Source organism: Frankia sp. AgB1.9, from assembly GCF_016786355.1.
Classification (GTDB): domain Bacteria; phylum Actinomycetota; class Actinomycetes; order Frankiales; family Frankiaceae; genus Pseudofrankia.
Genome location: NZ_JADWYX010000044.1, coordinates 1 through 57,188, shown reverse-complemented (window position 1 = coordinate 57,188; position 57,188 = coordinate 1). Strand labels below are relative to the sequence as shown.

The window sequence follows — 57,188 nt, the reverse complement described above, 5'->3', positions numbered from 1 at the left end:
AACCGGCCAGTGCCACGAGCGCGACGAGACAGGCCACGATCGACAGCGCCGCGGCCGGGTGGGGCCGTCGCCGCGGCCGTTGGGGCCGATTACCGACCGTGCGTCGTCGGGCCGAGGGGGCAGGTGGCCGAGCGGCAGAAGACTCGGACGCCGGGGACTGGGTCAGGTGGACCGGGCTCGTCCTCACTTCACCCACAATGACGACGATTCGAGCCTCGCGGCACCGATCTGTTGGGGCCGTGTGGTCCGGACGGCGACAAGTGGGATTTGGGTGTTCCTATAGTGGCTTCGCCCAGCGTGTTCCCTGTGATCCAGGAGGGATGAAGGTAGACCGACGCGGCGGTGAGCAGATCCGTCGATCGCCGCCCCTCGCCCGCATCCGGCACCGGCGCCGGGTGGGCTCCGCCGGCGCCGGATGTGGCCCCAGGGTGGCGGTGGCGCAGCGTGGTCGCCGACGCCTGCGGCCGACACGGGCGATATACCGGGAATTCAGTTCGTGACGCGGGAGAATCCGACCATGACGGTCAGCATGGTGGCCTCCGGTCGCACCATCTCTGGGGCCACGACGTCTGGGGCCACGATCTCTGGGGCCGCGGCCGCGCGAGTCGGCCCATGAGGGTCACGGTGCCGCGGGCGGAGTTCGCGGAGGCCGCGGGGTGGGTGGCCCGGCATCTGCCCGCGCGGATGGCGCCGGGCATCGTGGCGATCGCCGGGATGCGGGTGGACGCGGGGGAGCGGCTGACCCTGTCCGCGTTCGACTACCAGGTCGCGGTGACCGCGACCGTCGAGGCGGCCGCGGCCGTGCCGGGTGGGGCGCTGGTGCCCGGCCGGCTGGTGGCCGACATCATGCGCAGCCTGCCCGACGAGACGGTGCGACTGTCCGTCGACGAGGGCTGGCTGCTCGTCCGCGCCGCCGGAGCCCACTACCGGGTGCCCATCCTGCCGCTGGAGGACTATCCGGCGCTGCCGACCTTCCCGCCGCCGGTCGGTGAGGTGGACACGCTCGGGTTCGCCGCGGCGGTCAACCAGGTCGTCCCGGCCGCCGCGCGCGACGAGACGTTCCCGGTCCTGACGGCACTGCGCCTCGAGCTCGCAGGCCGTGGCCTCACCCTGGTCGCGACCGACCGCTACCGGCTCGCGGTGCGCACCATTCCCTGGCAGCCGTCGGTACGGGACCCGGAGGCGGTCGCGCACGTCCCGGCCCGGCTGCTCGCCGAGCTCGCCCGCATCCCGACCGCCGCCTCGCGGCTCGCGCTCGGCCTCGGCGCCGACGACGACGGCGGCCCCCGGTTCGGGCTGTCGACCGGGGCGCGCCGCATCGTCGTGCGCCTCGTCGACGGGACGTTCCCGCACTACCGGCGGCTCTTCCCCGAGACCGTCGGGCTTTCCGTCGGCGCCCAGATCGCGCCGCTCGCCGCGGCGATCCGCCGCGTCGCGGTCGTCGCCCCGCGTACCGGTCCGGTGGTGCGCCTGACGTTCTCGGCCGGCGTCCTCACGGCCGACGTCGGTCCGGACGCGGGCACCACCACGGCGGGGGACTCCGGCCCGCTCAGCCTCGCCGCGGCGACCGACTCGGTGCCGATCGACTACGACGGACCGGACCTGGTCGCCTGGTACAACCCCACCTACCTGCTCGACGGGCTCGGTGCCGTCGACGGCGACGAGGTGACCATCGGCTTCGCCGCCACCGACCCGGACGAGGCGGCCCGGCTGCCCGCGATCATCACCGGGAAGGACGACGACGGGTTCCGGTACGTCCTGATGCCGGTCGTCCGCAGCGAGGCCGGCTAGCTGGCCCGCGGGGTTGGCGGATCGACCACTGTGTTCTCGATACCAGCAGGGCCCTCGAGGCCAGCCTGGCGGTCGAAGCCCGCGGTCCACATCTGAGCGTCGGCGCCGCGCCGCACGCCAGGCGCCGGGCGGACGCCAGGCGGCAGCATGTCGGCCGCGGCGGCGTTGGCGACGAAGTCGACCAGGGTGGCCCGCAGCTCCCGGGCCGCCCGTGGCGGCTCGACATCGCGCCGGTGCGCCAGCCCGATCGTGCGATGTAAGCCGGGCGCGGCGAACGGCGTCGTCCGCAGCGGCTGCCGGAACGCGACCATGCTCGGGATCACGGCGATGCCCAGGCCCGCCATCACGAACCCGCAGACCGCGTCCATCTCGCCGCCCTCGATCGCGAACGTCGGCTCGAAGCCGGCCGCCCGGCAGGCCCCCACGGTGAAGTCGCGCAGGTCGTAGCCGCGGCGGAACATCACCAGCGGCCGGTCCCGGAGGTCCTCCACCGCCATCTGGGCGGCCCGCACGGGCGGCGGCCCGTCGGGGGAGGAGATGACGACGAGGTCCTCGCGCAGCAGCGGGGCGGTCGCGAGCGCCGGGTCGCTGCCCTGCAGCGGCAGGATGATCAGGGCCAGGTCGAGGGCACCGACCGCGAGCTCGCCGACCAGGTCGCGCGAGCCGCCCTCCTCGACGAGCAGCTGGATGCCGGGATATCGCTGCCGGAACAACCGCAGCACTTCGGGCAGCATGCCGGTGCACAGGCTCGGGGTGGCGCCTATTCGGACCGTTCCTCGTCGCAGGTCGGTCAGCTCCTGAACCTCACGGCGAGCCATGTCGGCGTCCGCGAGGATCTTTCGGGCCAGCGGAAGGAGCGCTTCACCCGCCGCGGTGAGTGTGATATTCCCCCTAGCCCGGTTGAACAGTGGGCTGCCGAGCTCCGTCTCCAGGGCGCGGATTTGCGCGGAGAGTGATGGCTGGGCTACGTGAACGCGCGCGGCGGCCCTCGTGAAGTGCTTTGTCTCGGCCACGGCGACGAAGTAGGCCAGCTGCTGGAGCTGCACACCCGCACCATAGTCCTGGGCTATTGAGACGAGCATCTTCATGTCTTGGACCATTGCCTCGCGGCGCCCGTACGGTCGCCGCCGTGGCAGTAGAGACCGCGGCGACCCGGGTAGGTCGCCCCTCAGCCGTGACGGCCCTGTGGCGGTCGAACATCGGCAAGAAGGCAGTCATGGCCACTACCGGCCTGCTCATGCTGCTCTTCCTCATTGTCCACATGTTGGGCAATCTCAAGATCTTCTTTGGGCGGACGGACTTCGACGATTACGCCGCCTGGCTGCGCACCATCGGCCACCCGATCCTGCACAACGCCTGGTATCTGTGGATCCAGCGGTTCGCGCTGGTCGTGATCGTGGTCCTGCACGGGGTCAGCGCCTACCAGCTGAGCAAGCGGGACCTGCAGGCCCGGCCGGCGAAGTACGCGCACCGGCTGCGCCCGACCGCGAGCTACGCGACGAACACCATGCGGTTCGGCGGGATCATCCTCGGGCTGTTCATCATCTACCACATCCTCGACCTGACGGCGCTGGTCGCGAACCCGCACGGGGTCGAAGGAAAGCCCTACGACAACGTGGTCGCCGACTTCTCGCCGTCGCACTGGTACATCGCCGTGGCGTACATCGTCGCGATGCTGGCGCTGTGCCTGCACATCGCGCACGGCTTCTGGAGCGCCGCCCGCACGCTCGGCGCCGTCTCCAGTGCCAGCAAGGCGACCGCCTACAAGGCGACGGCCGGCGTGCTGGCGGCCGTGATCACGCTCGGCTTCCTGTCTGTCCCGATCGCGGTCCTCGCAGGGCTGGTGAGGTAGTCAATGACCGACGTAGTGCACCCTTCGGCAGAAGCGGCCGGGAACGACGGACCGGCCGAGCCGGACGTGAGCCTCACCGGGGCAGCGGAAGCGGCCATGCCCTTCACGCTTGGCGAGGACCTCTTCGACAAGGCCGCTCCGGACGGCCCGATCGAGACGCGCTGGAGCCGGCGCAAGTTCGAGGCGAAGCTGGTCAACCCGGCCAACCGCCGCAAGCACAAGGTGATCGTCGTCGGCACCGGCCTGGCCGGCGGCTCGGCCGGCGCGACGCTGGCCGAGCAGGGCTACCACGTCATCCAGTTCTGCTTCCAGGACTCGCCGCGCCGGGCGCACTCGATCGCCGCCCAGGGCGGCATCAACGCGGCCAAGAACTACCGAAACGACGGCGACTCGGTCCGCCGGCTGTTCTACGACACGATCAAGGGCGGCGACTTCCGCGCCCGGGAGTCGAACGTCCACCGGCTCGCCGAGGTAAGCGTCCAGATCATCGACCAGTGCGTCGCCCAGGGCGTCCCGTTCGCCCGCGAGTACTCGGGCCTGCTCGACACCCGGTCGTTCGGCGGCGTGCAGGTGCAGCGCACCTTCTACGCCCGCGGCCAGACGGGCCAGCAGCTGCTGCTCGGCGCGTACCAGGCGCTGTCGCGGCAGATCGACGCCGGCAACGTCGAGATGCACGCCCGCCACGAGATGCTCGACCTGGTCGTCATCGACGGCCGGGCCCGCGGCATCATCGCCCGTGACCTGGTCACCGGCGAGGTCTCGACCTACATGGCCGACGCCGTGGTGCTCGCCTCCGGCGGCTACGGCAACGTGTTCTACCTGTCGACGAACGCGAAGAACTCCAACGCGAGCGCGATCTGGCGGGCGCACAAGCGGGGCGCGTACCTGGCGAACCCGTGCTACACCCAGATCCACCCGACCTGCATCCCGCGCTCCGGCGACTACCAGTCGAAGCTCACCCTGATGTCCGAGTCGCTGCGTAACGACGGCCGGATCTGGGTGCCGAAGGAGACCGGCGACGCCCGCAGCCCGGAGCTGATCCCCGAAGAGGACCGCGACTACTACCTGGAGCGGATCTACCCGGCGTTCGGCAACCTGGTCCCGCGTGACATCGCGTCGCGCGCGGCCAAGAACGTGTGCGACGAGGGCCGCGGCGTCGGCCCCGGCGGGCTCGGCGTCTACCTGGACTTCTCCGACGCGATCAAGCGCCTCGGCGAGGACAGCGTCCGCGAGAAGTACGGCAACCTGTTCGACATGTACCAGCGGATCACCGGCGAGAACCCGTACAAGGTTCCGATGCGGATCTACCCGGCGATCCACTACACGATGGGCGGGCTCTGGGTCGACTACGACCTGCAGTCCACCATCCCGGGCCTGTTCGTGATCGGCGAGGCGAACTTCTCCGACCACGGCGCGAACCGGCTCGGCGCCTCGGCGCTCATGCAGGGCCTCGCGGACGGCTACTTCGTCCTGCCGCCCATGCTGGGCAACTACCTGGCCTCGACCAAGCTCGCCCCGGTCGACGCGGCGGCCCCCGAGGCCGTCGCGGCGCACACCGAGAGCAGCGAGCGGCTGACGAAGCTGCTCGCGGTGAACGGCGACCGGACGCCTGACTCCTTCCACAAGGAGCTCGGCGACCTGGTCTGGGACAACTGCGGCATGGCCCGCAACGACACCGGTCTGCGCAAGGCGCTGGCCCGGATCGCCGAGCTGCGCGAGGAGTTCTGGACCCGGGTCAAGGTTCCGGGCACCGGCGCCGAGCTCAACCAGTCGCTGGAGAAGGCGAACCGGATCGCGGACTTCATCGAGTTCGGTGAGCTGCTGGTCCTCGACGCGCTGCACCGCGCCGAGTCCTGCGGCGGCCACTTCCGCGAGGAGAGCCAGACCCCCGACGGCGAGGCGCTGCGCGACGACGAGAACTTCGCCTACGCGGCCGCCTGGGAGTTCACCGGCGTCGGCAGCCAGCCGGTGCTGCACCGGGAAAACCTCCAGTTCGACGAAGTGCACCTGGCCCAGCGGAGCTACGCATGAAACTCACCCTGCGCATCTGGCGGCAGACCGGACCGGAGTCCCCGGGCGAGCTCGTCGACTACCAGCTGGACGACGTCAGCCCTGACATGTCGTTCCTGGAGATGCTCGACGTCCTCAACGAGAAGCTCATCCTCGACGGGGCGATCCCGGTCACCTTCGACCACGACTGTCGCGAGGGCATCTGCGGCTCCTGCGGCATGGTGGTCAACGGTGCCCCGCACGGCCCGCAGACCCTGACCACGACCTGTCAGCTGCACATGCGCTCGTTCTCCGACGGCGACACGATCGTCGTCGAGCCCTGGCGTTCGGCGGCGTTCCCCGTGGTCAAGGACCTGATGGTCGACCGGTCGGCGTTCGACCGGATCATCCAGTCCGGCGGCTATGTCAGCGTCTCCACCGGCGCGGCCCCGGAGGCGCACTCCCAGCTGGTGCCGAAGCCGGACGCCGACCTCGCGTTCGAGAACGCGGAGTGCATCGGCTGCGGCGCGTGCGTCGCGGCCTGCCCGAACGGGTCGTCGATGCTGTTCGTCTCGGCGAAGATCTCGCACCTCAACGTGCTGCCCCAGGGCCAGCCGGAGCGCGCGAGCCGGGTGCTGAACATGGTCGAGCAGATGGACGCCGAGGGCTTCGGTGGCTGCACGAACACCGGCGAGTGCACCAACGCCTGCCCCAAGGGCATCCCGCAGTCGAGCATCGCCCGGCTGAACAAGGAGTTCCTGCGCGCGTCGCTGTCGGGCAAGCGCTAGGCACCCGCACCGCGCCGGAACCGTCTGACGGTTTCGGCACCCGCACGACGTACCGGCCGGGCCGGGTCCTCGGACCTGGCCCGGCCGGTACGCGTTCGGGGTGCCGCCGTAGTTCGATGTGCTGGGGTCCCCGGTGGGCGCGGGCGGGTCAGGCCTCGACGTGGTCGGTGGCGCCCGGCGTGGGCCGTCCGGTCAGTGCCGGGACGGACGCCTCCAGCAGCAGGCGGGACTCGCCAGGGCCCAGGTAGTTCTCGACCTCCCGCAGGAGGGTGAAACCCAGCTTGCGGTAGAGGCCCACGGCCGCCTCGTTCTCGCCGTCGACGGTCAGCCGGACCCGGTCGACCCGGTGCGCGGCCAGTCGCTCGAACGAGGCCCGCATCAGGCGCTCGCCGTAGCCGCGGCCACGCGCCGCCGGCTCCACGCCGAGCCCGAGAATCCAGCCGAGCCCGGCGACCGACCCGGTGACCCCGAACGAGTAGCCGCGTAACACCCCGTGCTCCTCCAGCACCAGCAGATCGTCCTGGTGCACGTCGGACAGCTGGCGCAGCACGAAGAACGGGTAGGCGAGGCTCCCGAAGATCTTCTGGTCCAGCTCCGCGACGACGGTGATCTCGTTCGGCCGGAGTGCCCGTATCTGGGATGGCGGCGCCCAGGCCACCCGGCCTCCCGCGGGCGGCGGCGGGGGCGCCTTCCTGTGGTCCGGCTGTGGCCCGTCCGGCCCGCCCCGGGCGCGTGCCCGGCCCCGGCCGGCTCCGTCCTGAGGCTGCCCCGTCCAACTACTCAGTCTGTCCATTGCGCGGTGTCCCGTTCCCTGCCGACGGTCGAGCTGCCCAGCCGATCACGGTGATCGGCGTGTTACGTACCGTTCCCGGTGCTGGGGTCATCATGAGGCAGATGTCGATTGTGTTTCGGCGATCCGCAAAATTCGCTAACCGAGCGGACGGCGGGCGGGAGTGTCAAAACGTGCCTGACCTGCTGCCGGGGGTCGATCCGGGCTATGCAAGAATGACCCAATCCGGTCGCGCAGAGCGGCGGTCGGCGTGGTCGGTGGCGTTGGGGCATGGGGGGATGTCATCCTGACACCATCAGGATCCAAAATCGTGACCGTCCGTGCACAACACGCGTAGCCTGTCGACAGTAGCCTGGTTGTACGGCCACCGCCGGAAGCCGGGGTGTCGCCCGGTGCTTGCTCCAGCTTCGCCGCGGTCCGCGGCGCTCCTCCCGCTGGCGGACCTGTTCGTGTAGACGCGCATCGTCATCTGATCCCTGTCCCCGCAAAACGAGAAGGCAGTTCCCATGTCCACAACGGCGCGAAGCTCGTCCAACGGTCCCGCACGGCCTGCGGAGCGGACAAGCGGCGCCCTGCCGGAGCAGGAGCGGCGCCACTCCGAGCGGGCCGACGACCGCCTCGGTAATGCCGACTTCCAGTGGGACCGGTTCGACCCGACGGCCTATGTCGACCACAACTACAAGACGTTGCGCGCCGACGACCAGCAGATTCTCGAACGGGTGCGGGATCATTTCGCCGCCCACTTCGCGGCACGCGGCGAGGACCCGCGGGATTCCGGCCTGGTCGGCGCCGATCTCGGCGCCGGGCCGAATCTCTACCCGGCGCTCGCCATGCTGCCCTGGGTCGACCATCTGGAGCTCGTCGAGTACTCGCCCAGTAACTGCGAATGGCTGCGCCGTGAGGTCAAGGAGTTCGGCCGGACCTGGGATCCCTTCTGGGAGCTGCTGACCCGGCGGCCCGCGTACGCCGCGGTGGCCGACCCGAGGGCGGAGCTGGCCCGGGTGGCCTCGGTGGTGCAGGGCAGCCTCTTCGACCCGCGTGACGAACGGTGGGACCTGGCGACGATGTTCTTCGTCGCCGAGTCGATCTCGTCTCGACGCCAGGAGTTCGCGGCGGCCGTCGACGGGTTCGTCGACGCGCTGCGCCCCGGCGCGCCATTCGCCGCGGCCTTCATGGAGAGGTCGACGGGCTACGAGGTCGGCACCGAGCACTTCCCCGCGGTGCCGGTGAGCCTGGAGGACGTCACGACCCGGCTGTCGGCACGGACCGAGGTGGTTGTGGAAAGAATCGCACTGGCGGACAATCCGCTTCGTGAGGGTTACACCGGAATGATCGTCGCGCTCGGCGCAAAGACCGCTCGGTAGCAGGGGAAAGGCCAGGACAGTGCGGGTCGAACCGCGGCAGCGCCTGCTGGAGCTGTGGAAATCGGCTGCTGAGTACTCCTATGAGGCACCCAAGTGGCAATGGGGCGGCCGAGACGCGGAGAACTCCATCAGCGATGCCGAGCAGTTGCTCTGCCTGATGTATCCGGCGTCCATCGTCGACGGTTTCCGGCTTGACCAGCCGGACCACACGGCGTCGGACGTGCTGGAGGCGTTAACCACGCTCGGCGACTCGGTCGAGATCCCGAAGATGCTGGTCCGCAGGCTGGGCGAGTACCTGGAGCGGTACACCAATCCGGACGGGACCCCCACCTTCGCCGGAGGCAGCTACTTCCGGTCCCGTAACTCCGCCGAGGCGCTGACCGCGCATCAGCGCTCGCTGGACGTGGTCGACTCGTTCTCCATGTCGATCACCCTGATGCTCGCGGCGATCGGTTTCGTCCGCGGCTTCCGCGCCACCGTCCGGCGCGGCCGGCTGCTCGACGAGCTGCGGTCCGTGGAGGAGGCGGCGAGCCTGCGGCTGACCGCGGCGATGGTCGGCCTGATGCGCAGCTTCTCCATCCAGGCCTTCCCGGCGGGCTCGGAACAGGGCGAGGCGCTCGTCCGGACCGCGAACCAGGCCGGGGTGCCGCAGTCCGAGCTGGAGCGAGACCTGCGCAACGCGCTGCGGCAGGTACGAGCCGGCCTGCGCGACCTCAACGTCGGCTCGGGCCGCGGTGAGGTGCTCGACAACGACAACCTGCTGTTCGAGTGCGGCTGGTCCTGGGGCGTGATCGCCGGCTCGCCGGCCGTCGACGTCCTGGAGACGCTGCGCCCCTCGATCTCGCAGCCGGACGGCGTCGCCGAGGACCGTCCGTTCCTGTACTTCACCGTGACCGCTCTCGACGGCCTCGAGGACCTCTTCTCGGCGCGGACCCAGATCCTCAACCTGCTCAACGACGAGCAGCAACGCATCGCGCGGCTGCTACAGCTGCGGTGGGAGCTGACCCAGCGCTACTGGGGCACGGTCGCCATGTTCGGCGCCGGCCGCTGGCCGCTGGAGGACATCCCGTGGCGCACCACCGACGGCCGTGAGTCCGACTACTACTCGGTCCTGGTGTCCTCCGTCGTCTCCTCGGAGCTGATCCGCCGCCGGGCCGTCGACTCCGAGCTCAGCCGCGTCGGGGAGATCCTGCGCGAGCTCGCCGGCCGTGGCCGCGTCACCCGGCGCGCGGTCGCCGACGACTCCGCGATCGACCTGCACGTCGCCGGCGTCGAGCTCAACCTGTACGGCGCCGAGGAGTTCGGCCCGCAGGTCGTCTGGCCGGTGACGGACTTCTCGACCGCGCTGCTCAAGCGCTCGACGAGGCTGGCCACCGTCGCCCGCGGCACCGACCTGCGCAACCGGCTGCTCGACCTGTCCGACGACGTCTGGGACCACCTGGCGGTCCGCCGCATCGCCGGTGGTCCCGGTTCCGGGCTCTGGGACGACCCGGCTCAGGCGTTCTCGGGGGTGGAGAGCCATCACGAGCTGCCGTCCTGGTACCTGACCGAGCGGGTCGCCGAGTGTCTGTGCGTGTCCGCCGGCGCGGTCGAGGCGGAGCCGCTGCGCGGGCCCGGCCTGGTCTCCGACTGCCAGGACCTGCTCAACGAGGCCGACCACCTCTACAACCAGGAGCTGCTCTTCGGCTCGATGACGGCCGGGCAGGCGATGCTCAACGAGCTGGAACTGATCGGTGACCAGCTGGACCGGGCCAAGGAGCTGAGCACGAACCGGCCGGGCACCGCCATCGCGATCCTGAACCAGGTCCTCCTGGAGATCGACCGCCTGGTCGTCGCCCGGCGCCGAGTCACCAGGAGCGGCTGACGCGTGCTCGTGTTCGCGGTCTCGGACAAGGGCGGCACCGGTCGGTCGGTCACCGGCTGCAACGTCGCCTATCGCCTCGCGCTGCGTGGCCACAACGTCTGCTACCTCGACTTCGACTTCGGCTCGCCGACGTCGGGCGCGATCTTCGGTATCGAGATGGCCAGCCATGGCACGGCGTCCGGTGCCGGCCTCCACTCCTACTTCGCCGGGCAGGCCAGCGAGCCCGAGCAGATCGACATCTGGTCTCGGTCGGACCGTCGCGAGCTGCGCCGCCACCCACTCTCGTCCGGCCGGCTCGTGCTCGTGCCGGGAGACAAGGGCGGCGGGGAGTTCCCCGCGAGCAACGGCCTGGCCGACCAGTGCCGGCGGCTGTTCCTCCGGCTCGACGACGAGTTCGACGTCATCTTCGTCGACCTGAGCGCCGGGCGGTCCTACGCGGCGGAGATGTCGCTGGCGGCCACCGCCAGTGACGCGCTCGCCGCCGTCCGGGCCCGCTGGCTGCTGTTCCACCGCTGGACCCGCCAGCACATCATCGCCGCCGCGGGGCTCGCCTTCGAGGAGAACGGGCTGCTCGACGTCGGCAAGCGCTGCGGCCACGACCGGGTCGAGCTGGAGGACGCGATGCGGTTCGTGCGCACGGCCGTGCTCGACCCCGGCTCGGCCCAGCTCGCCGGCCTGCGCCCGACCCAGGCGGCCTGGCTGCAGGACTGCAACCGTGACCTGCAGGAGCTCGCCGCGAAGCTCGGAGTGGGGCGGACCGCGCTGCTCGCCGAGGTGCCGCTCGACCCGCTGCTGCAGTGGCGCGAACAGCTGATCACCGACAACGACGTGCACCTCGCCGGGGTCGCCAACGCCGAGACCACCCGGGCGTTCGACCAGGTCGCCCGACGTCTGGTCGACGACGTGTTCTGGAGCGGGCTCTGAGCGAGCACGCGCCGGACGGAGTCGTGTCGGGCGGCGTGGACACCGTGTTTCACGAGACGAGCGCCGAGCCGCGGGTCGAGGCCGTGCCGCTGGCGCACCTGTCGGTCGAGCTCGGCCACCTCTACATGGAGGACCTGACCGCGCCGGACGCCGATCTCGGGGCGCATTTCGCGCGGATCGCGCCCTGGGTCGACCCCCCACGGCTGGCCGCGGTGGCCCGGGTGCCGCAGTCCCGCCTGCGGGTGAGCACCTGCCTGCTCATCGACGACTACTTCAGCGCGCCGGGCTCCCCAGCCGACGTGATCGGCCAGCTGGTCACCGCCGCGGCCGGCGCCGGGCTCCGGGTCGACTACATCGCCCGCGAGTCGGCCTGCGCCACCGCGCCGCGCCCGGCCGCCCCCACATCCCGGCCGACCGCCGGCGGCGCCGGTTCGTTCCCGGCCGATGACGACGGTGAGATCTCGCTGGCCGCGCTGGTCGAGGCGGCACTGGTGGCCGATCCACCGTTCGGCGCCACCGGCGTGCGCCCCACGCCCGCGCAGATCGGCTGGCTGTCCAACGGTGAGCGGACGCCCGGCGCCGACGGCGCCCGCCCGGCCGCCGCGATGGCCGGCGAGACGCGCTGGGCCCCGCCGCGGGAGAACGCGGCCCGCCGGCACTCGGTGTTCGTCGACGTCGAGCTGTGGGACGTGCCGCGAGACGCACGGGTGTGGTCCTGCCCGATGCTGGCCGGGGTCTGGCAGCTGCTGCGGCTCGGGCTGCTGCGGGTCGCGGGGCGCAGCGCCGTGAACCCGGTCCGGATGGACGTCGACGCGTTGCCGACCCGCTGGGCCGAGCTGCCACCGGTGATCCAGCTGGCCGACCGGGTCGCGCCGTTCTGCGCGTACCGGGCGATGTCCGTGCTGGACTCCCGGTTCTTCCCGGTCGAGCATGCGGTGCGCACGATCCTCGCCCAGGTCGCCACCGACCCCGTGGTCGCCGAGCAGGCGCTGACGCGCGCCGGCCAGGAAGGGACGCCGTTGCCTAGGGCCGTACCGGACCGGCTTTCGTACGTCTTCCTGGGTTCCTGATGCCGCGGGCCGGTCAGTCGCCCGCTCAGGGCGCCGTTCCGGTCGCCCGGGGCGCCACGCCGACGCCGGGGCGGCTCGCGGCGCCGGAGCCCGGCCGGCCCTGGCTGCTGCTCGGTGAGGTCCGCACCACGGTGTTGCGCAACTCGGTGCCGATCACCGGGTCGACGGCGCAGGAGGTGCTGCGGCTGAAGCCGGCGGGCCGGGTCCGGCTCGCCACCCGGCCGATCGCGTACGCCCGCTCGCCCGATCTGGTCACCGGAGTGCACTGCCTGCTGGCCTCCGGTCAGCGCCGCCGGGTCGAGACCGTCGGCACGGTGCTGGCCGGCGCGGCCGTCCTCGGCGGGCGGGTGCTCCAGGCCAGCGCCTGGACCGCGGTCGCCACCCGGGACTGGGACTTCCGGCCGCCCTGGTCAGACTTTCTGGCCACTCCCGGTGTCGTGTACGCGTCAGCCAAGGCCGCCCCGGACGATCTCGCCACCGGCTTCCTGCGGCCCGAACCGGTGCCCGCCGGCGGCGCGGAGCTCGACCTCGGCGGCGCGGCGGCGGCGGTCCTTGACCAGGTCCAGGGCCATCCGGCGCTCGACCGGGGTCTCGGACTGCGCGCGCAGCGTACCCGGCTGCGCTTCGCGATCCGCGTCGATGACCAGGATGGCCCTATTCGGGCGGATTCCGCGATATTCGCGATTCACGATGATGCGTTGCGTACTATTTCGCTCACCGTGTCGGGTCGTGACCCGGCGCCAGCGGTCCGGCTGTGTGAGGACGTGGCGCTGCACGACTGGCTGCTTACCACCGTCGGCCGCGTCGTCGACGGTGCTCGGGCGGGCGGAACGTCGGGGGAGGAGCTGATACGCCGGTCGCGCCCGGTGGTGACGCATCTGCTGCCGCTGTGGATGCCCGGGGCCCATGTGGCCGAGGAGCTGGCGCCGGTCTGGGCCGGCCTCGACCGCCATCCCGGATTCAGCCGGCAGTGGACGAGCCTGGTCGACCAGATCAGGGACCAGCTGGCACTCTCGATGATCGGTCTGCTCAGCCGTGGATGGGAAGGACAGACAGATAGGTTATGAGTTCCGAGGGGTCGCCACCGCGGTTTACGGCAGTGCAGAGCGTGGTCCGACGGGTGATCGTGGCCGCGGCTACCGGGTTTGTCGCGTTTCTCATCACCAACCTCACCGACCAGCCGCTGATCTGGCAGCTCACTCTTTCCGCGTTTCTCGGCGGAGTGGCGCTCGTCGTCCAGTTCCTCATTGATTTCGAGCAGCGGATCGAGGGCGTGGAGCGGGGGCTGCGCGAGCACGGCGACCGGATGACGGCGCTGATCGAGCGGCGCATGACTGGCGTCAGCCAGGTGGTCGACCTGTTCGAGCAGACCTCGAACCGCGAGGAGCTGATCGAGTTCTTCCGCAACGCCGTCCAGATCGGCCCCGAGGCGCGACTGCGCTACGACTTCGCGCACGGCGAGATCCGACGGATGTCCCGACTGCTCAAGGAGCTCGGCAACGGGCACGTCTCCTACCCGGCCGAGGAGAACGAGTGGCTGCTCAGCCTGACCAGGGCCGCGCGCGACACCATCGACGCGACCAGCCTCCCGAGCGTCGACGCCGGGACGCAGGGCTACGAGGACGGCTTCTGGGAGAGCGAGCCGGGCCTGCGGTACCTGGAGTCCCAGCAGGACGCGGTCGGGCGGGGCGTGCGGATCCGGCGGATCTTCGTGCTCAACCGCTCGATCGCGTCGGATGACGCGTCGTTGCGGGCGGTGTGCCGGCAGCACACGGCGGTCGGCGTCGAGGTCCGCGTCCTGCCGTCGGACCTGCTGCCGTCGGTGCCGCCCAGCACGGTGACGGACTTCATCCTGTTCGACAACGAGGTCTGCTACCAGGTGGCCACCATCTCGCGGATGGACCCGCGCGGCGACGGCCGGCCGACGATCGTGGGCACCCAGCTGGTCCTTCGCGACGACATGGTCTCGGAGCACCGCAACCACTTCGAGCAGTTCTGGGACGCGGCCCAGATCGTGCCGGACCAGGACGCCCAGCCGACCGCCTGACCGGCCGCCGCCGGCGCCACCGGTCGCTCGGCGGCGGGCCGCTGACGTGCGGACTGAGACGGCCGTCACCATGGCGCGGCGACCGGCGGTGAGCCGGCCGTAAAAAGCGGTGGGTAGGGTCGAAGTTCTTAACAATTGTCGGGTAGAGATCCCGGGCAGCCGGGCCGCGAGCCTGGTCCCGCCCGGTACCCGTCAGTCGGTCGAGAGGTCGTCCGTGTGAGCGGTCCAGAGGTGCTCTCCGGCGATCAGCCGACGGAGCCGGCCGCCGCTGAGCCGACCGCCGACGCCGCCCAGGAGCCCGTGGCCGCCCGGGAGCGCGTGGCCGCCGCTCAGGAGCCCGCGCCCGCGCGGGACCGTGAGCCGGCAAACGGCCGTGTCCCGGGCAGGACAGACACCCGCGGGTCAGGCGACTCGGGGGCCGTCAGGCGCCGGGCCGCGCCCCTCGGCGTCGCCCATCGTGGTGACCCGGCGGGGATCGGTCGGATGTCGCCGCGCGCTCGCCTCGCTCAGCTGGCTGGCGATCCCGAGCCCGCGCCCGCGCCGGCCGTCTCAGCACCGCCGCCCGCCGGGGCGGACCAGCCGGTGGACGCGCCCGCCACCACGGCACTCCCCAGGCCGCGTGACGGTGGCCGCCCCACCGGCGCGGCGGCCGAGGGCGTCGGCGCCGCGGAGCCGGCGGCCCTCCCGGCCAGCGAGGCGCCGACGGCCGTGATCGTGCTCGACGGCGGCGGGACGCTGCCCCCGGAACTGAGCCCGCGGCCCGAGGAGGACGGCGGGCCGCCTCGACGGCCGCGTGGCCTCGTCAGGGCGCTGGTCGTCGGCCTCGCCGCGATCGTGTCGTGCGCGTTGTTCCTCGTTATCGGGCTCGGCTATGGCGCCACGAAGTACTACGAGACGCAGCTGAGCCGCACCGACCTGAGCGCCGGACGGGTGGAGGGGACCCGCCCGCCCGCGATCCCGCATGGGCGGGAGACCTGGCTGCTGGTCGGCTCGGACGTGCGCACCGGCGCGGACTCGGCCGAGGTCGGCGGCGCCCGCTCGGACACGATGATGATTGGCTATCTCGGGTCCAACGGCTCGACGACCCTGGTCTCGGTCCCGCGTGACCTCAAGGTGACCATCCCGGCGTTCACCGACTCTGCCGGCAAGCACCACTCCGCGCGCACCGACAAGATCAATTCGGCGTTCAACCTCGGTGGCCCGGCGCTGTTGCTGCGGACCCTGGAAAACGTCACCAACGTGCGCATCGACCATTTCGCCGAGATCGATTTCAGCGGCTTCAAGCAGATGAGCGACGTGCTCGGCGGCGTCGAGGTCTGCATGGTCAAGGACCCGTTCAAGGAATACGTCGCCGAGGACGGGAAGACGTCGACCAACCTCAACGACCCGATGTCCGGGTTCCGTGGGCAGGTGGGCGCCAATGTCCTCGAGGGCGACAACGCGTTGGCGTTCGTGCGGCAGCGCCACGGTTTCGTCAACGGCGACTACTCCCGGATCCAGCGTCAGCAGGCGTTCCTCGCGGCGGTCTTCCGGAAGGTCAACAGCGGGAACCTGCTCACCGACCCGGGGAAGCTCGCCGGGTTCCTGAACGCCGTCACCGGCGCGATCACGGTCGACTCCGGCACGAGCCTGACCGACCTGAGGACCCTCGCCGAGCGGCTGCACGCGATGGACGCTGGGCAGGTGCACTTCACCACGATCCCGCTGTCCGGCGCGCAGTCCGCCCCGGTCTACTACGCCCTCTACGACCCGGCCATGGTCCGCGCGTTCGTCCAGCAGATCATCAACGGTGACGACGCGGCGCCCGCCGCGGGATCGCCGACGCCGTCCGTGGCGCCGAGCCCGACCGTCGCGCCGAGCCAGATCCGGGTGACCGTGCTCAACGGCAGCCCGACCGGCGGCACCGCCAACAAGGTGGCGGCCAAGCTGCGCGCCGCCGGCTACCAGGTGGTCCGCGTCGGCACCAACGCCTCGCGCCAGATCGCCAGCACCGAGGTGCTCTACCCGCAGAGCCAGGCCGCCGCGGCCAGCCGGCTGCTCGCCGACATCCCCGGGGCCCGGCTGGTCCCGAACACCGAGGCCGCCGCCGGTTCCGGGGGAGTCCCGACGACGTCGCCAGCCGGTTCCTCGGCCACCGCGACGGCCACCGGCGGAATGCTCACCCTGGTCGTCGGCGAGGACCTGGTCAGCGGTGACACCTCGGTCATCGCCACACCGACCGCCGCCGCCCGGACGCCGGGCGCCACGGTGCCGTACTACACCCAGGCGCCCGTGTCGGCCGCCGCCGGCTGCGTCAAATAGCCGCGGGCTGTGTGCGGTACCGGGCGGCGCTGACGCCGGCCAGCGGTCACGCGAACGGGCGGGCTCCCTGCGGTCGCCGCACTAGGCTGGGCGGGGCCGTCCGGCGTGGGCGGCAACCGTCCGGTCACCCCCGAGGAGTCCGCATGGCACGCCCGACGCCGCTGTCCACGGACGAGATCACCGAGGGACTGCGGGGGCTGCCCGCCTGGGCCCTCGCTGACGGCGCGATCCGGCGCACCGTGACGGCGCCGAGCTTCCTCGCCGGCATCGAGCTCGTCCGGCGGGTCGCCGCGGTGGCCGAGGAGATGGATCACCATCCGGACATCGACATCCGGTGGCGACGGGTCACGTTCGCGCTCAGCACCCACGACGCCGGTGGGATCACCGTGCTCGACCTCGAACAGGCCCGGGCCATCGATGGCCTCGCCGCAGCGCTCACCGCCTCCGACGGCGCCTGACGCGTCCGGCCAGCCTTCCCGGGCACCACGCTCGGCCGGCGGTGGGATCGCTCGCACCGGATCACGCGGCCTTCGTAGCGGTTCGCGGTCTAGGGTGGACGAGCGCCAATTTGCACTCGGTACTAATCCGATCTCGTGACGTCCAGCCCATTTAGCTGGACGTCCTACAGTTCGGTTCGTACCAGGAAAAGATGGCGTGTCGGACCGCCCCCTGACACCCGGCAGCTGGGCGGCAATACGGAGAGGGGACTCGTGATGGGCGAGCAGGTGGGCGCCGCCGCGCCGACGGTCGAGCGGCTCGGCGTCATCGGCTGCGGACTGATGGGCTCCGGCATCGTGGAGGTCGCCGCCCGCGCCGGCCTGGACGTGCTGGTACGCGAGGTCGACGCGCGCGCCGCCGACGCAGGGCGGGCCCGGCTCGCCAGCTCGCTGGAGCGTGGCGTCACGCGCGGGAAGCTCTCCGCCGAGGAACGGGACGCGGCGCTGGGCCGGATCGCCTTCACCACGGACCTGGGCGACTTCGGCGACCGGCAGCTCGTGGTCGAGGCGATCGCCGAGAACGAGCAGCTCAAGACCGAGATCTTCGCGACGCTCGACAAGGTGGTCGCGGACCCGGCGGCGATCTTCGCGTCCAACACGTCCTCCATCCCGATCATGAAGCTGGGCATGGCGACCAGCCGGCCCGAGCAGGTCGTCGGGATCCACTTCTTCAACCCCGTTCCGGTGCTGCCGCTCGTCGAGCTGGTGCCGTCGCTGCTGACCAGCGAGTCGACGATCGAGACCGCGCGGACGTTCGTCACCGGCCCGCTCGGCAAGCAGGTCATCACGTCGCAGGACCGCGCCGGCTTCATCGTGAACGCGCTGCTCATCCCGTACCTGCTGTCCGCGATCCGGATGTTCGAGTCCGGCTTCGCCTCGGCCGCGGACATCGACAACGGCATGGTGCTGGGCTGCAGCCACCCGATGGGCCCGCTGGCGCTGTGCGACCTGATCGGCCTCGACACGGTGAAGGCGGTCGCCGAGTCGATGTACGACGAGTTCAAGGAGCCGCTGTACTCGTCGCCGCCGCTGCTCGCCCGGATGGTGGACGCTGGACTGGTCGGGAAGAAGGGTGGTCGTGGGTTCCACGACTACCGCGGCTAGCCAGGCCGAGGACCAGCCATCCCGACCAGCCAGCCATCCCCACCAGCAAGGTAGGAAGAAGGCGCAAGGTGGACTCCGGTTTCGATCTGTACCGGCTTCCCGAGGAGCACGACGCGCTGCGCGCGGCGGTCCGTGATCTCGTCGAGGCCGAGATCGTCCCGCACGCGGCCGACGTCGACGAGAACGAGCGGTTCCCCCAGGAGGCGCTCGACGCGCTGAACCGGGCCGGGTTCGCCGCCGTACACGTCCCCACCGAGTACGGCGGCGAGGGCGCCGACTCGGTCGCGACGTGCATCGTGATCGAGGAGGTCGCCCGCGGCTGCGCGTCGAGCTCGTTGATCCCGGCGGTGAACAAGCTCGGCACGATGCCGATCCTGCTCGCCGGGTCCGAGGAGCTGAAGAAGCTCGTGCTGCCGTCGATCGCGGCCGGCGAGGCGATGGCCTCCTACGCCCTGTCCGAGCGGGAGGCCGGCTCGGACACGGCGTCGATGCGGGCGCGGGCCAGCCGGGACGGGTCTGACTGGGTTCTCAACGGCACCAAGACCTGGATCACCAACGCCGGCGTCTCGACCTGGTACACGGTCATGGCGGTGACCGAGCCGGACGCCGCCCGCAAGGTCGACGGTGTCTCCGCCTTCGTCGTGCACAAGGACGACCCGGGCTTCGAGATCGGCTCCAAGGAGCGCAAGCTCGGCATCAAGGGCTCGCCGACCCGCGAGATCCACTTCTCCGACTGCCGCATCCCGGGCGACCGCATCATCGGCGCTCCCGGCAGCGGACTGCGGACCGCGTTGCGCACCCTTGACCACACCCGGCCGACGATCGGCGCGCAGGCGGTCGGTATCGCGCAGGGGGCGCTGGAGGCGTCGATCGCCTACACGAAGGAGCGCAAGCAGTTCGGCCGGCGGATCGCCGACAACCAGGCCGTACAGTTCATGCTCGCCGACATGGCGATGAAGATCGAGGCCGCCCGTCACCTCGTCTATGTCGCCGCCGCTCGCGCGGAGCGCGGCGAGCCGGATCTGGGCTTCGTCACGGCCGCCGCGAAGTGCTACGCCTCCGACGTCGCGATGTCTGTGACCACAGACGCGGTCCAGCTGTTCGGCGGCGCCGGCTACACCCGCGACTTCCCCGTCGAACGCATGATGCGCGACGCCAAGATCACCCAGATCTACGAGGGCACGAACCAGATACAGAGGGTAGTCATGTCGCGTCAGCTGTTGAAGGGCTGATCAGGCCGCTGTTTACGCTGGTCAGAGGCCCCAGGAGTCGTCTGCGAGGTCGGCGGCCGGGCTGGGATCGGTGACGCTGGGTATCCGGTTTTGTCCGGCTGCGTCCGGTCGCATCCGGGTGTCTGTGGATTTTCCGTGGATTTCTGCGGCGCTCACGCTCTGTGTGGGTGCCGGCGTGGCAGGGGACTCGTCGGGTTCCTGCTCGGTGGCGAAGGAGGCGTCGATGAGCCGGAGCGCGCGTTGTTCCTCGCCGACGATGCACTTGGCGTACACGGTGAGCAGCACGCGCACGCTGTGCCCGGCCCACTCGGCGACCTGTGTGGGCGGCACGCCGGCGTTCAGCCAGCGGGACACCGCTGCGTGCCGCAGGTCGTAGGGCCGGCGCGCGAGCGGCGAGGCCGCCTCCGCGGGTGTCAGCGCCCGCTCGCGCGCTCTGCGCCAGACGGTCAGGTAGGTCGACATCCTGATCGGGCCGCCGGTTGTCGACCGGAAGATCCGGCCGTCGGGGGCGATTCCGAACTCCTCGATGTGCCGGCGCAGGAGGGCGACCAGGTCAGGGTGTAGCGGTACTGGCCGGACCTCGCCCTGCTCGCGGTGTTTGAGCTGGCGGGCCTGCCGGGGCTTGTCTGGCTCGTCCGACCAGCGCGGCGAGACCTCGGGATTGTTGCCTTCGAGCGCGGCTTCTCCCCAACCGGTCTCTGGGAGCTGTAGCTGGTTGATGTTCAGCTCGTTCGTCTCGCCGGGTCGGGTCGCCGCGTAGTAGATGCAGGCGAAGAACGCTTCGAGGTCAGGCCGCTCGTCGGCGACGGCGGCGAGCAGTCGCAGTGCCCGCCGGTGGTCGACGACGGCGCGCCGGTCGACGACCACAACTCGGCGTGGGGGTGTCCACTGCGCACCCTGCAGCGGGTTGGACGCGAGGTCGCCCCGGGCGACGGCGAAGTTCAGGACCTGGCCGAAGTACATGCGTCGCGAGCTGATCGTGTTCGCTGCGGCCTGCTTCCCGTCACGGCGGTGGGAGAGCGCCACGAGTGCCGCACGCGCGACATCGGGGTCTGCGAGGTCGGCGATGGGCCTGCTGTGTGCCTCCATCCAGGTGAGCACCGCTGCCCAAGTGTCGGGCGGCTCGTTTTCGACCCGTCGTCCGCCCGGAGCCAAGGTTGACCGTTCTCCGGTCAGGAAGACCCAGCCCACCAATGCCTCGTGGACCAGATCGGTGAGCGCATTCGGTGGTCGTTCGTCGAACAGAGCTGGGGTGACCGCTCCCAGGACCGTGGCGATGGTGCGCCTGGTGCCCGGGGCCTGGTGTTCCGCCCACTTCGCGTCGACGTAGTCCCGCGCCACCGCGAGCCAGGTCCGTCCCGGCGCCGGCCCTGGCGCTGGCGCCGAGACCGATCGTGGGATGGCGAGCCACTCGGACAAGGGGAGACCCGTCTCGACGTCGAACGCCTGGCCCTTGCGCACCGCGGTGAGGATCTCCGCATGACGGGACGCGGCGGCCGCCTTCGACGCGAAGGTGCGGGTGTTCGCCCGCGGCCTGCCTGCGACCTGCCAGCGGGTCTGCCAGCTGAAGCCACCCTTCTTGAGCGCGATCTTCTTGACGGACCAGACGCGGACGTCGAACGTCGTACGCCGGTTCTCGTCGTCGGGGCTCACGGCGCTCTGGCGAGGGCTCATCGGGTCGACGGGTCGTGGGTCAGGCTCTCCAGCCAGGCGTTCAGGTCGTCGCGGGCGACCCGGACCTGGCCGTTGGGCAGCTTGATGACCTTCGGTCCGGTGCCCTTGACCTGCCAGTCGTGCCAGGTCGACCGTGGCAACGGATCGTCCGGGCCACCCAGCTCGACGAGGACCTGGTCGAGGGTCAGCAGGACCCGCTGGTCGGCTCGGCCTGGCTCCCGGGTCGCCTGGGTGGGCCGCCTCGGTCTGCGGGCACCGTTTCCGTGGTCAGGGGTAATCGCACTCATGCCGAAGCACGATTCGAATCAGGGTCACCGCCAATGACACCGTGAAGGCCCTCGCAAAGGGCATCGTGCGAAAATGATTGCCGCCGACGTCATCGTGGGCATTCACGTCGTCCTCGCGTGCCACCGTGCGCAGCGGTGCGATGGTGGAATGCGATGGTGGAGGGCCAGGAATCGTCAGTTGGTGCCGGTGGTCGGTGAATCGGGGACTGATCGGTCACGCCGGGGTGTGTGGGTGTCGTTCCTACGGGTGGCCATCGTGCTGACCCTTGCGTGCGGTCGCGGCGTGCAATGAGTCCTCGTGTTCGGCCTCGGCGTTTGCGTGTTCCCATGCGGTTCGCGGTGTTCTGGCGATGGCCTTCCCGAGGATGGTGCGGCGGAGAGTTTTCCACAGCTGGGTCTCGGGGCCTGGTGCGCTTCGGGTTCGTGATGTTGGACTGGGGCTGATGTTGCGGGGGCGGCCTACTGGAGGTGCTGGATGGATCGGGACGAGATGGACTTCGAGACAACCACCGATGCCGATCTCCCTGGGCGTTTGGACGTCGGTTGGTGGCGTGGGGCCGCGGGATCGCTGCCGGCCGAGGGGCCCCGAAACGTGGAGATCGGGTTGGCGTTGCTGTATCACGCACTGGCTGGGCTTCTCGCGTCTCCGTTGGTGGAGGAGTCGCGGGCCTTGCGCGCGCGCACGGAGATCACAGGGGCGATTGGGGAGCTTGAATTCGCCGGGGTGAATGAGGCCGCGACGTCGGCGCCAGTGCGGATGGCAGACGACCGTGGCCCACTTAGCTGGGAAGAGATTCGGGTCGTGCTGCGGGCCGCGGTGGCGGAACTGCGCGGCCAGGTCGCGGCGGCGCCCGATCCGGTGGCGGTGGCGCAGGCTGTGATCGCTGCGCGGAGGGCGTTGGCGGAGCTGGAGTGATGGCGCAGCCGCTGACCTATGGCGGTCTGGTCGCCGAGGCGCGGCGGGCGGCGGCGGTGGCGGCTGTCGGGCCGCTGCCTGCGCCGGGTGACGGGGCCTCCTGGGACGCCGCTGAGCTGGTGGGTCTGGTCGCGTTGGTGGGTCGGCATGCGCGGTTCCTCGGGCAGGCAGCGGGGCCTGGGAATCCGGCGTTGGAACTGGCCTGGCAGATCGAGGGGGTAGTTGAGGCAGCGCGTGGCGGGTTGCCGTCGGGGCCGGTTGAGCCTGGCGGGGCGTGGCGGGCGGCGATCGATCTGCTGGGGCTGGGTCATGATCTGCTGGCGTCGCAGCTGGGTCCTGAGGGGCAGCCGCAGGGGCCGGACGCGGCGGCGTTCGCGCATCGTGGCGCGGTCGCGGCGGCGACTGTTCCGCTTGCGTCGCTGGTGGGGCTGGTCGCGGACAGCGCGGCGGAGCGGGCTGGACTACTGCGTCGGCACCTGATGGACCGCGCCCGGCCGTCAGTGGACGGGCGGCCCACCGAGCTGCTCGCATCCGACGATCCAGCGGTCACGTTGGGTACTGCACGGGCGTTGGATGTGGTCGCGGGTTTGCGTCCGATGGTGGATCTGATCGTGGAGGAGTGCGGCAGGGGAGACCTGCCGCGGGTTTTGGACGATGTCCGGCCGCTGTATGGGGATCGGGTCACGCATCCGTTCGATCACACGTTGGAGCAGCTGCGGCTGGCCGCGCACGAGCTGACTCGTCCGCCGGCGCGGGCACATCAGGCAGCGCTGGTCGAGTTCGCGGGCCTGGCGGTGGCGGTCGGGGAATGGACCGGCGGCCTGGCGGGCTGGGCGCGGATGCGTAGCCGCGGCGAGGCCGGCAGCGCGTACGCCGCCGTGGCAGCGCGGGCGCCGGAGGTTGTGGCGGCCTGGCAGGCGGTGCATCAACGGCTGGGCTCGCTGCGGTCGCTGGGTTTGGACGGCCGGGCCGCGGCGGCGATGGCCGGGCAGGTGCGTCGGCAGGTCGAGACGGCTGGGGCTGCGGCGGCGCGGGATTCCGGCGTTGTGGACCGGCGGGCGGCCCTGGTGACGGCGCGCCGGGCTGTTCTCGTATTGCCGGAGCTCGCCGCGAGCAGTCAGGCCGCCTGCCAGCTGCTGCTCGCGGAGTCCCAGCTGAGGCCGGCCCCGTCGGCAAGGCCACAGAGCCGCATCGTGCGCAGCGGGGCGGAGCTGGTCCGGGCCTACCAGCGGGCCGAGCGGGTCTCGCGTGACCTGGTCGCCGCGTGCGCCGCGCTACCCGGACCGCAGCCGCTGGCGGGCCGCGCCGCCTACCTGGCCGATCGGTCGACGCCGCTGGTTGTTGCGACTCCGCAGCCGCCACCGGACCTCGCTCGTGGACCCCGGTCGGGGAAGGTCAGTGTGCGGGATCCCCGTGGTGGGGTGGTGACGTGTGAGGCCGCCAGGTTCGAGCAGGCGCTGCGCCATCCGGGCGGCGAGTTGGCCGCGATACTGCGGTCACACGCCCGCAGGGTGACGCTGTTCGGCGACGAACATGTGATCATCCTGGCCGCGTTGGTCGCTAAGCACGCCCCCGATCAGCTTGCGGCGGCCGGTCCACCGTCGTCCGCGCGGCCTGACGGTGCGACCACGCCTCCTGAACCGGGGCTGCCGGATGGCCGGGCAGCCGGCCCCGCCCTGGACCTTGATCCCTGACGGTCCGGGTGGCGACATCGGGTCCTCACCACGGCCCTCGCGGGCGACCTCGCGCCTGATCCGGGTCCTCATGGTGGCCCTCACCGAGGCCCTCGGCCAGAGCGGGCTCACTCGCGTGCACGAGGGCCGTCGCGAGGCCCGACACGTGCAGGGTTATCCACAGACTGTCCTTGGCCTCGCCGGGAACCGGCAGGCTGGACGTCGCGAGGGCCGACATCAACCACAGGTGAGGTAGCCCCGGATGGAACGTGGCAGGGACACAGGCCGGCCCGCGGCTGACACCGACCCGCGGTCGGCACCAGGCCCGGCGCGTGGGCCGAGCCCGGTCGAGTGGCGCGGCGTGGTCATGGCTCTGTCCGCGGGGGAGCCGTCGCTGGAGACCGCGTCGCTGCTGCTGGAGGTAGCGGCTGCCGGGACGTTGTTCGAGCCGCTCGCGTCGGTGGGCCGGGCGACGTGGGCCGGGGTCCAGGCCCTCGCTGCCGGCGACGAACTGCGGCAGGCAGAGCTGGCGTGGCTTGGGCTCCCCACGCCGCTGGCCAGCGCGGACGACAGCCCCGTAGCCCGCGGAGAGGTGCGCGCAGTCCTGGACACGGCGTACGCGATGTTGGGTGCCGCGCTGCCCACAGCATCGGACCCGGCCAGGGTGCTGCGGGCACAGGACCGCATCCGCGAGGCCCTCAAGGCCCTCGCCGGCGATGACTGAGGCGCCCAACTACGGCCAACTGCTGGACACAGCCGCACAACAGATCGCCGGCGCCGCCGCCCGGCCGCCACCTATCCAGGCTGATGAGGCGCTGCGCGACGCGCTCGGGCTGATCGGGTTGGCGGCGCTGGCTGGCCGGCACGCCCGCTTCCTCGGACGCGCGGGCGCGGACGACAACCCGGCGCTGCGACTCGCCGCGCGCCTGGACCAAGCGGTGCTGGCCGCCGCCGACCTGCTACCGATCGGCGAGGGCCAACCCGACTCGGCCTGGCGGGAAGCCACCAGGACACTAGGGCTCGCGCACGACCTGCTCGCGCTGCACGTCGGACCAGCCGGTGAACCACGTAGCCCGGACGCGGCCACTCTGGCCCGCCCCGAGGTGATCACCGCGGCTGCCCATCGGCTTGGAGCGCTGGTCGCGGTCGTCATCGGGACCGCGGTCCGGCGTGCGGCCTATCTGCGGGGGTATCTACTCCTGGCGGCAGACCCCACCACTCCGGCCGCCCGGCCCGACAGCGCTGGCCCACCGGTGGCGCTGCGCATCGCCCAGGCCCTGGATCGGCTCGCCCCGGCACGGGCGACGGCGGCGCAGCTCGGCGCGCGCCACGACGACTCCCACCACCACCTCGCCGCACTCAACGAGATCAGCCCACTGCACGACTCCACGGGCACTGCGTTCGAGCAGACCCTGGAACGGCTACGGCTGACCGCGCACACCCTCGCCCAGCCACCCACCCGGCCCGCGCGAGCCGCGCTCTACGCGATGGCGGACCTCGCCGTGGCCATCGGCGCGGCCGCCGGCGAGAACGCCGCCGTTCTCGCCCACCACAGCACCTCCCACGCTGCCTACGGCCGCGTCGCGGACAGCGCCCACGCCGCGATGGCCGCCTGGAAGGAGGTCCGCCACCTGCTGGGCACGCGGCGCTTGCTGGGCTTCGAGGGCCTGCGCACCGTCGAGCTCGTCGACCAGGCCCGCCGCCAGATCGCCGACCTCACGACGCCCGCCGACGCCGACCAGTACACCGCGCTGCTCGCGGCACGCCGCGCCGCATTGGTGCTGCCCGACCTTGCCGCCGCGAGCCACGCGGCAGTCCACCGCCTCCAGGCCGCCGGGCTGCTGCTGACCGCCACACCCGGCCACCGCTTCGGACCGCCGACCGACCGGGACAGCGAGCTCTTGGACGCCTACGGCGACGCCGTACGCCTGTCTCGGAGGTTGCTGAAGACGTGCGCCGGGCTGCCCGGACCGCAGCCGCTGCCCGCCCGGACCGCGCACCTCACCGACCCGACGATCGACCTCGTCGCGCCTGTCGTCGACCAGCACCCGACCCTGCGCGCGCTGGATCCGGCCCGGCGCAGCCGGGATGTCCGGCTGCTCGACCCCCACCACGGCGTACTTGCCTGTGACACCGACCTGTTCGAACGGGCGCTACGCCACCCTGACCGGGACCTATGGAACATGCTGAGCCCACATGCGAACCGGCTACACCTGACCGGAACCGAATCCCGCGCGACCCTCGCCGCGCTCGCCAGCCTCCACACCCCAACCCTCCTCGGCAGCCCGGCTGCCGAGCACCGGCCCCCGCCCCCGCCCGCCAGCGGTTCGGCACAGGCGCACCTGCTCGACGCGACACCACCAGGTCGCTACCCGAGCCCGCCGGCCGACCTCGGTCCGGAGCCGGGCCTTTGACAGCCGGCTCAGCGACAGTGCCCGGACGGGTCGAACCTTCTGATCTGTACTTTCATCTGGATCTTCCAGGGGTGTCCGTCGACGTCCACCGTGTCCGCTGACCTCGGGCGTTCCGTCCGCCGATGTCCACTGGCGTCCGCTCGCGTCCGCCGGCTCGGCTGTCAACTTGGCTGTCAGCTCCGATGCCCGATCCGCGGGCGAGAGCGGCCATGGACCTCCTCGGCGTTCGCCAGCTCCGAGTGATCACGAGGCTCCGGAAGCCTCGGCTGCCTGGCCGAAACTCGCGACCGCGCAGTGCTCAGTCAATCGAGCCGCATCCCCAGTGCCCACCAGGTGGCCTCGTCGACCTCGATCCCGTCCAGGGCGACCACCGTTCGGGTAGCCCAACGGCCGCGCCCGGTTGCCTCGAAGGGGCTCTCGCCGCACGGCGATTGGGCCCCGGCCGGTCAGACCTGCGCCACGGTCCGTGTCCGTCCAGCGGTGTCGGCCGGCTCGGCTGTGCCCGTGAATGTCCTGTTCCGACGTACCCCGGCGCGTCGCGCGCGATGACAAGACCGACATGTCCGTACGCGCGTCATACTCGGCGCCATGCTCTCTCCGCGCCGGCTCGTGCTCGCCGCCGTGCTTACCCTTGCTCTCGCTGGCTGCACACTGCATGGGTCGAGCGCCGCCGGAACCGGCAGCGCTCCGACCGACACGGGCACCAGCTCCGCCCAGGCCGGACCGCTGGTCGTCTCGACGTCGACCTCGACGGTCTATCCGGCGCACTGCCAGGCGCGGGACAACAACGAAGAGCCCGACCCGACCTGCACACCCGGCGCGCTGAACCCGGCGGTCACTCAGGCCACGATCGGTTCGACGATCTGCAAGTCCGGGTGGACGGCGACGATCCGCCCACCGACGTCTTATACCAACAAGATCAAAAGTGAGGCGATCGCCGCCTACGGCGCTTACGCCGGCACCGCGATGGGCAGCTACGAACTCGACCATCTGATCTCCTTGGAGATCGGTGGCTCGCCGACCGCGGTCGCGAACCTGTGGCCCGAAAAAGGGGAGCACAACGACAAGGACCCCGTCGAGAACGCGGCCAAGCGCGCGGTCTGCTCCGGCCAGATGACCCTCGCCGACGTCCAGGAGAAGATCGCGACCAACTGGGTCGCGCTCGGCCACGAACTCGGCGTCACAGGCATCCCCGCCTCCTGACGGAACGCCCGGGCGGCGTGACCGGAGGGATAAAGGGAGAGGGCGCGCCGTCCACGGACGTCCACACCGATGGCTGTTCATGCGCGTGGCTCCCCGGATGGCTCTCCGTCCTGCCTGTGACCGGTCGGGCTGCCTGGTTGGATTGAGCTTATGGGAGATCACTACCCGCGGCTTCTGGTGGATCGGGACGTCACGGTCATCCGCGCCGGTCAGCTGGAGCAGACTCGGCTGCGAGCGTGGTTGGATGGACATGACGGACCGATGCCGACCTATCGAGTAGAGCTAGCCACTCGCCTTGGCAATTACACCTGCCCGTACACCGCTACGGGGCCGGACGCGTTCGAGGCCCTTACCAGGCTGCGCCGCCAGCTTGAACCTGACGACCTGCTCGTCGCGGTCCAAGGGTCTCGCCGCGACACCTACCCCAGCGGTATGGCGAGGGATATGGGCGGCGGCATGAAGGTATACGTCCTGCGCCCTGGCGTACCCGGTCGCCCGGACTTGGTGCGGACCTTTGACGACGCGCTGCCTGACCAGTTGGCGACTGTCGATGTGCAGAGAGCATCCCATCAAGCATGGGTAGCTGAAAGAAGGTCGCAGTGACGAGGCGGGCACAGCGGCCGCGAGAAGATTATGAGATTTCTGGATACTCGTCTGTAGACGTCCATCGACATCCGCCGGCCCAGGTCAGGGCGGTCGCGGGATTCCATGGACGTCCACGCTCGTCCACCGATGTCCGCCGGCTTGGCTGCCAACGTGGCTGCCATCGAACGGAGCTACGGTCGCTACGTAGCATGATCACGAGCGGGTGGAAGGCCCAGCCCTGGCCTGGTCGAGCCGCCGACCCTCCGCCTTTCAGGTGTGGTCTGCGGTTCCACCCCTGTCCACAGTCGTCCGCCGCGTCTGCGTCCGGCGGTGCCGGCGTCCACGGACGTCCGCTGACGTCCACCCCCGTTGCCGTCACGGTTGCCGTCAGATCTCCCGACGTTGCAGGGCCACTGCGACGGCCGCGGGCCTCTGTTCCGTAGTTCGATCTGGATTTTCCGGGGGCTCCACGGACGTGACTGGCTTGGGGTCAGGGCGTCCAGGAGGCCAGGGGCGCCAGTGACGGGTCGCGCGCGTACCGGACGCCAGTCAGGTTCTGTCCGATGACGATCGGGTAGACGATCCATCCGCGGATGCACGCGCCGGGATCGATGTAGCCCGCAATGGGGTAGTGGGGAGCCGGGAACTGGCTGTAGGTGTCCTCGGATGGTTCGGTCTGCCCGTTGCCGGCGTCCGTGACGGTCCAGGCGATGTTCCGAAGCGGACCGCCAGCCTGGTTCGCGTTGAGGCAGGTTTGCACGTCGATGGCTACCCACTCGGTCCCCGCCTGCTGGTGCGCCGGCAGGCCCGTGGCAGCGGGTCGGCGCTGCCCGAAGTAGGTCACCGATCCCCAGTCGGTCGCCACCTGGGTTCCGGGGCCAGGCCGGGAGGTCCACGTTGCGGTCGGTGTCCGAGACGGGGGTGCGGAGGTCGGCGCACTTGTTACGAGGGACGGCGTCGAGCCGGCCGTCTCAGGAGAACCGGCGCCGCCCCCACAGCCGGCAAGGACAACGGTCACAATCACTAATCCAAGGCACCCGAAACCAGGCCTCATCTTCATACCCCCGTATGGCGCTGCCTCGCGCCGATGATGATGTTGTGGTGACGTGAGGGTAGTGCTTGGCAGCAGCGCAAGGAAAACGGGGCCACGCTCCCGATCCCAAGATCTCTCTAGGGCATCCACCGCCATCGATGCTGACCCACCGAGGTCCCACAGCGGTGGGCAGGGGATCAGCGGAAGGCGACTACGAGCGTCGAGGGTCGACCAGCGGTTTAAGAGGGGGAGCGAGTCGTCGATGGACGTCCGTCGACGTCCATGGAGTCCGGCCTGCCAGCGTGCCGAGTCCACGGACGTCCACCGTCGTCCAGGAGCTTTCGCCGGCTCGGCTACACGGCTGGGTGCAGTGCCACGGCTGGACCCCGCCACTTCGGGCCCGGTGCCCGGCGGTCGCGGTCCAGCCGATTGCCCAACGCGGCTTGCGGAGCGTCGAGGCATCCTCCGAGCAGACCATGGTTGCATGGGTGGCAGTTTGATAGTGCGGCTCGACCTCCTCATCCGGGTGGGTACCACCGTGGGCGGTCATGGATGGCACACTCTGTATCGAGGTGAGGTGGTTGAGACAAGCCGACGACGTCTTGGCGTATGCCCGGAGACAAGCCGATGAGCTTGAGAAGGACATGACCTGGCATGGAAACGAGAGAGGGAATGGCGGCTACTGGCTGGCGGAGAAGCCGCAAACGAGATGGAGAATCGCGGCGCGGGCAGTGGCCGCACTGGAGTTCTTCCGGCAATATGCAGGGGAAAACAGCTTTTGGACCAAGCGGGCCATAAGCGTCTATGATAATACCGGTGATCGCCAATCCATGGAGACGGGGGCGCGTTCCCTAGGAGACCTGCTGCGCGCCTGGGCAGACCAAGTTGAAGCCGGTGTCATAGAGATTGCGGGCTCTCGGGCGTGGGCGGAGGTCGGTGCCGTGAGCACCGATCTCATGGGACAGGTGCGGCGACTTATGGAGGACCGGAATTCCCATCCTGCTGCGGCCGTCGTTCTGTGTGGCGCCGCCCTAGAGATCGCGCTCCGCGCAGTGGCCGAAGCATATTCCGTGACCGTGCCGGATAAGCCGGGTCTCAACAGCCTGGCCACCTTGCTGCGACAGCGAGAGCTGATCGAGGGTCAGGACGTCAAGGATCTTACGATGTGTGCCGGTCTTCGGAACGACGCAGCTCACGGCATCAACCTCGACAGTCTGAGCCATGAGAGGGCGGGTCTGATGGAGCAACAAACCAACCTCTTGCTGCGACGACTGGCGGATCTCTCCACCGCTGAGGCGACCGCGAGCCGGGCATCTAGTCCGTAGTTTGGTAAGGATCTTTCATGGGTCCATGGACGTCCGCGGCGTCCGTCTACCTAGGGCATCATGTCCGCTGGCGTCCATGGACGTCCGCCGACGTCTGGCGGTTCGGCGTCAACTTGGCTGTCAGATTGCCTCCGGTCCGGAGGTGGCCGGTGATCTTCGTTGGCAAGCCGGCTCGTACCGCAGGCGCACTAGCGCCGAGGAACGAAAGCGGCGCGGCAATCTTACAACCCTACGCGCTCTACGAACCACTGTGCCTGGTGACCCAATCGTCGAGAATAGCTTTCTTATCCGCGCCCGTTGCCTTATCGATTATCAGGCAATCTTCGCCAATCTCTACTTTAATTCCGGCTGCCGGTTGGCGTGCGAGCCACGATTCCAATATGTGCACGAATGCCCGCAAGGCGCCGGACGACACAGCCCAGCCGAGGATCAGTGCCGCATCTCCCAAGCCCTTGCTTCCGCCGGGCGCACTATTGGAATCGTATTCCAGGTCGTCCACACCTTGGCCGAGTAGTTCTTCCTTCAGTCCCCAGCTCAACATCTCGTATTCTTCCAGGTCCCCATCATTCAAGACGATTACCTCTGTCCAGATTTTAAGCATCGTTATTCCTCTCACTGTCGAGTTCGACGCCGTTCTCAGGGAAGAGCTCTTTTAGACGACTCGCGGCACGACCAGCGGTTTCCATGTCGCCCTCGGCTACGGCTTGACGCAGTAGACTTTGGATGCGGCGATCGTCGCCACCGTAGAGGAATAGTATTGTCGCCAAATTGAATCGAGAATTGGCCCGATGCTGACGGTGCTCTTCATCTTCTTTCGTACAAGTCTCGATGCAGAATTCAAAGGCAGATGCGGCGCCGAGTGAATCGTCGTCTTTAAGCAAGATTCTTGCCATCTGATATGAAGCCGTGCAAGCAGTCAATTCGCTCCTGAGAGAACAGCGATAGTAGCGCAATGCACCTTGTTTGTCACCTCGGTGCACCATGAAGTTGGCGACGTTGCTGGCTGCGACTGCGCCAAATCCGGCAAGCTGTGAGTCAATTGCAAACCGGGCCGCGCGCTTAGAGGCCTCCATATCGCGATCCACGAGGGTGTAGAGGGTCAGATTTACTGCGGCCATCGCCGCGGCGGAAAGGTGGCTACGGACTAATACTCCCTCCAAGAAGGCGCGCGCAAGTCGTGTTTGCTCTCCACTTTTGATCGATCCGGAGGAATCGACTTCCTTCATTGGCGTATTCTCGCCAAAGCTGGCACTTTCCTCAATCGCTCTCGTACCTATACTCGCGATCTGATCATGGCTGAATCCGGAGAGGTCGATTTCGAGATCATCCCGTATGGCCGAATTGGCTGCCCGGGCGACCCTGTCGTCGATATCATTCGCCAGGTCTTCCAGCCGCCTTCTCGCTGCTGCGGCGACGCGTTGATCTGGCCCGGCCATCGAGAATCGAAGACCGGCAATAGCCGTCACCCGCCACAGCGGATCGTCGTCGCGCAGGGCGTCAACAGAAGAAATTGGAATGAATTTATCGGCCGGCCATCTTGCGCGCGCAAGATATATTTTTCCTCTCGCACCCAGTAGTGACATCTCTGGTTCCTGATAGTGGCCGATCATTCTTCCGCGAGCGTAATCAAAGAGGTCTTCAGTCGAGATTAGACCGTCAGCATCAAGGTCTGCATCACCGGTTGTTAGGCCATGGATGATTTCTTTCGTGAAGACTGATCGCCGGGCGCCCTCGGCTGGCTCGTCCTGAAGTGCATACTGAAGGGATTGCGACGCGGTGATAACGGCAATTCCAGACGAGTGTTTTCCGAGCTCCCGAAAGCTATCAATGACGGGAGCTTCCGTTGTCGATTTTATTAGCTCACGCTTAAATGCGCCGCTATGACAGCAGTCTAGTATCAAGATTTGGCGTGCTGCGCGGGATTCGCGCATGATTTCGTACAAAAATGAAGCCGGGATCGATGTGGAGCGGAGTGAGTCGAGCTTAGTGTCCGGCATGGCGAAGAACAATCTGCGATGCGGAAGAGGGGAGGTGATGCCATGGCAGCTGAAATAGATCAGAACCAGATCCCGGCGCCCTGCGGAAAGTAGGAGCGCTTCGATCTCCTCCCTTACCTGTTGTGATGTAGGGTCGTGAAGTCGAGTGACATTGAATCCTCCGATGGCTTGATTTCCCAAGACCTCGGCCAGTTCGCGCGAGTCAGTCTCTGGGGCGTCCAGGAGGCCGAGGCGAGGTTCGCTGTACTGTCCGGCAGAAATAAGGAGGGCCTTCCTACTCCCTTCTCCCCAGTTCGCTTCCGGCGCTGAACGTTCCGCTGAGACCGACATCTTCGTGCACCCCGTTGAGCTGACGTGTCGTTCGTCGACGAGTGTCAGGGTAGTGCAGATCCGAATCCGGTCGAGCGATTGGCCCGGTCGGCGTGACGGGCCGGCGAGCACGGCGCTCCAGCGCCGCGCGCAGCCGTCGCGTGGCGCTGCTTGATCTCAAAACGAGCAATTCGGCAGCGCATCATGGCTGCTCAACGAAGGTGGCACGAAGGTGGCCCGCTGTCCGATCCCGGGTGATGCTTGACGCTCACGTCCCACCGCGGGCTTTGCCCCGCCGTAGCCTCGTGGCGTGGGCGTTTACGAGAACCCGCCGGTTGTGTCCCACGTCCTGGCGGACGAGGCGCTTAGGGCTGCTCTGGCACACAGGCTCCACGCGCTTGAGCCCAACGCGGTGTTGGTGGGGTTGGCGCTCCACGACGGCGATCGTGTCTTCGTAGAGCGGTGGTGCCGTCGGATCGCACGCGAGAGCACTGACCTGCGGCTCGTCGCCACGGCATCGCTCTGCCTGGGGCACGTCGCTCGACGCTTCGGAGACCTGGAACCCGCGTGAGTCGCGCTCGTCTGCCAACTCGCCGAGCGTCCGGACCTCGACAGCAGGGTCCTCACCGCTCTTTATGACGTGACGTTCTTCGTCGCAGATCCGCCCGACCCTAGGGGGTCAAGGCAGGGCAGCTAGGTGAAGCGTCAACCGTCACCCGGGACGGACTGTCAAGCATCACCTGGGACAACGCGCTTCTGGGGTCTACAGCTGTGCCCGGTCTCGGGCGATGCTTGTGGCGGGCCGCAGTACCGGGTGGGCTGGGAGATCAGTGAGGCCTGTTTCGGTCGTGCCTGGTAGGCAGGTGTCGGTGGGTGACCGGTGGTGGCGGCGACGGCGTGACGCCAGCGTTTGGACGTCGCGTCGCACCGTGCGCAACGAGGCCGCGGCGGGACCGGCCCGCGCGTTAGATCCCCGGATCCATGTCAGGTCCGGGGCCGGGTAGGTCGGGCTGCGGGTTGAACGCGGGAGCGCGTGGCGTGGTTGGTGGGTCGAGGCTGGCGACCTCGGCGGCGGCGTGCTGGGCGGCGAGGGCGGCGGTGACGAATACCGGCTGGTCGGGGCTTGGGGTGGGCAGCCAGGGGCGGCGGGCGAGTAGGGCGTTCAGGTCGTCGGGTGGGTGGCGCATGGCGGCATGAAAGGTCTCGGCGTGGACCTGGATGCGGCCGTGGACGGGGTCGTCGACGAGAACGGTGTCGCCGACCTGGTGTAGCGCTGGTAGCTGGCCTCTCGGACTAGGCCCGCCATCGGGGTCGACTGGTTGTAGGAGGCCGGCGGGGACGGGTGCCGGAGTGACGTCGCTGGCTGGGTCGAGGGCGGGGGTGATGGGTCGGCGGGTGAACGGTGCGGTGAGGACCTCGGTGCCGTCGGGGCTGTCGACGGCGATCGCGATCTCGCGGACCGTCAGGAGGATTTCGCCCGGCTGCGTTGGCAGGTCGGCGGCGGCGCGGGCGGTGAGCAGGGTCGCGGTGTTCGGCCATGCGGTTCCGCGGAGGGGCACGACGTCGTCGTAGGGGAGTGTGACTGGGGGGAGCGGGGCGTCGTGGGGCTGGATTTCGTAGGCCGTGCCGGTGCCGTCGTGGTCGAGGGCGCGTAGGACGGTGCCGGTGGTGAAGCGGGGGTCGTCGATTGTGGCGACGACTGCGCCGGTCGCCAGGACAGGTGGAGCGGTCGGTCCCTCGACCTGCGCGTCGGGGTTGGCGAAAGTGACCTGGACCTGGTGTGGGGCGGCGGGCAGTGTCCAGGTGGGGTGGTCGCGCCAGGGGTGGCCGGGCAGGTTGGCGACGTCGGGACGCCACAGGTAGCTCGGGCCGGTGTCGGTGTCGAGGACGGCGAGGATGGTTCCAGTGTCGGTGCGGGCTGGGTCGTCGGCGGCGACGGTGATTCGGGTGCCGCGGGGGAGTGGGTGGTCGGGCGGGTCGACGATGGTTCGCCGGATCGCGCGGCGATGGCGCAGGAGAAAGTCCTGCTGGCGTGGCGCCAGTTCTTCGTCGTCGTCCAGTGCGCGGGTGAGGACCTCGGCGAGGCTGCGGCGGATTGTGTCGTCGCTGGTCACGTCGTAGTGCCTGGGCACACCGGTGAGGCCGCCGGCGAAGACCAGCGCCGGCTGCTGGCCGGGGACTGTCTCGCTGACCCGGTAGACGATGGCGCGTCCTACCTCGGTCTCAGCGGTGAACAGGTCGATCTCGATGGGGTCTTGTTGCCAGCGGCGTACGGGGTTGTCGTCATGCAGCAGCCGTCCGTAGCTGGCCTGCGAGCCGGGTACGCCGCGGACGATGCTGTTCCGGGTTGGCCGGTAGCTGGGTGTGTGGATCGCGTCATCGGATAGCGGGCCTGGGTGGTCGTTGCGCCAGGCGGGCAGGTCGTCGGCGAGATGGGCGAGGACGAGCGCGTTCTGCGCCAGGTGGGGGATCGCCCAGCCGAGTTCCTCCTCTAGCCGTAGGGGGTCGGCCTGGGCTTTCGCCCATAGCAGCCGCCGGGCCGAGCTCGTGGCGGTCGGGTCGCCGGTCAGGTCGGCGGCGAACAGCCGGTTGCCACTCGCATCCACGACCGCGCGGATCCGCCAGCGGCCAGCGGGCACTTGGATCTCGATCGATGTCGGTTCGGCGGCGGCGGTCTGTTCGGCTGACGGTGATGGTTCGGCGTCTGGTTGGCTCACTGGGCCTCCTGCGCGTCGGTCGACGGCTCGGTGGGCGCGGTAGCAACCGGGATTTCGAGCGCGCTCAGGATGTCGACGGTGTGGATGCGGTAGGCGCGGCCGTAGCGGTGGACGGGGACCGGGAAGGCGCCCCGGCGGGCGAGGGCGTAGGTGGCCGAGGGGCCGAGGTGAAAGGCGCGTGCGGCGGTGATCAGGTCGACCGCGGCCGGTAGCTGTCGGATTTCGGCGAGCGTGAGCGGGCTGAGCATGGCGAGTCCTCGGGGGCGTGGGTGGCCGTTTCGGCGGGGCCGGAGGCGATCACAGATCGACGCCGAAGGCGTCACTCGGGGTGGTACGGATGGCCGGCTCGGTCAGGTAGGGGTTGTCCTGGGCCGGTGTGGGATGCGGGGTCGGTCGTGACGCCGACGGCTGGTCCTGCCCTCCAGCCACGGGCCTTACCCGACTGGTTCGAATCTGGTCGGGCATCTGCCGCGCTGCCGCGGCCGGTGGTTCGGTCCGCTGCGGCGCGGACGGGCTGGTTCCGGTTCCGGATCGTGGTCGGGTGTCTCGGGGCGGTCGGGATGTCCTGGTAGGCGGAGGCGTAGCGCGGCGAGGCGGTGTGCGCGGTCGGCGGCGGCGTTGGCGAGGTCGCGGGTGGCGACGCGGCGGTGGGTGGGGAGCAGGACCCAGCTGGCGACGGTCTCTCGGCATACGTAGCGGCGTCGGCCGACGGTGATGGCAACGACGCCGGCCGTCGCGAGCCGACGTATGAGCGCTGGGGCGGCTGGGTCGCCGGCGAGTTGGGCGGCCAGCGCGGCCGCGGCGAGCGTGGCGGCCCTGTCTCGGGGTGCCGTGGACTCGTCCGGAATGTGGATGACCTTTGGGTTGGCGAGGGCGGTGAGATTCCAGGCGGGCGCGTGCCTGTCTGCTGAAGGGTCGTTTGCTGCCAGCCGGCCGGAGTGGTGGCTGGGTGGGTCGTTGCGCATGCCGGTCCTGGGCGATCGAGAGGGTGCGTATTCGGGTTCGGCTCGTGCCGCGGCCGGCGGTCGCGGCGTGGGTACGTCGTGGCCGGTGGTCAGGGACCGCCCAGGTCGGGTGCGTCAGGGAGCACCGGGGGGTCGGAGGGTTCAGCGGGTGCGGGGAGCGGGGCTCCGGGACCTGCGCCGTCGGTGGTTCCGGCCGTCGGGTGGTGAGGGCCGCCGGCCGTGTTGGTGGGCTGCGCGGGGCTCGGAGGAGGCTCGGTCGTGATGCCGGAAGCGCTGTCAGACCTGGGCGGCGGTGCGGCTGCCGCACTCGCGGCGGCAGTCGTTTCGGGTGCCGTCGGCGTCGGCTCTCCCGTTGTGGGCTCGTCCGGCGTCGGGGTGGCTGGAGGCGGGGTCAGGTCGGCTGGATCGCGGCTGGCCTTGGGTTCGGGGGCGAGGGTGATGTCGGGGAGTAGGTCGGGGATGTGGTGGGCGGCGAGGGCGGCCAGCGTGATCGGTGGGGTGTCGGGCCGCAGCGGCCCGGTGTCTGGTTCGAGGAGGTCACGTAGGTAGCCGCTGGGCTCGGTGAGCGCGGCGGTGAGCGCCTCGGTGGGCACGGTCAGCCAGCCGTGGGTCGGGTCGCCGATGGTGGTGAGCGCGCCGTGGTGGGTGACGGTGACGGTCGCCGGTGGGGCAGCGGGATGAACCGGCGTCGACCTGGACGTGGTGGCGGTGGCCGGCCCGCTCGGTGGGTGGAGGCGCCGCAACAGGGCCTGTTGGGCGGCGCCGTGTGCGGCGTTCAGCGACAGGAATGGGCCATGCAGGACCGCGGCGTCGGGCTCGACGGCGTGGAGGTAGCCGTACCAGGTGCCCAGCCAGACTTCACGGGTCTGTGGGTTAGGTGGCGCAGAGGCAGCGGTCATTCGTCCGAGGACGCGGGGCCGGCGGGGGGCCGTGTCGGGTGCGGGTTGGGGGACGGGGACGTTGGCCAGGGCGGTGATGACGACCAGGTCTCCCAGGTCCGTGATCTGAGGGACGAGGTGGCCCCGGCTTTCGGGACCGGGGGACCACAGCCGTCGCCCCCAGCCGGCCGGTCCCGAGGGGTCCGGCCAGAAGGTGGCGACGACAATCCGGCCGCCCGGGGGCGCGGTGATCGGGACGTCGAGCAGGATGCTGGGCGGGCGGACTCGACAACTGACCAGCGCAGGGCCGCCTGGCGGCCAGGTCGGTGCCCTCACGGCAGGGCTGGCGGGTTGCACCGCGTAGCCGCTGTCCGGCGGTCCAGGTTGCGGGTGCTCTGATGGGCCCGTCGGCTCGGGGTGGGGCCGCGGCGGGGTGGTCATGGGCCCTCCAGGCTCGGCGGCTCGGCGCGCGGCGGAGGCGGTCCAGTGGCGGGCGGTCCGGTGCTCGGCGGCTGGCCAAGGTCGGGCCCTGCGGTGGTGAGGGCGGCGACGTCCGCAGGGGCGTGTAGGGCGGCGAGGGTGGCGGCGACGAGGTGGGGCCACGGGCCGGCCGGCAGCCAGCGGTAGCGATCGAGGACGGTGCCGAGCTGGTCGGGACGGACGAGCAGTGCCGCTATGAACAGCTGCTCGGGGACGGCGAGGTGACCGAGCGTCGGGTGCCGTAGGTGTCGGACTCCGTCGACGAGCCGCAGCTGCGCGACCGGCAGCCCAGCTGTGGGCCCGTCGGCGGGTGGAGCCTCGACCGCACTCGCTAGGCGTTGATCGGGCGCGAGCGCCGGGTCGGAGGCGGAGGGCAGCGCGTAGCGGGCGTGGACATAGGGGCCGTAGGGCCCGTCGATGACCAGGGCGCAGTCGCCGACGGTGAAAAGCAGCTCGTCGGGTCGTAGTTCAAGGTCGGCGAGCGCCCGGGCGAGCAGCAGGTCATCGACGCTGGCCCAGGCGGTGCCCGCCAGCGGGATCACCTCGGTCGCGTTGAGCGTCACCGGGGCCAGGACGGCGTCGTGGGGACGGATCTCGTAACGCGGCGGGCCGTCCGCGATGAACGTGCGCAGCACGGTGCCGACCGCGAACCGCGGGTCGTCGACCGTCGCGACCAGCGCCCCCGTCGCGAGCACGAGCTCCCCGTAGGGCGACTCGGTGTTGCGGTCCGGGCCTTCGAGGGTCGCCGAGGCCCGGTACCAGGGAGTTTCCAGCACCCGATTCGGGTCGTCGCGCCACGGATGGCCGGGCAGGTCGGCGACGTCGGGACGCCACCGGTAAATCCGGACACCGGTCGGGCTGACGGTGCCGGCCCGCACGGTGCCGGTGGTGTACCAGTCGCGCTCAGGGTGGTCGACGGCGATCCGGGTGCCTGCCGCGTAGGGATCGTCCGCAGGACGCGCCGCCGCGGTTAGCTCGCCACCTTGAGCATCCAGGAAACGATGTTGGCGGCGGGACAGTGATCTTTCAGGCCTGCCCGTGACCGCGGCGACGACCGCCTGGACCGCCACCCTCGACGTCGCTGAGTCGCCGTTGTGCAGGTGTACGTCTGAGCCGGCGAACACAACCTGGTCGCCGTCGCGAACCCGGTAGGCGACCCGGTGGCCCGCGCCTTCGGCCAACCTCCAGCTGGTGACGACCTCGACCCGGGTCTGTCCGTGCGGCCAGCTGCGGATCGGGGATTCGGCGTGGCCGAGCCGGCCGTAGGTCGTCGGCGGCTGGTAGGCGCGCAGGACGATGCTGGCCCGCCATGGCCAGAAGCGTTCCGCGTCGGCGTGCGGGTCCAGCGGCACTGGTTCCCGGCTGCCGAGGAAGGTCGGCATGCCCTTGACCGGCGGGTGGACCATGGAGAATGGATGCTCGCCGTCGGCGACCCACGGCGGCGCCTCCTCGATCGCGACGTGGCAGGACAGCGGTACCGACCAGCCGAGTTCCTCTTCCAGCCGCCAGACCGACGGCTGCCTGGTGCGGAACGATGGCTGGCGCGCGGACCCTGGTCCCACCGAGCCGACTACCAGCTCGGCGACGTACAGCTCGCCGTCGCCTTCTGGGCCTGTCTGCCGGTAGAGCCGCCACCAGCCCGCTGGCACCTGGACGCACACCGGGAAGGATGCGCCGTCCACCCACATCCCGGCCTCGTGCAGACCCATCCCGGACCGCGCGGCAGCCAGGTCGCCCGGCCGCGCCCTGCCGTGCGGTTGCTGGTGGCTGGCCTCGTCCGGCTCGTCAGCGGCTCCCGGACCCGGCATCGCGATCACCGCGGATCTCCGGCGCTTCGACGGCCTCGACGAGCCGGTCGTTCGGCCGACCGGCCGGCGGCGGGCTCCGCCTCGCGCGGCGCAGACGCGCCGCCACGGACGCGGCGAACACGTGCGAGGAGCCACGCCGACAGGTCGCGACACCGGTGTGCGCGCTCGTTGGCGTCGAGGCCGACGTTCGCCGTGGAGCCGGTGGCGAGGCGCCGAAGGTGAGGGTCGCGGAACCAGTACCGGCCGCGCAGGTGAACCGGTGGCAGCGTGCGGTGGATCAGCAGCGCCTCACCCGGTGGGATCTGGCGCAGCAACGCGGTCGGGAGCAGCTCCAGACGGGTCGGCGCGTCCGACACGCCCGAGCGGCCACCCGCCGGGCTGGTGTCGGCGGAGACGCTGCGCGCCGCGACGTGCTCCTGACCGAGCAGAGAGCCCGCGTAGTCCAGGGACGACCGGTCGGAGAGACCGGAGAAGAACACCTTCGTTGGCGCGTTCGACACGACGATGTCGGCCTTCGGCCCATAGGCCGCGTCGATCTGCGCTTTCGACTGGTAGAGCAGCAGCAGGACGACGCCCATCCCGGCGCACGTCGAGATCCGCGATGGCAGGGACCGCATCGGCCAGTTCCCCGCCTCGTCGATCACGAGAAGCAACGGCGGGTCCAGCGGCTTCCCGGTCCGCCCGACGCGGGCGTAGACGTCGCGCAGCAGCTCATCGACGAGCCCACCGAGTACCGGCGCGAGCCGCTCGGCGTCATCAAGATCCGCGCAGAGATAGAGGCTGTTCGCCCGTGCCGGAACCGGAGCGGCCGTCACGAGTGCCTCGCGGCCCTCGCTGCCCCATTTCGGCTCGGGTTCGCCGAAATCTGCTCCGCCGTCCCACAAGCCCGCCGGCGGAAGCGCGCCGATGGGCGCTGCGCCATGCCGGTCGGCGCGGCCGCCAGCCGTGACGACCAGCGGACCAGGGACCGTCGACGTGGTGCCGAGCAGCCAGTCGAGGTCGACCGGCGCGGCCCGATTGGTGACAGCGCTGCGCTGGACAGTCGGCTCCTGCCAGGGCCGGATCATCTGACGGGCGACCAAATACAGGGACGTCAACTGGCGGGCGTCGGAACGCCAGACGGCCTGCAGCGCGTCGTGGACCTGCCCGCCATCGGCCGCGACTGCCGGGTCGAGATGGTGGGCGTAGGCGCGGGCCAGCGACAGGACCGTGTCCTTGTCCTGGGTGGTGATCCAGGTGACGACGCTGTCCATGCCCAGGCCCGACTGCGCGGCCAGCCAGAACAGCAGGCTGACCAGGTCTTCACCTGCCGACGCCCAGAACGACATATCGCCCGAGCCGCTGGCGTTCCAGTCGGTCGAGGCCGCGACCGAACGCGCCGCCCTACGGGCACCTGCCAGCCGGCCCGACATCGTCAGCGGCGACCAACCAGCGGAGTTCCGGCCTGTAGCGCCCGCGGGGTCGAACACCCGCACCTCGCCGACAGCCCGCCGGCGCGTCTCGGTCGCGCCCAGCAGATCGGTCTTCACCGACACGGCGATCAGCGGCCCGGCCCATTCCAAGATTGCCGGGACCGCGAGTGCAGCCGTCTTCCCGCAGCGGGTCGGGCCCAGCGCCAGCACCGCGCCCCGGTCCGATCGCCGCCGGCGTGCCGCCCGGCGCAGTGGCCTCGGTACAGCCGCATCAAGGGGCCGAGATGCGTCCTCGGTGGCCACCAGCCGGTGCCGACCGGCCGCGCGGGTCCTGCCGAGAATCAGCCGTCCGGGCGTCGGGCCCGCGACCAGCAGCGGCGCCAGATCCATCAGGCGGGCGAACCGGGCCTCCGGGTTCAGTCCCATCCGCCGACGCCGGGCCACCCCGACACGGCGGTTCGCGACCGCCAGCAGCACCGCGACCGCAGCCACCGCCACCCCGAGCGGCGGCACCGTCGCCACCCAGTAACCCACCGGGCCCGGCAGTCGCGCTGCCACCGCCGACGGCCAGGCCTCCCGCGGACGCGACGGGTGCGCCACGAGTCCGGGCAACGCCAGTCCCGCGTCATGCAGACCGACGGGAAGAAGGCAGTGGCCGCCGAACAGCAGCGCCGCTACCTGCGCACCTATCCACACCGCGACCGCGGACGCCCCGACAGCCACCGCCCCGGCCAGCACGAGCGACTCGGCCGACAGGGAAACCCCGGGCTGCGACGAGCCGGCCATTCACGCCACCGCCGCCGGCAGCAGCGCGGCACGCAGCGCCCCGACGGCCGCGTCGCGGCGCGCCCGCACCGCGCGCTCGGACACCCCAGCCTTCGCGGCCGCCTCCCGCTGGGACAGCCCGATGACACCGAGCTCCGCGAGCACCCGCAGCCGCTCCGCTGGAACTCCGGCCGCTCGGCCGTCGAGCAGCACGGCGAACAACTCAGCCAACGGACTCGGGCCCGTCAGGTCGACGCCGCTGGGCAGCGGAGTCCCGGTGGCTGACGCCCGGTCGGCAGCCAGCTCGGTAAGCCCACCCCCGGCCGTGCGCTCTCTATCGCCGGTTTCCGCGCTGGCGGTATGCGGTGTCAGGCCGGCGAGGACGGTGCGTCGCTCGACGACGGGCACGTAGCCGAACACCAGCCCGACCGTGTCGTAGACCAGGTTCACGGCGACCTTCGCCGGGCGGCGCTTGACGGAATAGCAACGGATCACGATCCACGCCGCACCGACCAGCTCCGCGAACACGTCCCCGAACGCCGACCCGCCGCGCCGGCAACGCCGCCACGCCTGCGTCGTCAACGCCGGCACCAGCCGCTCAAGCGCCACCCGGCCGGCCGCGAAATCACCGGACCGGGCTCGGGATACCAGCTCGGCCAACACCGCGTCCGCGTCGCCGGCCGGGACATTCAGGTCCCGCCCGGACGCGGCGAGCAGCGCCCCGACTGAGGACGTGTGCGGGCCAAGGACCGGGTCCGTCGACCAACGGGCCAGACCAGCCGCGGCCTCAGGGCCGGCCGCCCACCGCTTCCATTCGTCCTGCCAGTTCCGTACCGCCGGGGCGCGCGGCACGAAAGTCTCGAGGCCGGCGACCGGCCCGCTGTGTGCATCCATGGCACGACACGGTCAGAGCCGGTGGCCTCGCCGAGGCCACCGCGCACGACCTCACGAAGGCCACCTCGAATAACGCCTCACCGCGGATGGCCTCGCGCAGGCCCTCACGGCAGTGACATAGGCCGAGTTCCGATCCGCCGGTGCCGCGCCGCGCCGCGCCACCATCGCACCCGCGACCGCATCGCTCAGGCCACCGTCGACACCCTCGTGCAGTGGGCCCCGCCGATTCGTACCTACGGCGGGCCCGGATGCAGGCGTCACGGGCCGGCGCGCCGGCGCGGTCGTGGACCGGGATTCGCAAAGAACCAGCCGGACGCTCAGGAGGCGCGAGAGGATGAGCCATGGCCAATGCGTCCGATGGAGAAGCTTTTTACGCCAGTGACGCGGATGTGGAAGACGCCGACAGTGTGTCTGATCCCTTCGAGCCCTCGGCGGAACCGGTACCCCTGCCGAAGACTTTGCAGGAACGCAAGGTAGAGGCGCTGGAGACGATCGCGGCGCGCCTGGCCGAGATTGTGAAGCTGCTCGACGATCGCCTCACCAGGAGCTGACCGAAGCTGCCCCGCCCGCGAAGGCCCAATCACGCGGGTGATGTTGTGTGGCTCAAGCGGGTGCCAGTGAGGTTCGCGTCGCTCGATCTGGCGTTGGTGAGATCCGCACCGTCTGGCTAGGCCGTGGTCAGGTAGGCGTTGGCCTGCCTGGTCTCGTCCACGGCGATGTTGCAGTCCGGACTGCAACGCCCGCCCGCGTCCATGTCACTCCCGTGTAGATCATCCGAGCTGGCGACAGCCAGATCGCCACGGCTGCGGCGATGGCGATCCTGGCCGCTGCCCGAAAGGCGCGCCGCACGGCGGGTCTTTGTACGCCAGGCCTGCCGGTCGGACCGCCCGTTCCAGCAGGTCACGCATTGCCGAAGGCGGCTTCCATCGCTGCCTGCGCGAGCGTGGCCTGTGAGACCGCTGCGATCCCGAGTCGATTCCAGTGAAAGATCACGTGTAGCGCGATGATCGCGCGTATGCCACGGGTGAGGTCGCCACGTTCTCGCAGAGTCCGGAGCGCTCGGCCGGTTTCCTCGAACGCGGTGAGCCAGTGGCTCCCGATGACGTCTGCTCGGGGGTCACCGAGTAGAAGGCCGCGGATGTCGCTGGTGAAGGCTGTCCAGACCCCTGGGTCGGGTGGCGGGCCAGCTAGGGGAGCGCGTTGCTCGGCGATGCGCGCCCAGACGTCGCCTTGCTCGTTGAGGTCCAGGCCGGCGGCCCGCATGAGCGCGGTGCACAGCACCAGTGAGTGTTCCCGGCGGTCGGCCGGACTGTGGTGAAGGTAGGTGAGCAGGTGGTGACTGTCGCGGTGGAACAGCTTGTGCGCGGTGTTCATGCTGGCGGGGCCGCCGAAGGCGTGGACTTCGGGTTCGTAGATGTCATCGGTCCAGCGGACGCCGTCGATCAGCCGGGCGCGGATCGGGTCGGGGTCCGGCTGGCTGTAGCCGGCCGTGTCCTGCGCGAGGAGGTAGCGGACGCGCCAGGGGCCTTTACGGATGAAGAACCAGGCGGTGATGAGGCCGTCGACCTCGGCGGCGGGCAGCACATGTGCCAGATGGCCGACGGCGTGGCGTTCCCGTTGCTCGGGGTCGGCGCCGGGATAGGTGATGTTCACCTGCTGCCAACCGGACTCGTCCATGGCGGCCCTCTCGGTTAGCAGAGCAGGAGGCAGGCGTCCCAGGAGGTCGTGGTCCCGGCGGTGGCCAGGTCGGCTCCGGCCGAGCCGTCGAGGAGACCTGCGGACTCGTCGGCTGTGGTCTTGGTCTGCTGGTGCAGGTGTGTCAGCGGTCCGATCGAAATAGGGATCAGCGCGTCGGCGGCGATCCGCTGCGCGACGGCGAGTAAGCCGCCGGTTCCGTGGCATAGGCCGCGGTCGGTGAGGCGGTCGAGCTGTTCGGGGTCGGTGATGCAGGCGGCGAAGGCGGTTTCGGCGTTGCGTTGGCGGGTGGTGTCGCCGAGGGCGCGGGCGGCGAGTTGTTGGGCGCGGGCGATGCCGGGGGTGCCGTAGCACCACGACGGTCGCAGGGGGCCGGGTTGGCGTGGTTCGCCGCGGGCGAGGTCATCGAGGGTGACGAACTCCGGCCACCATGAACCTCCGGCAGTGTGGCGCTCCCAGGTGTCGAGCCATTGGCAGATGCGGGTGATCGCTTCCGGGTGGCCGTCGACGGTCACGCCGTCGATCAGCGTGAGGGCCAGGAGCGCGGCGGGGCCGGTGATGCCGTGTGCGATCCCATGGTTGCTGTGGCCCCCGGGCGGGCCGGCTTCGTTGCGGTTGGGGCCGTGGGGGCACCACCAGCCGGGGAGGCCGTCGGTCGAGTCGGTCAGGCGCACCAGGTAGGTCAGCACGTCGCGGAGCAGGTCGAGATCACCGATGCGGCGTGCGGCGACGCCGAGGCCGGTCAGGCCGCGGATGAGGTCGAATTCGGCATAGCGAGGTCGTTCGCGTCGATCGATGCGACGGTGGGCCGCGTCGAGGCGTTGACGGGTCACCGTCGCGGTTCCCATGGCGGCGGTTGCTCGTGCGCGGGCGAGTCCTGGGCGGTCGGCGGTGGCGAGGACGTACGCGAGGGCGGGCGTGCCGTAGTACAGGCTGGCGTTCTCGGCGACGCTGACGCCGCCGGCGACGGCGTGGCGAAGCTCTGTCTGGGCCGCTGTCCAGTTGCCGGTTTCCAGGTGGAGCAGGGCGATGCCGGCCGCTCCCTCGGCGAGTGACTGTCCTGCCGTCATGAGGCTCGCCGGGCGAGGTCGGCGTGCACGACGGCGCGGGCCAGGCGCAGGCAGTGCCGTTCGGAGGCCATGTCGACGCCGATCATGCGCGCGTGGTGCAGGTGTAGCAGGTCGGCGAGCAGCTGGTCGGCCTCCAGGCCGTCCCGGTCCGCCAGGGTGCGGTAGGTGGTCAACGCCGTCGCCAGGTTCTCGTCTTCTATGGGCAGGCGGGCGCAGGTGAGCTGGGAGGGGTCCAGGTGGGAGCCGCCGCCGTGGGGCACGCGGTCGATGAGCCAGTCCGGGCCGCCGGTAAACCCACGCACGATGGTGATCATTCCGGCGGCGGTGGAGGCCTGCCGGTCACCGGACAGCCGCCGGCAGGCGGCGTGGGAGTCGGCGGCGAACACGGTCTCGGCCGCGGCGAGGGTCGACCCGTGTCCCCAGCGGGTCTCAGGACGGTAGGTCGCCAGCGTGTAGTCGATCAGCAGCCCGTCGTCGCGCAGCTCCTGCGCCCATCCGGCGAGGTCGTGGGCGGCAGCGGCGAACTGGGCAGGGTCGCGCAGTGGGATGCGCAGCCGCACCTGGGGTTCGGGGTGCGGGTAGCGCAGGAACCACCAGGCCGAGGCAAGAGGATCGGCGAATGCGGCCAGGCGAGCGACGATGTGATCACAGTGTCCGCGCAGGCGGGCGTCTAGCCACTGCGACCGGCCGGGCTGGTGGGTGAGGGTGCTGACGGGACGGGCCTGCCGGCGGGTCGGGCGATGCGCCGGTGAGGCCTGGGCGAGGGTGAGGAGAAGTTCGGCGGGTCTGCCGTCGATCCAGCCGGCCGGTCCGGGGGCCTCGGTGAGGGCCGTGCGCGGGTGCCGGTCGAGGTGGCTGCGCAGGAGCGCGAGGTGGGTGGTCTCGTCGAGGTCGAGGTGCAGCTGGATGTCGTCCTGGCCGACGAGTACATGGCGTGGCAGCCGGTGACGTTCGCGGTGTCGCTGCCAGGCGGCATGCCACTGCGGCCAAGGCGCGGTGCGGGCAGGTAATGCGGTGGCGGGGATGGTCCAGCGGGCTGGGTGCAGGATGGCGCGGCCTCGGCGGAGTCGTGGCAGGAATGGCAGACGGTGGGCGCGTCCCCAGTCGAACCGGGCGCAAGGCGCCGTCCAGGCCGTCCAGATCTCGGTGAGAAACCGGATGAGGGGCTGCTGGAGGGTCGCCAGGCGCACGCTGTTGAGAAGCAGGGGCTCGACCGGCCTGCCGGTGGCGAGCGAGACCAGCCACAGCCGCTGGCCGTCGCCGGCGACCGCCAAGTCCGCGAGCGTCCAGCGCGGGTCGGGGTGGAAATCGCCGACCGGCAGCAGCGGCAGAAGCTCGGGTGTTCGAGCGAGCGTGGCAAGCCGGGTGTTCAGCGGGGGGCCGGAAAGCTGCACGGTCTCCGCGCCGGGTATGGCGGTCGGCAGGCTCGTGTAGACGCTGCGGAATGTTTCCAGTTCGGCGGGGGTGAGCAGGCGCAGAAAGCGGCCGGCCGCGACTCCGGCGTGCCGCGAGCCGCCCATCACGGTTAGCGTGAACGCGCCTCGGTCGAGGTCGTCTGGTGTCGCGGCGGCGAGGGTGAACCGCAGTTCGGTGTGCGGGATCGGCGGTCGGTCGTCGTCGCCGTGCAGCGCTGCGATCAGGCCGTCATCGAAGGCGACTTCGGTACCTCCGTCCAGCGCGGACTGCTGGGCGAGGGTCGTCAGGATGCTGTCGCGAGCGGTGAACAGGGCCTGGTCGCGGTGGGGCGAGCCTCGGTAGCTGGCGGGGAATCCGAGGTCGCGCAGAACCTCGCGCAGGGGCACTGCCGCACCGGGACCCCATCGTTCGAGGAACGCCCGGTGGTAGGCGAACCAGCCTGGCAGGTGCGGCGCGACGGCGACGAGCGCGTCAGCGGCGTCCTGTGTCGCCCGGATCACGGCGGGAGGTAGCGTCACCGAGCAGTCGACGCGCAGATCAACCGCGATCCTGCCCGCCGGGTCGGGCAGAGCTATGCGGCGGCCCAGGTGCGTTGCCGGCTCGGTCACGGTCATCGGCGGACGGATCTCGGATAAGAGAACCCCTGCATGGATCAGTGCGGCCAGCAGACCCTCAGCCGCCGGCTCGCTGCCCAGCTCGGCGGCCACCGTCGCGGCCAGCTTCCGGAATTCGATCGGGGTGCTGGCCGTCTCGATCGTCAGGCGCACCGGGCCGGTCAGGTCGATCTCGACATCCCAGACCCGGTCGACTCCGGAACGGGAGCAGGGCAGCACCCACGCCCCGCCACGGCGATAGCCAAGAGAATTCGTCACGACCGTGACCTCACGCAGCGTTGCCAGATCCCGCTCGGCTGCGGCCGTGTACTCGGCAACAAGGCGGTCATCAAGGCGGGCTACCTCTTGATGCTGCTGCCCCCAGCGCACCGCCGCGTGCGGGCCGAACTCGACGGGAGCGACGCCGGCGAACCTGCCGAAGGGCGTCGCGCGGGACGTCCACCGCAGCAGATAGCGGACCGTCGTCTCGACTACACGCCGTAGGCGGCGGGTTTCCATGGGCTCGCTGGCCAACATGCGGGTGAGCTGGGCGGTCAGATCCGGCGCGGCCAGGCCGACGGTGGCAGCGAACTCCGGCAGCGCCCATACCTGGCGCAGCCAGACCATCCACGCGTCGGGCTGGTCGGTGGTCAGGTCGGGCCACGCGGGCAACGTCAGATCTTGGGGATAGGACGCGGCTCTGATCAACGCCGCGTCCGCCGCTTGGAACATCTCTCGTTCCCCGTTCCGGGGTGGCGGAAGGAGGGGAGGACCCCGCCGACGCAGGCGGGGCCCTCCCCGAGGGCGACGGGCGGCTCAGCTGCCGTCGGCGCTGGTCGTGCAGGCGCTCGTGCCCGTGTCGCCGGAGCCGCAGTCGTCGTCGGTGTTGGTGGCGTAGCCGCCCGCGACGGTTCCGGCGTCGACCAGGCGCAGGTCCAGTTCGTACTCGGGGTTGTCCATCAGGGGGTTCCCTTCTCTCGGGAGGTGAAGGTCAGGACGAGGCGGCTGTGCCGCTTGTCCAGGACCGCCCCGACCGGCAGGTCGCCGTCCGGGGCATGCGCGGGAAGTACGTGCAGCGTCGGTGCCGGGCTGCCCGCGTCGACCCACGCACGCATGTGTTCGACCATCCGGCCGGCCGCCGCGGCGGCGGCGGGTCCGTGGGCGTAGGCCCCGAGGTCGAAGCGTCTGTCGGTCCAGCGCAGCGCCGACCGGTAGGCGAACGTGCTGTCGTTGTCGAGGGTCGCTGGGGTGCCAAACCGCCAGCTGGGCGCGACGACGCCGGACTTCACCGCGGCCTCCTGCGCCGAGAGCACGACGAACTGTGTCTCGTCGGTGAGGCGGGTCGCCAGCCACAGGTTCAGGTCGGCCAGGACGGTGATGGGCGGGAGGCTTACCCCGCACCACGCCTCCTCACGGGGTTGCGCAAGGAGGCCGGCGACGCGGGCGGGGGCGATCTGCTGGCCCTCGTCGAGACGCAGGTGCACACCGCCGGCGATATCGAGGTACCGCATCTCGTGGGCGCCGTCACCCTGCATCGAGACGAACCCGCACTGCCGGTTGCTCGCACTGACCAGACGGTCCCTATGGCGTCGCAGCGACCAGGACCGGGTCATTCCAAAGGTGCGCAGCGGCACCACGAGCACCCCGTCGTCAGTGAGCTGATCACGCCACGCCGGTGGGATGTCCCATGCCCCGACCGTGGCAATGATCAAGTCGTAGCGGCGGTCCGGTGCGACCGGGTGCTCGGCGTCCGCGCACACCACGTCCACATCGCGGTAGCCCGCAGCCGCCAGGCAGGCGACCGCCCGGCCTGTCACCTCGGGGTCGATGTCGACGGAGGTCACCGATCCCGACGGGCCGACGAGCTCCCGCAGCAGCGACGCGTTGTAGCCGCCGCTGCCGATCTCCAGCGCGTGCCGGCCCTCAAGGCCGCCGAGCGCGTCCGCGGCCTGACCGAGCATCTCCGCGATCAGATAGGGCGCCGACACCGAACTGACGGCCTCCGCGCCCCGCATCTTCTTCAGGACCGCCGCGTTCGCGTCGTACGCCTCTTCCAACGGGAGGCCGGGCGTGAACAGCTCGCGGGGAACCGTCCGCAGCGCCGCCTCCACCTCGGGCCGCAGCAGCAGGCCCTTCCCCGCATGATCGGCGGCCAGCTGGTCGACCATCGCGTTGCGGAGACGCTCGCTGCCCATGGTGCCGACGCTCATGGTGTCCTCTCGGGCCGCAGTGGCCTGAAGTAAACGTCTCGTAGCTGTCGGTCGAATCATCCTGGCGTCTCGGGCGTCGTGGAAGGCCAGTCCTGTCCGCACCGTGTCCGCACTTCGCTACCAGGCGGCCGCCACAGGCGGCGTGGGACGGGACCAGCCCAACGAGCGAAGCGGCTTCGGGCGGAAAGCGACTGTGTTGGTGGACGGCGGCAGCGCTGGGCGTCGAACGGCCGAATGAGCCGAGCCCCGCCGACACGGGCGTGGCTACCAGGCAGGATTGAGGCATGGTCATGGCGGTGGTGTTCGACGTCGGGGAGACGCTGCTCGATGACACCCGCGAGTTCGCGGCGTGGGCGGACTGGATCGGCGTGCCTCGGCACACGTTCTCCGCGGTGCTCGGCGCGGTGACCGCGCAGGGCCGGAACAACGCCGAGACGTTCGGGTACTTCCGGCCCGGGTTCGACCTGGCCGTTGAGCGCCAGCGTCGGGAGGATGCCGGCGTCGGCGAGCAGATCGATGACGACGACCTCTATCCCGACGTTCGCCCGGCGCTCGCCGAGCTACGGGCGCGAGGCTTGTGGGTCGGGATCGCCGGTAACCAGACCGTCAAGGCCGCCCGCCTCCTGCGCGCCTTGGATCTGCCGGTGGATGCGGTCGCGACGTCGGGTGAGTGGGGAGTCGCGAAACCGGACCCGGCCTTTTTCGACCGCGTCGCCGCGTTCACGCCGGCGGCCCGGCGCGACATCGTGTACGTCGGTGATCACCGGGACAACGACATCCTCCCGGCGCGCAAGGCCGGGCTGCGGACCGCGCTGATCCGTCGGGGGCCGTGGGGCCACCTGTGGGCCGAGGATCCTGAGGTTCTGAATGCGGCTGACTGGCGGGTGGACTCGCTGGCCGAGCTGCCGGATCTCCTACGCCAGCGGTCCTAGGAGACCTTGGCCGGGCCGCGCATCCAGCTGTTGAGCTCACGCCAACGCGGGTCGCGCCGCAGCGGTTCCATCACCGTGGTTGCGAGCAGGCGCCCGACGTCGGGATGAGGCCGGATGTGTTCCGGGGCTATCGCCCGCGCCTCGACGAGCGAGCCGAGTGCCTGGTCGGGTTTCCCGGTATCCGCCCAGGCGCGGGCGATGTCGACGAAGTAGTGCGACCGCCGTTCAGCGGGAACGTCGTCGCCAGGGCGCCATTGCTCGGCGATCCGCAGCGCACCGTCCGGGTCCTTCGAATCGACCGCGATCGTGATCTGGTGTATCCGCACCGTCGATAGCCCGAACAACGTCCCGAGGTAGACCGACTCCGGGACCGTTCGGGCGATATCGAGGGCCTCGCAGGCGTGGAGGCGCGCGTCGGCGAGGTTGGCGTCGCGGGCCGCGAACACCGCCGCACGCATATGCAGCGACCCGTAGGCCGCACACGCCGCGACGCCCGCGCCCGGATCCAGCCGGTCCGCGGCCCGGACGAGCATGCGCCGGCCATCGTCGTGCGCGCCGCTGGCGAAGAACAACTCCGAGCGCACATAGGCCGTGGTGGCGATGAGCGTCTCGTCACCGGACTCCAGCGCCATCGTGGTCATCATCCCGATGATCCGAGCCGACAGGTCCACCAGACCCAGCTTGTCCGCGATCGCGTCCGCCGCCCGGTACGACTGCACCAGCATCCCAGCGACCTGCCGCCGCCTCTGCCCATCGTGACGGCGAAACGCCTCCTGCAGCTCGACGATCAAGGCCGGTAGGACCTGCCCGAGGGTCCCATAACGGGCTTGCAGCCGCAGCCAGACGACCTGGCGCACGGCTGCGGACAGCTCGCGCAGCGGCCGGACATCACCGCTGGACGGCAGGTCGTGAGCGTCGAGCACCTTGCGCAGCGCCTCGATCGGCGCTCCGGACGCCTCCAGTACATCGGCGGGAGAGTCCCTTTTCGGACCCCATTCGGCGGTGGGCCGCGCCAGGGCAGCCAGCCGACCCTCGGCGTCGAGCGCCCGGTCCAGCGCCAGTGCCATGTCCCGGCTCGGGTGGCGCCGGCCCTGTTCCAGATCCGCGACATACGACTTGCCGCAATGCGCCCGCGCCGCCAACTCCCGCAACGACATCGGCCCACGCAGCCGCCGCAACGCCGAGCCGAAGGTCTCCACCGCGCCATCATCACCGCGAGCCCGGCCGGCAGAACACCGACCCGGACTATTGATGGCGCAGCGCCGCGCTGCCTCGCCTCGTTGTCCATTCTCACGGCCCGGCAGTGCTAAAAGGCAATCTGGACATCTCGGAATCTAAGGTTGTTCTATGAGACGCCTGGTCGTGGCCTCCGGCGGTGGCGGCGATGCCCTGGGCGCCGTGATGACCCGTCGGGCGTCTCACCCCGACGTTGATGTCGCGATCCTCACCTATGCCTGGGAGCGGCTGCGGGTCGACCCGCTTCCTGGGCCGCGGTGTGCTTCAGACTTCAGCGGCCTGCAGCCGTTGGGTGGCCTGAATGCCCGCATCCTGCCGTCCACGACCGTCAACCCTCCCAGCGGTTCGACGCTCTCTCGGCTCGCGAGATCGATCGAGACGCCACTGCTGCTCCTTGACCCGACGCAGGGTGCCGTCGGGATCCGCGCACAGGTCCGGGAGATCATCGAACTTGCCGACGTCGAGAAGGTGTCGCTCGTCGACGTCGGTGGCGACGCGGTCGCGCGGGGTGACGAGGCTGAGCTCATGAGCCCTCTCGCCGACATGCTGGTCATCGCCGCGTGCTCGGGGCTGGACGTGCCCACGGAGCTGGTCGTGGCAGGGCCAGGGCTGGATGGCGAACTCGCCGCCTCCGCCGTCCTGGAAAGGATTCGCAGCCTCGGCGGTCGACGAACAGCAACCCTGGGCCCCCGGGACGTCGAGGCCGTGCGCGCGATCCTCGAATGGCACCCAACGGAGGCCACCGCGCTGCTGGCCGCCGCCGCAGCAGGCCACCGCGGAACCGTCGAGCTGCGCGGTGAAGGGGCAACCGTCGCACTGACTGACGAGAGCGCGGATGTCTACGTCACCGATCTACGGGACGTGCATGAGGGAAGCCTGCTGGCCCTGCTCCTCCCGGAGACGCGCTCTTTGATCGAGGTTGAGGATGTGGTGCGCGGTGTTCGGGGCACATCCGAGATCGACTACGAACGGCGAAGGCTCGAACGCCTACATCGAGAAGAGGGACGGCCGAGCCGCGCCGACCTCACGGCCAGAGCGGCCGCCTACGTCGATGACGCTGGCCGGCGGGGTATCGACTTCCTGACGTGTCGTCGGATCGCGGAGGCCATCAAGGCGCCTGGGATCGAGGCCGCGGAACTGAGAGAACGCCTCCGATCGGTCCAGCCTGGCCATGAGGCCTTCCCACTGTGGTCCACGCGGCGGCGGACAAACTTGGACGGGTGAGACCGCGCCGCCAACTCCCGCAGCGACATCGACCCACGCGGCCGCGACGCCTGACCGAAGATCCCCGCCGCGCCATCATCACTGCGCGGCCGGCCGGTCCATGCTTCCGCCCCGCAGCGCCAGGTGGTTCAGCGCGGGTTGCCCGGCGCTGCGTCCAGGGGGCGCGGTGTGCTTACGACGCCGTCCTGGCCGACCCACCAGACCTCGATCAGCGCGGCGTCGAGGGATCCGGCGGTCTCGGTGTGTAGGTCCCGGTACCGCGAGAAGTCGGGTAGCGCGATCACGCTGCGCCAGTGGGGCTGTTTCCCCCGCAGGCGCATCGCCGCCAGCACGGCCTGGGCGAACCAGTGGCCCGCCTGGGTGCTGGGCGAGGTCGGCTTGGTCTCGCCAGCGCGAGCCGGGTCGGCGTAGCCCCGGCTCGGGTAGCCCTTGACCTCGACGCCGACCGTACCGCCGTCGCGGGACGCGACGACGTCCACCCCGCGTTCCTTTGTCGCCGTATTGGCCACAGACAAGATCCGCCAGCCGGCCGCAGCCAGCGCGCTGACCACCGCGGCCTGGACGTTGGTCTCCGTGTGCCACTCACCCTCCGCACCATCGCGCGGCACCGTCGGCACGCCGGCTGCCGGCAATGCGCCGACGCTCGACTGCGGCTTCGTAGTCCCGGCGGAGTCGGGACCGCGTGCCGCGATCTGTCGGCGGACCTCGAATCCGAGCGCGGCGAGGTGACGGCGGGCTGCGTGCGAGATGAATTCGGCTCGGGGTAAGCCCACCGCGGCCTCGAACGCCTGCTTTACCGGAAACCACGCGCCGTTCACCAGCACGGCGTGCTCCCGCACCGGCTCCGGCGTCACACCGACCAGCCGCGACTCCACCTCAGCACCCGTCAGTTCATAGGAATGCCCGTTGAGCACGAACCGGATCGCAGGCATAGCACTTCCTTTCCCACCCGAGGATGGCCCGGATCTCGGCCACCAGGGCATGAACTGGACCGGCCCGGGTCGACAGGCGGACCGCCACGATGGCAGCTGCCTGCGACAGTCTGGCCGGTTCAACCCCACCGCCGGTGGTGGCAAAGTCCTGCCAGCACGCCCCACTGGCCGGTTCAGGGTCCTGATCATCGGGCATGTGGTCGCGGTCATACTAGGGCGATGCTCGCGATCCTGGCTGGGAAGCTCGATCCCGCTGGTGGGACACCGCTGGACAGGTCAGAGGACGCGCTCACCGGCGCCGTGTTCGGCGCGCTTCGACATCTGCCCTACCGGCTCGTTCTCGGCCAGGTGCTCGCCGCCGCCGGGGTGGACGTCGAGCCGGAGGCGCTCGACGACGCCCAGGTGGAGCTGTGGCCGACCTACCCGGTTCCGCACCTGCCGCCGATGCGCGTCGAGCCTGACGTGGTTGTCACCGCCGGGTCGACGGTTGTGGTGTTCGAGGCGAAGTACACCTCGCCTTTCACCATCTACCCGGCCGACGAGCGGACCGGCGGCGAACCGTTCCACCAGATGGCCGCCCAGTACGCCGCCGTTCAAGCCGCGACCGCTGCGAAGGGTTGGCCGGATCCGATTGTCGTCGCGGTTACCGTCGGCGCGATTCCGCCGACCGCCGACCTCGCCTTCGCCGCGCGCTCGGCCCGCCTGCTGGTCTCGGCCGTCGATGCCGACCGGTTCCGCTGGCTCCCCTGGCACCAGATCGCCCGGTGCCTTCAGTCCGACGGGCTGCGCACGCACGAGTGCCGCCTCGCCGACGACACGCTGCGGTTCATGGACAGCAGGGAGGTACGCCACGTGTTCGACCACCTCGACCTCGCCGCCTACGCCGAAGTCGCCCAGGCCCAGAAAACCGCGGCCACCAGGCTCTACCCGCAGCTGCGGCTGTTCTTCGACGCCCTCACCGCCGCGGTCATGGCTGACGGGTTCGACCACGCGCAGCCCACCTGGAAGAGCATGCAGTTCACCGGCCTGAGCACCTCCGTCGCCAAACCCTCCGAATGGGCCCGGACCACCGTCGGCCTCGCCTACTGGAGCACCGGTCTCCCCGCACGGGCCGGCGCAAGGCCCCCGTCGCTCGTCGCCGCGTTTGACTTCTATGACCCGGCGTTCGAGGTCTGCCTCCATCTCCCCTCCCCGACGGTCGCCGCCGCGCTCGGGAAATGGCAGCCGCACGCCGCGGAGCTTGCCCGCGAACTCGGAAAGCTCGACGGCTACGACCTTGTCGTCGACAGCCCCGACCCCACGGGCCCGGTCGTCACCGCGCCGACCAGCATCATCAGCGCCGCCTGGATCGTCGACGTTTTTGGCCGGCTCTCCGGGACCACCCGCCTCCGCCTCCGCCAACGCATCCCCCTCGACAACATCACCGTCGAGAAAGCCCGCGACCTGCTCCTTGGCCTCCGCGCCGCGATCGACCAATGCCCCATCCTATGGACCATGACCACCGCCACCGGCCAAACCGAACCACGCCCGCAACCCTGAACGTGCATCACACTCGAAGGCAGCGCATGTCACCCTCGCCGGTAACCAGATAGAAGAGAACAAAGCAATGTGACCCCCTATGGGGTCACCGGCTCCCCGTCCCGTCTTGCGCGCTACAACCCCCGTAAGAAACGATCAGAGTCGACGCGCGCTGCTCGCTGCGTGGCGAGCCGCAGGCTGCTGTCAGGAGCCGGCTTGTCGGCGCCGCACGGACCTGGACCGAGCCGTCGAATCGCCCGCGCACATCCGGATCAGTAGGAACCCAGATCATGACGCCCCCGGGAGTCAAGCGTCGCGCGCACGTCCGTGCTGCATTGCCCGGTGGTCCACGATGCCGGGTCGGGTCCTCGCTGAACAGCACGACGAATGGATCGAAACACACCGCCACTTCGGTCTGGAAATCCTCGCCAAAACCGACCCGACCGAAAACCCTGCTGACACACCCGAGATCAGCGTGACCACCGACGCCCTCGCCGCATAACCTGCCCCCAGGATCACGCGACGTCACCCTCCGTACACCACGCCGCTGGACGTGACCTACCTGCTCGTGAAGTATCTCGGCGGCGGTGGCAGCGGAGAGGTCTGGCTCGCCGCGAACAGTCGACAAGAGCGTTGGGCGATCAAGCTCTTCAAGGCGAAGCCTAACAAGCGCAGTGTCCTCTACCAGAGGTTCGTCAACGAGGTCGAGCGCGTACGGGATCTGACCGGCGTCAAGGGCATCGTCCCAGTGGTCGACGCCTACCTTCCCGATGACCCGAACGGAGGCACGGCCTACCTCGTCATGCCGCAATGCTCAGTCCTCCCGCCGTATCAGAAACCGGTCAAGGTCGTACGAATCCGCCAACCTCGCAATTAGATCCTCGCGGGGGCACTGCTGGACGTAGGGCGTGAGTTGAAATGTCAATTCATCGCAGGCCCGGCGATGAGGTAGTTTGCAATGCTCGGCCGCACTACACCCCTGCGAACCGTATAAGAGCTCGTCTGCTATACGGCTGGCGTGTCGGCCCCTAAAATCGTCAAAATAGCTCATCATCTCGACTTCATCATTGAACGAATCGCGAGATATTTGGGTGGCGCCAATTTCAATCAAGGTTGTTGCAAGTAGGAAGTCTTTAATCTCGACAGGCCTCAGGTGTATCAGTGCCATCAATGGACACGCTCCATTAAGTTCACGACGGAGGTTGCGGCCAATAGCAAATGCGCGTCGGGCGGCAGGTACACGATTCGCCAATAGACCGTTTTCGCCGGAGAACTGTATGCTCGCCTGAGCTAAGCTGTCGAGATTCTCGGTCAAAGCGGAGATGGATAGAGGGTAGCCTATTGCACGCAAAAGGGAATCCTGGAATTCGACCACATCTCCATCCTGTAAGGTGAGTGACGGATTGTCGCGCAT

The 57,188-nt window shown here is 70.1% G+C and carries 50 protein-coding genes and 2 pseudogenes (1 of these 52 running past the window's edge); 27 read left to right on the top strand and 25 right to left on the bottom strand.

Annotated elements, in window-relative coordinates:
- Positions 1–16, bottom strand: the 5' portion of a protein-coding gene (locus I6A60_RS19215) for an ABC transporter substrate-binding protein (RefSeq protein ID WP_307873753.1). Its footprint begins 1,157 nt before the window's first position; only the first 16 of its 1,173 coding nucleotides appear in the window; the start codon lies at positions 14–16; the stop codon falls past the left edge of the window.
- 596 nt (positions 17–612) lie between these two features.
- On the opposite strand from I6A60_RS19215, the gene dnaN reads away from it, so the two are divergent.
- The gene (gene dnaN, locus I6A60_RS19210; protein ID WP_203014808.1) at positions 613–1,791 is read left to right on the top strand and encodes a DNA polymerase III subunit beta; all 1,179 of its coding nucleotides are present in this window, start codon (positions 613–615) and stop codon (positions 1,789–1,791) included.
- Here the strand turns inward: dnaN and I6A60_RS19205 are convergent.
- Positions 1,788–2,837 (bottom strand): LysR family transcriptional regulator, encoded by a 1,050-nt coding sequence (locus tag I6A60_RS19205; protein WP_307874182.1) that lies wholly within the window; start codon positions 2,835–2,837, stop codon positions 1,788–1,790. The two genes, dnaN and I6A60_RS19205, sit on opposite strands and share 4 nt — an antisense overlap.
- 83 nt (positions 2,838–2,920) lie before the next feature.
- On the opposite strand from I6A60_RS19205, the gene I6A60_RS19200 reads away from it, so the two are divergent.
- The 3 genes from I6A60_RS19200 to I6A60_RS19190 all read left to right on the top strand — a co-directional run bounded on the left by I6A60_RS19200 (position 2,921) and on the right by I6A60_RS19190 (position 6,420).
- Entirely contained in the window at positions 2,921–3,643 is a 723-nt protein-coding gene (locus I6A60_RS19200) for a succinate dehydrogenase cytochrome b subunit (RefSeq protein ID WP_203014806.1), read from the top strand.
- Between the two features lie 96 nt (positions 3,644–3,739).
- Positions 3,740–5,674 carry a fumarate reductase/succinate dehydrogenase flavoprotein subunit gene (locus I6A60_RS19195; protein ID WP_203014827.1) on the top strand — a complete coding sequence of 645 codons (1,935 nt, stop codon included), beginning with the start codon at positions 3,740–3,742 and terminating at the stop codon, positions 5,672–5,674.
- Complete coding sequence (locus I6A60_RS19190; RefSeq protein ID WP_203014804.1) at positions 5,671–6,420, top strand: succinate dehydrogenase/fumarate reductase iron-sulfur subunit; 750 nt, start codon at positions 5,671–5,673, stop codon at positions 6,418–6,420. The genes I6A60_RS19195 and I6A60_RS19190 overlap by 4 nt, the downstream gene beginning before the upstream one ends.
- Positions 6,421–6,568: 148 nt before the next feature.
- Here I6A60_RS19190 and I6A60_RS19185 read toward each other — a convergent pair whose 3' ends face one another.
- Complete coding sequence (locus tag I6A60_RS19185; RefSeq protein ID WP_203014803.1) at positions 6,569–7,078, bottom strand: N-acetyltransferase; 510 nt, start codon at positions 7,076–7,078, stop codon at positions 6,569–6,571.
- Positions 7,079–7,716: 638 nt separating this feature from the next.
- Here I6A60_RS19185 and I6A60_RS19180 point away from each other — a divergent pair.
- The 10 genes from I6A60_RS19180 to I6A60_RS19135 all read left to right on the top strand — a co-directional run bounded on the left by I6A60_RS19180 (position 7,717) and on the right by I6A60_RS19135 (position 19,613).
- Positions 7,717–8,574: an SCO2525 family SAM-dependent methyltransferase gene (locus I6A60_RS19180; protein ID WP_203014802.1), complete on the top strand. Its 858-nt coding sequence runs from the start codon at positions 7,717–7,719 to the stop codon at positions 8,572–8,574.
- A 19-nt stretch (positions 8,575–8,593) separates the two neighbouring features.
- Positions 8,594–10,438 carry an SCO2524 family protein gene (locus I6A60_RS19175; protein ID WP_203014800.1) on the top strand — a complete coding sequence of 615 codons (1,845 nt, stop codon included), beginning with the start codon at positions 8,594–8,596 and terminating at the stop codon, positions 10,436–10,438.
- A gap of 3 nt (positions 10,439–10,441) precedes the next feature.
- Positions 10,442–11,362: an SCO2523 family variant P-loop protein gene (locus I6A60_RS19170; protein WP_203014799.1), complete on the top strand. Its 921-nt coding sequence runs from the start codon at positions 10,442–10,444 to the stop codon at positions 11,360–11,362.
- A gap of 35 nt (positions 11,363–11,397) precedes the next feature.
- A complete protein-coding gene (locus tag I6A60_RS19165) occupies positions 11,398–12,432 on the top strand; it encodes an SCO2522 family protein (protein ID WP_307873752.1) in 1,035 nt (344 codons plus the stop codon).
- The gene (locus tag I6A60_RS19160; RefSeq protein WP_203014795.1) at positions 12,432–13,499 is read left to right on the top strand and encodes an SCO2521 family protein; all 1,068 of its coding nucleotides are present in this window, start codon (positions 12,432–12,434) and stop codon (positions 13,497–13,499) included. Before I6A60_RS19165 ends, I6A60_RS19160 begins: the two co-directional genes overlap by 1 nt.
- A gap of 32 nt (positions 13,500–13,531) precedes the next feature.
- Positions 13,532–14,479 (top strand): DUF6879 family protein, encoded by a 948-nt coding sequence (locus I6A60_RS19155; protein ID WP_203042432.1) that lies wholly within the window; start codon positions 13,532–13,534, stop codon positions 14,477–14,479.
- Between the two features lie 216 nt (positions 14,480–14,695).
- Positions 14,696–16,780 carry an LCP family protein gene (locus tag I6A60_RS41790; RefSeq protein WP_203055660.1) on the top strand — a complete coding sequence of 695 codons (2,085 nt, stop codon included), beginning with the start codon at positions 14,696–14,698 and terminating at the stop codon, positions 16,778–16,780.
- 143 nt (positions 16,781–16,923) lie between these two features.
- Entirely contained in the window at positions 16,924–17,238 is a 315-nt protein-coding gene (locus tag I6A60_RS19145) for a 4a-hydroxytetrahydrobiopterin dehydratase (protein WP_203014789.1), read from the top strand.
- A gap of 255 nt (positions 17,239–17,493) precedes the next feature.
- On the top strand, positions 17,494–18,381 hold the full coding sequence (locus I6A60_RS19140) for a 3-hydroxybutyryl-CoA dehydrogenase (protein WP_203014787.1): 888 nt from the start codon (positions 17,494–17,496) through the stop codon (positions 18,379–18,381).
- 68 nt (positions 18,382–18,449) lie between these two features.
- The gene (locus tag I6A60_RS19135; protein ID WP_203014785.1) at positions 18,450–19,613 is read left to right on the top strand and encodes an acyl-CoA dehydrogenase family protein; all 1,164 of its coding nucleotides are present in this window, start codon (positions 18,450–18,452) and stop codon (positions 19,611–19,613) included.
- 21 nt (positions 19,614–19,634) lie between these two features.
- Here I6A60_RS19135 and I6A60_RS19130 read toward each other — a convergent pair whose 3' ends face one another.
- Positions 19,635–21,287, bottom strand: a complete 1,653-nt coding sequence (locus I6A60_RS19130) for a tyrosine-type recombinase/integrase (protein ID WP_203014783.1) — start codon at positions 21,285–21,287, stop codon at positions 19,635–19,637.
- Complete coding sequence (locus I6A60_RS19125) at positions 21,284–21,574, bottom strand: AlpA family transcriptional regulator (RefSeq protein WP_203014782.1); 291 nt, start codon at positions 21,572–21,574, stop codon at positions 21,284–21,286. The genes I6A60_RS19130 and I6A60_RS19125 overlap by 4 nt, the downstream gene beginning before the upstream one ends.
- Before the next feature lie 475 nt (positions 21,575–22,049).
- On the opposite strand from I6A60_RS19125, the gene I6A60_RS43125 reads away from it, so the two are divergent.
- On the top strand, positions 22,050–22,490 hold the full coding sequence (locus tag I6A60_RS43125; RefSeq protein WP_203014781.1) for a hypothetical protein: 441 nt from the start codon (positions 22,050–22,052) through the stop codon (positions 22,488–22,490).
- A complete protein-coding gene (locus I6A60_RS19115; RefSeq protein ID WP_203014780.1) occupies positions 22,490–24,184 on the top strand; it encodes a hypothetical protein in 1,695 nt (564 codons plus the stop codon). The genes I6A60_RS43125 and I6A60_RS19115 overlap by 1 nt, the downstream gene beginning before the upstream one ends.
- A gap of 25 nt (positions 24,185–24,209) precedes the next feature.
- Here I6A60_RS19115 and I6A60_RS19110 read toward each other — a convergent pair whose 3' ends face one another.
- A complete protein-coding gene (locus tag I6A60_RS19110) occupies positions 24,210–24,401 on the bottom strand; it encodes a hypothetical protein (protein ID WP_203014779.1) in 192 nt (63 codons plus the stop codon).
- Positions 24,402–24,530: 129 nt separating this feature from the next.
- Here I6A60_RS19110 and I6A60_RS19105 point away from each other — a divergent pair, with 129 nt between their 5' ends.
- From I6A60_RS19105 to I6A60_RS19095, 3 genes are all read left to right on the top strand, one after another.
- Positions 24,531–24,887, top strand: a complete 357-nt coding sequence (locus I6A60_RS19105) for a hypothetical protein (protein WP_203014778.1) — start codon at positions 24,531–24,533, stop codon at positions 24,885–24,887.
- Positions 24,880–26,577, top strand: coding sequence for a hypothetical protein (locus tag I6A60_RS19100; protein WP_203014777.1), 1,698 nt, complete (start codon positions 24,880–24,882; stop codon positions 26,575–26,577). Before I6A60_RS19105 ends, I6A60_RS19100 begins: the two co-directional genes overlap by 8 nt.
- Positions 26,578–27,165: 588 nt before the next feature.
- Positions 27,166–27,780 (top strand): hypothetical protein, encoded by a 615-nt coding sequence (locus I6A60_RS19095; protein WP_203014776.1) that lies wholly within the window; start codon positions 27,166–27,168, stop codon positions 27,778–27,780.
- 1,075 nt (positions 27,781–28,855) lie between these two features.
- Here I6A60_RS19095 and I6A60_RS19090 read toward each other — a convergent pair.
- Positions 28,856–29,230, bottom strand: coding sequence for a hypothetical protein (locus I6A60_RS19090; protein ID WP_203014775.1), 375 nt, complete (start codon positions 29,228–29,230; stop codon positions 28,856–28,858).
- Between the two features lie 716 nt (positions 29,231–29,946).
- Between I6A60_RS19090 and I6A60_RS19085 the strand changes: the two genes are divergently transcribed.
- Positions 29,947–30,723, top strand: coding sequence for a hypothetical protein (locus I6A60_RS19085; RefSeq protein ID WP_203014773.1), 777 nt, complete (start codon positions 29,947–29,949; stop codon positions 30,721–30,723).
- Between the two features lie 238 nt (positions 30,724–30,961).
- On the opposite strand, the gene I6A60_RS19080 is transcribed toward I6A60_RS19085, so the two are convergent.
- Positions 30,962–31,324 (bottom strand): hypothetical protein, encoded by a 363-nt coding sequence (locus I6A60_RS19080; RefSeq protein ID WP_203014771.1) that lies wholly within the window; start codon positions 31,322–31,324, stop codon positions 30,962–30,964.
- The gene (locus I6A60_RS19075; RefSeq protein ID WP_203014770.1) at positions 31,317–33,050 is read right to left on the bottom strand and encodes a caspase family protein; all 1,734 of its coding nucleotides are present in this window, start codon (positions 33,048–33,050) and stop codon (positions 31,317–31,319) included. Before I6A60_RS19075 ends, I6A60_RS19080 begins: the two co-directional genes overlap by 8 nt.
- A gap of 289 nt (positions 33,051–33,339) precedes the next feature.
- Between I6A60_RS19075 and I6A60_RS19070 the strand changes: the two genes are divergently transcribed.
- Complete coding sequence (locus I6A60_RS19070) at positions 33,340–33,600, top strand: hypothetical protein (protein ID WP_203014769.1); 261 nt, start codon at positions 33,340–33,342, stop codon at positions 33,598–33,600.
- 394 nt (positions 33,601–33,994) lie between these two features.
- Here the strand turns inward: I6A60_RS19070 and I6A60_RS19065 are convergent, their stop codons facing one another.
- The 7 genes from I6A60_RS19065 to I6A60_RS19040 all read right to left on the bottom strand — a co-directional run bounded on the left by I6A60_RS19065 (position 33,995) and on the right by I6A60_RS19040 (position 42,948).
- Positions 33,995–35,746, bottom strand: coding sequence for a hypothetical protein (locus I6A60_RS19065; RefSeq protein ID WP_203014768.1), 1,752 nt, complete (start codon positions 35,744–35,746; stop codon positions 33,995–33,997).
- The gene (locus I6A60_RS19060) at positions 35,743–35,994 is read right to left on the bottom strand and encodes a DNA-binding protein (protein ID WP_203014767.1); all 252 of its coding nucleotides are present in this window, start codon (positions 35,992–35,994) and stop codon (positions 35,743–35,745) included. Before I6A60_RS19060 ends, I6A60_RS19065 begins: the two co-directional genes overlap by 4 nt.
- Before the next feature lie 49 nt (positions 35,995–36,043).
- Positions 36,044–36,175: a hypothetical protein gene (locus I6A60_RS42850; RefSeq protein ID WP_255545022.1), complete on the bottom strand. Its 132-nt coding sequence runs from the start codon at positions 36,173–36,175 to the stop codon at positions 36,044–36,046.
- 625 nt (positions 36,176–36,800) lie between these two features.
- Positions 36,801–37,925: a hypothetical protein gene (locus I6A60_RS19055; RefSeq protein ID WP_203014765.1), complete on the bottom strand. Its 1,125-nt coding sequence runs from the start codon at positions 37,923–37,925 to the stop codon at positions 36,801–36,803.
- Positions 37,926–38,026: 101 nt separating this feature from the next.
- The gene (locus I6A60_RS19050; protein WP_203014764.1) at positions 38,027–39,877 is read right to left on the bottom strand and encodes a hypothetical protein; all 1,851 of its coding nucleotides are present in this window, start codon (positions 39,875–39,877) and stop codon (positions 38,027–38,029) included.
- A 5-nt stretch (positions 39,878–39,882) separates the two neighbouring features.
- Positions 39,883–42,075: a type IV secretory system conjugative DNA transfer family protein gene (locus I6A60_RS19045; protein WP_203014762.1), complete on the bottom strand. Its 2,193-nt coding sequence runs from the start codon at positions 42,073–42,075 to the stop codon at positions 39,883–39,885.
- Positions 42,076–42,948 carry a hypothetical protein gene (locus I6A60_RS19040; RefSeq protein ID WP_203014760.1) on the bottom strand — a complete coding sequence of 291 codons (873 nt, stop codon included), beginning with the start codon at positions 42,946–42,948 and terminating at the stop codon, positions 42,076–42,078. It abuts the gene before it with no gap.
- A 341-nt stretch (positions 42,949–43,289) separates the two neighbouring features.
- Here I6A60_RS19040 and I6A60_RS19035 point away from each other — a divergent pair, with 341 nt between their 5' ends.
- A complete protein-coding gene (locus I6A60_RS19035; protein ID WP_203014758.1) occupies positions 43,290–43,499 on the top strand; it encodes a hypothetical protein in 210 nt (69 codons plus the stop codon).
- A 29-nt stretch (positions 43,500–43,528) separates the two neighbouring features.
- On the opposite strand, the pseudogene I6A60_RS44055 reads toward I6A60_RS19035, so the two are convergent.
- From I6A60_RS44055 to fxlM, 6 genes and pseudogenes are all read right to left on the bottom strand, one after another.
- Positions 43,529–43,603, bottom strand: a pseudogene (locus I6A60_RS44055) (hypothetical protein); the annotation flags it as partial.
- A gap of 245 nt (positions 43,604–43,848) precedes the next feature.
- The gene (locus I6A60_RS19025) at positions 43,849–44,625 is read right to left on the bottom strand and encodes a thiopeptide-type bacteriocin biosynthesis protein (protein ID WP_203014756.1); all 777 of its coding nucleotides are present in this window, start codon (positions 44,623–44,625) and stop codon (positions 43,849–43,851) included.
- Positions 44,626–44,639: 14 nt separating this feature from the next.
- Positions 44,640–45,713, bottom strand: coding sequence for a lanthionine synthetase C family protein (locus tag I6A60_RS19020; RefSeq protein WP_203014754.1), 1,074 nt, complete (start codon positions 45,711–45,713; stop codon positions 44,640–44,642).
- Positions 45,710–48,454, bottom strand: a complete 2,745-nt coding sequence (locus I6A60_RS19015) for a lantibiotic dehydratase (protein WP_203014752.1) — start codon at positions 48,452–48,454, stop codon at positions 45,710–45,712. The genes I6A60_RS19020 and I6A60_RS19015 overlap by 4 nt, the downstream gene beginning before the upstream one ends.
- 84 nt (positions 48,455–48,538) lie before the next feature.
- Positions 48,539–48,682 (bottom strand): FxLD family lanthipeptide, encoded by a 144-nt coding sequence (fxlA, locus tag I6A60_RS19010; protein ID WP_203014750.1) that lies wholly within the window; start codon positions 48,680–48,682, stop codon positions 48,539–48,541.
- A complete protein-coding gene (fxlM, locus tag I6A60_RS19005) occupies positions 48,682–49,932 on the bottom strand; it encodes a methyltransferase, FxLD system (protein WP_203014748.1) in 1,251 nt (416 codons plus the stop codon). The genes fxlA and fxlM overlap by 1 nt, the downstream gene beginning before the upstream one ends.
- Before the next feature lie 284 nt (positions 49,933–50,216).
- Here fxlM and I6A60_RS19000 point away from each other — a divergent pair, with 284 nt between their 5' ends.
- A complete protein-coding gene (locus I6A60_RS19000) occupies positions 50,217–50,864 on the top strand; it encodes an HAD family hydrolase (RefSeq protein ID WP_203014746.1) in 648 nt (215 codons plus the stop codon).
- On the opposite strand, the gene I6A60_RS18995 is transcribed toward I6A60_RS19000, so the two are convergent.
- Entirely contained in the window at positions 50,861–52,063 is a 1,203-nt protein-coding gene (locus tag I6A60_RS18995; protein ID WP_203014744.1) for a helix-turn-helix transcriptional regulator, read from the bottom strand. The two genes, I6A60_RS19000 and I6A60_RS18995, sit on opposite strands and share 4 nt — an antisense overlap.
- Positions 52,064–52,211: 148 nt before the next feature.
- Between I6A60_RS18995 and I6A60_RS18990 the strand changes: the two genes are divergently transcribed.
- Complete coding sequence (locus I6A60_RS18990) at positions 52,212–53,324, top strand: DUF1152 domain-containing protein (protein WP_203014742.1); 1,113 nt, start codon at positions 52,212–52,214, stop codon at positions 53,322–53,324.
- A gap of 128 nt (positions 53,325–53,452) precedes the next feature.
- Here the strand turns inward: I6A60_RS18990 and I6A60_RS18985 are convergent, their stop codons facing one another.
- Entirely contained in the window at positions 53,453–54,256 is an 804-nt protein-coding gene (locus I6A60_RS18985) for a hypothetical protein (protein ID WP_203014740.1), read from the bottom strand.
- 219 nt (positions 54,257–54,475) lie between these two features.
- Between I6A60_RS18985 and I6A60_RS18980 the strand changes: the two genes are divergently transcribed.
- From I6A60_RS18980 to I6A60_RS18970, 3 genes and pseudogenes are all read left to right on the top strand, one after another.
- Complete coding sequence (locus I6A60_RS18980) at positions 54,476–55,795, top strand: hypothetical protein (protein ID WP_203014738.1); 1,320 nt, start codon at positions 54,476–54,478, stop codon at positions 55,793–55,795.
- Positions 55,796–56,132: 337 nt separating this feature from the next.
- A pseudogene (locus I6A60_RS18975) lies at positions 56,133–56,276 on the top strand (IS256 family transposase); the annotation flags it as partial.
- Between the two features lie 51 nt (positions 56,277–56,327).
- Positions 56,328–56,651 carry a hypothetical protein gene (locus I6A60_RS18970; RefSeq protein ID WP_203014734.1) on the top strand — a complete coding sequence of 108 codons (324 nt, stop codon included), beginning with the start codon at positions 56,328–56,330 and terminating at the stop codon, positions 56,649–56,651.
- On the opposite strand, the gene I6A60_RS41780 is transcribed toward I6A60_RS18970, so the two are convergent.
- Positions 56,589–57,188, bottom strand: a 600-nt coding sequence (locus I6A60_RS41780) for a hypothetical protein (protein ID WP_238435764.1), incomplete at its 5' end; no start/stop codon positions are given. The genes I6A60_RS18970 and I6A60_RS41780 overlap by 63 nt on opposite strands.

What these genes read in the sequence shown, in the direction of transcription:
- I6A60_RS19045 (WP_203014762.1), bottom strand. Translation starts at nt 42,075, where the DNA reads ATGGCCGGCTCGTCGCAGCCCGGGGTTTCCCTGTCGGCCGAGTCGCTC.
- I6A60_RS19085 (WP_203014773.1), top strand. Translation starts at nt 29,947, where the DNA reads ATGGATGGCACACTCTGTATCGAGGTGAGGTGGTTGAGACAAGCCGAC.
- I6A60_RS19145 (WP_203014789.1), top strand. Translation starts at nt 16,924, where the DNA reads ATGGCACGCCCGACGCCGCTGTCCACGGACGAGATCACCGAGGGACTG.
- I6A60_RS19125 (WP_203014782.1), bottom strand. Translation starts at nt 21,574, where the DNA reads ATGAGTGCGATTACCCCTGACCACGGAAACGGTGCCCGCAGACCGAGG.
- I6A60_RS19075 (WP_203014770.1), bottom strand. Translation starts at nt 33,050, where the DNA reads ATGTCGGTCTCAGCGGAACGTTCAGCGCCGGAAGCGAACTGGGGAGAA.
- I6A60_RS19015 (WP_203014752.1), bottom strand. Translation starts at nt 48,454, where the DNA reads ATGTTCCAAGCGGCGGACGCGGCGTTGATCAGAGCCGCGTCCTATCCC.
- I6A60_RS19180 (WP_203014802.1), top strand. Translation starts at nt 7,717, where the DNA reads ATGTCCACAACGGCGCGAAGCTCGTCCAACGGTCCCGCACGGCCTGCG.
- I6A60_RS19020 (WP_203014754.1), bottom strand. Translation starts at nt 45,713, where the DNA reads ATGACGGCAGGACAGTCACTCGCCGAGGGAGCGGCCGGCATCGCCCTG.
- I6A60_RS19095 (WP_203014776.1), top strand. Translation starts at nt 27,166, where the DNA reads ATGCTCTCTCCGCGCCGGCTCGTGCTCGCCGCCGTGCTTACCCTTGCT.
- I6A60_RS19160 (WP_203014795.1), top strand. Translation starts at nt 12,432, where the DNA reads ATGCCGCGGGCCGGTCAGTCGCCCGCTCAGGGCGCCGTTCCGGTCGCC.
- I6A60_RS18985 (WP_203014740.1), bottom strand. Translation starts at nt 54,256, where the DNA reads ATGCCTGCGATCCGGTTCGTGCTCAACGGGCATTCCTATGAACTGACG.
- I6A60_RS19140 (WP_203014787.1), top strand. Translation starts at nt 17,494, where the DNA reads ATGGGCGAGCAGGTGGGCGCCGCCGCGCCGACGGTCGAGCGGCTCGGC.
- I6A60_RS19110 (WP_203014779.1), bottom strand. Translation starts at nt 24,401, where the DNA reads ATGTCGGCCCTCGCGACGTCCAGCCTGCCGGTTCCCGGCGAGGCCAAG.
- I6A60_RS19000 (WP_203014746.1), top strand. Translation starts at nt 50,217, where the DNA reads ATGGTCATGGCGGTGGTGTTCGACGTCGGGGAGACGCTGCTCGATGAC.
- fxlM (WP_203014748.1), bottom strand. Translation starts at nt 49,932, where the DNA reads ATGAGCGTCGGCACCATGGGCAGCGAGCGTCTCCGCAACGCGATGGTC.
- I6A60_RS18980 (WP_203014738.1), top strand. Translation starts at nt 54,476, where the DNA reads ATGCTCGCGATCCTGGCTGGGAAGCTCGATCCCGCTGGTGGGACACCG.
- I6A60_RS19035 (WP_203014758.1), top strand. Translation starts at nt 43,290, where the DNA reads ATGGCCAATGCGTCCGATGGAGAAGCTTTTTACGCCAGTGACGCGGAT.
- I6A60_RS19060 (WP_203014767.1), bottom strand. Translation starts at nt 35,994, where the DNA reads ATGCTCAGCCCGCTCACGCTCGCCGAAATCCGACAGCTACCGGCCGCG.
- dnaN (WP_203014808.1), top strand. Translation starts at nt 613, where the DNA reads ATGAGGGTCACGGTGCCGCGGGCGGAGTTCGCGGAGGCCGCGGGGTGG.
- I6A60_RS19100 (WP_203014777.1), top strand. Translation starts at nt 24,880, where the DNA reads ATGACTGAGGCGCCCAACTACGGCCAACTGCTGGACACAGCCGCACAA.
- I6A60_RS19190 (WP_203014804.1), top strand. Translation starts at nt 5,671, where the DNA reads ATGAAACTCACCCTGCGCATCTGGCGGCAGACCGGACCGGAGTCCCCG.
- I6A60_RS19105 (WP_203014778.1), top strand. Translation starts at nt 24,531, where the DNA reads ATGGCTCTGTCCGCGGGGGAGCCGTCGCTGGAGACCGCGTCGCTGCTG.
- fxlA (WP_203014750.1), bottom strand. Translation starts at nt 48,682, where the DNA reads ATGGACAACCCCGAGTACGAACTGGACCTGCGCCTGGTCGACGCCGGA.
- I6A60_RS19195 (WP_203014827.1), top strand. Translation starts at nt 3,740, where the DNA reads ATGCCCTTCACGCTTGGCGAGGACCTCTTCGACAAGGCCGCTCCGGAC.
- I6A60_RS19040 (WP_203014760.1), bottom strand. Translation starts at nt 42,948, where the DNA reads ATGGATGCACACAGCGGGCCGGTCGCCGGCCTCGAGACTTTCGTGCCG.
- I6A60_RS19130 (WP_203014783.1), bottom strand. Translation starts at nt 21,287, where the DNA reads ATGAGCCCTCGCCAGAGCGCCGTGAGCCCCGACGACGAGAACCGGCGT.
- I6A60_RS43125 (WP_203014781.1), top strand. Translation starts at nt 22,050, where the DNA reads ATGGATCGGGACGAGATGGACTTCGAGACAACCACCGATGCCGATCTC.
- I6A60_RS19080 (WP_203014771.1), bottom strand. Translation starts at nt 31,324, where the DNA reads ATGCTTAAAATCTGGACAGAGGTAATCGTCTTGAATGATGGGGACCTG.
- I6A60_RS19050 (WP_203014764.1), bottom strand. Translation starts at nt 39,877, where the DNA reads ATGCCGGGTCCGGGAGCCGCTGACGAGCCGGACGAGGCCAGCCACCAG.
- I6A60_RS19115 (WP_203014780.1), top strand. Translation starts at nt 22,490, where the DNA reads ATGGCGCAGCCGCTGACCTATGGCGGTCTGGTCGCCGAGGCGCGGCGG.
- I6A60_RS18990 (WP_203014742.1), top strand. Translation starts at nt 52,212, where the DNA reads ATGAGACGCCTGGTCGTGGCCTCCGGCGGTGGCGGCGATGCCCTGGGC.
- I6A60_RS19025 (WP_203014756.1), bottom strand. Translation starts at nt 44,625, where the DNA reads ATGGACGAGTCCGGTTGGCAGCAGGTGAACATCACCTATCCCGGCGCC.